Below are 57,671 nucleotides of genomic sequence, written 5' to 3' on the forward strand. Positions count from 1 at the left end.
CTATCCTCCTTGTCCATCTTGGTCAGCGTGCGATGCGCAAACAAAACCGCACGTGTATTGTCACCAGTCACCTCAAATACTGGAGCCGGGAGTTGAAAACATTCCGTCTGGAAAACGACCTTATCGACACCGCTGCCGCGCTCCTCACAAACCCCTATCCGCCGCAGAAATGATGCAAGCGCTTCATTTCTGGATCTCGGTGGAGTATCCAAAAAGCGGTCGATCTGCACAAGCGGTATGCCCGGGTTGCTGATCTCCATTCTGTCAGAGAAGATCTCGATCATGGGCCCGCTGCCCGTGACAAAAAAGTCTTGGTGGATAAGAGCGTTCGCCACCAGTTCGCGGACGGCGAGTTCAGGATACATTGGCACCGTCTTACGCAGTGCTTTCCCTATCACCTCATTGGACGGCAAAAGGGCGTTTATGTATCCGATCAAACCTTCGAACCCGCTTGCGTATCCTTTAGAGCCATCCTGTTCCCGAATGGTCTCAATCCTGCTGTTGTCTTTATAGGCAATGACGCGGACCGCCTTTCGCCGCAATGCGCGGAAGAGGTCCAACCTCTTGGCAAACAACATCGCGCCCAGGTTCATAATATTCCAGCGTCCTGCCTCCGTTCGTTGGATGAGGTCATCAGCCTCCAGGCTCTGGAGAACCCCATCCCGCGACTCCGGAAGCGGCAGCTTGAGCAGATCAAAGTACGCCGGGTAATCAAGGAGCTTGAGGACATCCTCGCCAGGAAGTTCCTCGCCGGCAACAAGATTTTCAAAGGGAATGTGATCGAATATCCGCCAAAGCTCACGCTCCTTTTCCGGGAAATCCTTCAGCTTCTTTTTGTACGATCCAACCCGAATGTACTCCTGATTTTGGAACTGCACGGGATGCCGGAAAGCTCTTCCGATTTCCAAAACGACCACCTTTTTCCCTTCGATCTCGACTTCGAAGAAACGAAAATGGATCTTCGGTGACAGCTGGTGCAACAGCCAGTTCTCCAGTTCTTCGTTGCCGATACGAGCTAACATTGGAGAAAAGTCGGTGCCTAGGATGTCATGGGTGGCGTTATCTATTCCCCACACCATGTAACCGAAAGCCTTCCCGGCCAAGACTGCTGAGTTGGCCAATGCCGAAAGATATTGCCCGACATCTTCCGGCGCCGCCTTGCTGACCTTGAACTCAAGCCACTCGGTTTCCTGCGGTAATTTACGAAATTCGCTTACCAGACTGATAAGGTATTCGGTGCTCCTATTTGCAGTCAAATTCATCACCCCGAGAGAGATTTCAAAAAGGTTTTGGCCATCCGGTGCACCAGCTTTATAAAGCACAGGTTAGAAATTGTAAAGGACATAGGAGATACCCTCATACCCCTTTTGTTAGCCTCCTTTCTGACCACTTGGAATACAGCTGTCACTATGAAACCGGCGTTGAGTAGACTTCACTCCAGCTTCACTTGATCGCTGCTCACTGCAGGCAAAAGTGTCCCGCCAAGAACAAAAATGGCTTCCTTTTATGACGTTGCCGCGACGGTACCGGCGGTACCGCAATAAAAACAGCCTCTTGAGGCTGTTTTTATTGCAGTACGGTACCATGCAACACCTTAAAAGGACGGATTTTCAAGCGACGGAAGTCGATAGGGCTGCGTCAGGTGTATATGCAGAACGGCTGGACTTTTGATCTAGACTCTATCGTGGTAGCCGTATAACTTTGGCGACAGGCTCAGCTACAGTAAGCATCGTTAGTTTGCGCTCCCAACTCTCCATTGCTTCTCGCTTCTCGCGATCATACGTGTAGCGGTTGTAGACGTGCCCCACTCCCTGTTTTTGACGAGTGATATGATTCTGCAACCTGTCAATCAACTCACCTGGCACCCCCATCTCCGCCCAGCAGGTTGCAGCGGTACGACGCAGGTCGTGAGGAACAAAGTGAGGGATCCCCAGGAGGTCTTCAACCCTGCTTTCGGGCCGGTGCGGCAAGTTGTCCTTTATGGCGCTTGTCAGGGTCCGAACCTCGAGGGGCTTCCCTTCGTTCCTGGGAGAGGGAAAGATATACTCTGTGGCGTCTCCGATTAGCTCTTGCGCCATCCTCGTCAGGTACACCCTGTGAGCCTGCTTATTTTTGGACCTCTCTCCGGGAACCATCCACCAGTCACCGTCGATCTCACGCCGATGCATACCGATCACTTCCCCAGGGCGCTGCCCTGTTACCAGTATCAATTTAAGAGCGCGTCGCACGCTATCGCTCATCCTTGCCTCGTCAAGGTTTCGCCAAAAAGTTCTGATTTCCGTCGCCGAAAGAACCCGTTCCCTGGAATGCTCTCGCTCAGGACGATCCATCCCCATGAACGGGTTCACCTCCAACACATCTCTCTTGACCGCATAGCTGAACATCTTGCGGGTATAGGCTAATAACCGATTGGCCATAACCGGAGCTCCTCGATCAGCGACCTCATCGAGAATCAAGACTAGATCCCGGCGCCGTATGTCGGTTATTTTCCGCTTTCCCCACTTGGGCAGTATGTTTGCCTTCAGGGCGCGCTCAATCTCCTTCCAGCCCCTGTTATGGTCCTTTGCGTGGCGCTGCAGGTACTCTTCTATAAAGTCCGCGACGAATGGAGTCCGTTTACGCTCTAGACGTTTCTCTTCCTCTAGGGCGCCAGGGTTCTTTCCGTTGTTGAGGATCTTGACGGCTTCCGCATGACGCTCCCTTGCCGTTTTGAGCGATACGTCCGGATAGGGGCCAAGAGCCAGTTCCCTGCGTTTCCCGTCGAAGGTGTAGATGAAGAGCCAGGTCTTGGCCGCCGATGGCATCACCCGAATTGCAAATCCGTTGCCTTCACGTTCGTAGTATTTGCCAGCCTTCGGCTTCAAGGCTTTTATGTACTTGTCGGTGAACATTTGACCTCCGCGGGGAAGAGGTTGCACGGTTTCGTGCAACCTCTCGTGCAACCTCTCGTGCAACCTCTGTGCAACCTCCTTGCGGTTAAAAAAGCCTCAAATAAGATCAAAACACAACCCTCACATTATGCAATAAACACTATGAAGTCAACAACTTACTGAAACACACTGAAACGAATTGAACCGCCATGAAAAGGCTATTTTTCTGACTCGAAATCAGGTGTACCGAAAGGTACCTAGGGTTCGAATCCCTATCTCTCCGCCATATTAAGAAAGGCCGGTCACTATGACCGGCCTTTCTTGCATTTCGCCAGCGGCCTCATTCCTGCCTTCCCACTCGTGAACCTGCCTCTTTGTCTTAGTCATCCTCTCTCACTCCCATTCACCAGAGCTTTTTCCGTGATCCCTCAGAGTACAGCTTTGATATAATAAGTGCTTGGAACCGCAACACATAGTGTGGAGGTGGGACATGAAGTTACTTAAGACAGTACTTCGTTCTTTTTGTGTCCTATCGCTGGTCGCAAGTCTTTCCGGCATGACACCCGCCCTTGCGGCTGACGATAACCCGACCGGTGATCTCAGCAAGGATCTGAAGGAGATGCCGGTGCTCACTGGGGAAACTTGGCAAACTCTTCCCCCTGAGGCGAAGATCACTTTCATCTGGGGAATCGGACACGTGGTGACCATCGAGGAAAACGTGATTCAACGCCACCCCGAACTGAAGAGACAGGGGTTCGCTGCAAAGCTGGCCGAGGGCCTGCGCGGCGTCCCGATGGAAACCATCATCGTCGATATCGACAGCTACTATCACAACAAACCTGACGATCTCGACGTACCGGTCATGCACGTAATCTGGAACCAGATCGTCAGACCTAAGTTGAAAGTTGGCATCGCCGACCGGCCCTTCGCCGGTTCAGGCGGACCGTAGGCCAGGCAAGGAGGCAGCGCATGAAAGCTCTAAGATATATCGCAATCGTGCTGCTGGCAGCGCTTAGCTTTGGGTGCGTGGGGATGACGCGCCAGCAACAGAGCACCCTTAGCGGAGGCGCAATAGGCGCCGGCGGCGGAGCCTTGATAGGCGGACTTTCCGGCGGAAGTCCCGCAGTAGGAGCTATACTCGGGGGCGCAGCGGGCGCTCTGACCGGTTACATCCTGGGTGAACCCGGCTCCGGCCGTTATTATCAACGCCGTTGACGTCTTTGATGATGCATAACCACAACCAAGGGGTTGCAGCCAAGCGCTGCAGCCCCTTTCCTTTTTCTCAGCCCGTGCTCCAGCCCGTCGTCCCGTGCGCTTCACGCGGCATCTTCCCTTGCAGTTCAAGTTTTGAGCTGCTGTTCATTTTTAGCGAGCACTAATGTCGTTAGACACTTACCTGCATTCCGGTTCATCCAGGTGTGCGAACGGAGTACAGACGAGGGTGAAAGCTCATTTCAACTCGGTACAGCAGAAAAAGCCAAACATAAATAATCACAAACAAATGAAAGATTTTTCACAGACCAACAGCCGCTTGGCACATTCGCTGAAATACCTCCGGGTAGAAGCGCAACCCAACCACATACGGAGGTAGACCATGGACGAGTACGTTTTCAAATCAACCGGCCCTGACCCCATCTACATGGCAAACGTCAACATCTTCTTCCCCGTTCTGTTCAACCTGGAACTCTTCAAGAACGGATGGCCGGAAGACAAGTTCGGTTCCCAAAGCGTGCTGCAAAACGACGTGGACTGGTACAGACAGATGTACGAGAGCGGACGCACCGGAAACCGTCCGCACATAGCAGCCCGGAAGTCCGCCCGGGAGCACCTCAGTGAGCGCATCCGGAAAATCTTGCGGTATGCGACGCTGATGGCAAACGAAAACGATGTAAAGGCCCTGCTCAATTCGGGTGTGGTCATCTACAAGACCAGAAAGAGAGCCCACAGGACTGCAAAGCAAGTTCAATCCTAACGTCAAGGAGGCGCAGGCAGTCGCCTCCCTCCGACAGCCTCTCTATCAATTCGTTCCTGCTTCCAACCACCCCGACGGAACCGCACCTGATGATCAGGTCAGGATTTCCGCCGGGGTCCTTTTGTCCCTGGCCCAGCCTCGCAATGCTCAAGCCTTCTCCCCCCTCCAAAGCAGCCATTTTTTCTAATGTAGGTGCACGTTCAAAATAAACACGGTCGTTATTTCTAATGTAAGGGCATGATCCAAACAAATCAGTTCGCAGGTGCTCAAAGTGAAGGGCAAACACATCAAGAAGGGCGGTTACCCATGCCTTTTTCACCAGATCCCAAACCAAGTCTCTCCTCCACAACTCGCCAGCCCTCCCATTTCTCTTCAAGTAGCTCTTCCCGTGGTCAGAAATCACTGATTTTCAGCGCTGCCAGCACCGATACCATCGCTGGGATGCCTTGTTTAAATTAAGTATGACCTGCTTTATTTTAGCTACGGTCATAGTTAATTTAAAAGCGACCTTCTTTTATTTAACTGCGGACCACACCCCCTTCCCACGAGGTTGCCTCCTGTAAAACCCAATCGTCGTGAATTTGGTTGCACCCGAGCTTATATCCGTTGCGACCAGTTCCGCAATCGACGCGCTGCGGTCACAATCGACCGTGACCAGATGCAACCTAATTGCGCCAGCGATAAATTTGCGATATTTGGGCGGCCGTGATAACATTAGCTGTCGCCAATATAGTGACACGTTCTTCTGCTTAAAGCAGGAAAGGAGGACACCATGAAACGTAAAATCGCAACTGCAGTCATGCTCACCCTAACCACCGTCTGGGCCCTCGCAGGCTGTCACACCGTCAAAGGGGTCGGCCAAGACATGCAAAGCGGCGGCAAAGCAATCGAGAATTCTTCCGGGCGATAATTTCCTCACTCTGAAACGAAAAGGCCAGTCTCAAAGACTGGCCTTTTTCTATTGCTCTTAGCAACTCACCCCTTTTCCCCTAAGGGACGGATTGGCTCCGCCAGGTGCCTGCCCCCTTAAGGCTTGGATAAGGTGGATGAGCCGAATAAAGCGTTCCGCGAGAGGGACAGGCACCCAACGAGCCAGTCCCTTCTGCCATAATCATCTTTGCGTCACCCGCGCCACCCGTCCGCGGATGGCGAAGGCGAGACGGGCCAGACGGCGGTGCGGGTAGCTCGGATCGATGACCGGGATCCCCTCTCGACAGGTCACCAATCCCTCCTCCTGCGCCCTCTCGAAACAGTCGTGGGCCGCGTTCCTCAGGGTGTCGAAAAAGAAGATGGAGGAGATCATGGCGTTGTAACAGGTGACGCCCAACACCTCGTGGGACATGAGGCCGCTGGCATAGCCTCCCAGTGCCACCAGGGCGACGTACGGCGCGCTTACCAGCGCCGTGTAGAAGATCAGCGTCGCCCGCGCCCGGATCGCCGCCTTGGTGAGCCGCACCCCTTCCCAAGGATCTTCTTCATCGTAATAGTAGTAGTCACGTTCGCGCACGACACCCTCCTACTGCTCCGGAAACGGCCCGCTCCGCTTCCTCCGGTTTAGGAATTATCCTCAAACCGCAATTCCCTGTCAATCGTCAGTCGCAATGCGCACCGTTCCGGCGATTATCCACCTAACCCTGCTTGTTACAATCAAAAACAGGCTTCCCCCTGCCCGTCAGTCCCCCCTCTCTTGCTCCTCATCCACAGGCATATGATTCTAACTGGTTACACCGCGTGTCACGGCCTTCGTTCTCCTCTGAAAGCCCCCCGGCATGTCACAGGGAGGCAACAAATCCACAGTGGCAGCTGCTTTATCAACACGCCAAACCATATCCGTAAAAACTTTTTTCGTCGCTTTCATTTCACCTGATTGCAACACGACTGCAACATCCGCGCGCTAAGCTGCCCGCTAAATAATGAGAGAAGAAAAGGAGAAAGCCATCATGGAGCTTATGGCGGTAGGAGACAGCTATATCTGGTACTGCGACTGGTGCGACACCAAAAATGTCACCCCCTGGGTGAGAGCCCGGGAGAACGAAGTGTGCTGTGCCGCGTGTCACAAGAAATTCACGGCGCACGGCAATGACAGGCCGGGCAGGGAGGCTACACCGCATAGTCAGGTTGCTCTCGGCTGTTAACCACGGACAGAAACGGACGGAGCCGAACCGGACTACCGCCTGTCGCTGGTGAACCAGCGCGGCAAAGATGCCTACCCCATCGTGGGGCTCACCTGGCTGGTTAAAAAGGGGGAAAAGATGACGTCCACGCTGCACTACACCCCGCTCCCCGACACCTGGTCCAGCCAGGTCGAGAAGACGATCAAGAGCATCAACGTTGCACCGTAGCTTCGAGAGAGTTCCGTGAGATGCGCGGCGCCCTGCCTGGAGGTGGAGCGCCGCGGCTGCGCCTGATCCTGTCACAGTGAACTTGACCATATTAGGATTCACAGATATAGTCGCAGCCGCAATACAAGCTCATTTAGGAAAAAACGTGATGCCTCGAAAGAAGATCCTGTTCCTGTGCACCCATAACTCCTGTCGCTCCCAGATGGCAGAGGGACTGGCCAATCACCTCCTCGGCGCGGGGTTCGAGGCCCACTCGGCCGGGACCGAGGCTACGCGCGTCAACCCGCTGGCCATCAAGGTTCTCGCCGAGATCGGGATCGACATCTCCGGTCACCGCTCCAAGACTCTCGATGAGTTCGACGGCGAGAGTTTCGACTACGTGGTGACCTTGTGCGGTGACGCCAACGAGAAATGCCCCCTTTACATCGGCAGCACGCAGCGCAGCCACCACGGTTTCGACGATCCCTCGCGCTGCGTCGGCAGCGAAGAGGAAGTCCTGCCGCAGTACCGGCGCGTACGCGATGAGATCAAATCCTGGGTTCTCCAATGCTTCGGAGGCAACGCGTGAGCGAACATCTTTTCCGCAGACCATTGTTCCTGGACCGCTGGCTGACGCACTGGATTTTCATCGCGATAATACTCGTCTGTGGTATTTATTCGGCGTGGGACAAATACGAAACGTCTATCGCTATTGATTTTTACCAAATGTGGGGGATTGGCAATGCTATGAAAGCAAGCGACCACTCCCTGCCCACCCCTTATTTTGCAAAAAGCCAGTACGGAAAAATTCTCGATGCGATAAGCGAAGCAACTCCCGACGAACGGCTGCAGGTTGCCAATAAAACAAATCATCAAATCTACGATTTTGGCTTGGAACCGACTGCCTCACCGCTACTTTTTGCCCTTTTCGCCCTTTTCCCGCGAGGTTATTCCCAGTCCTATGGTATCTTTCTCGCTTGTGACCTTTCTCTGTTTGCTTTTTCCATAGTCCTTTTATTCAAGCGGTTTAGTTCGTTGTCGACGTTCCTGGTCCTGCTATTTGGCATCATCCTATTTGAGCCTTTTCGCTCCGATTTAAACCTTGGCAACCTCAACCTGTTTCAGTTTAGTGCTGTTTCGATTGGGCTTTACTACTCCGAAAAGGTCAGATCACATGACGCGAGTTTTGCATCCCGTGGCATTTTCCTGGCTTTGATCGCATTTGGTACGCTCATAAAGCCGAACCTCGCACTGATTGCCATTGCCTTTGCGGCACCTCTTTTATTACCAATCCGACGAGAGGAAATAATCAGATTACTGGCCACACTCGTCACTTCAGTTTTTTTATTGCTGGCCATTCCCTGTATCTATTTCAAGTCCTTTACCGTATGGAGCCATTGGCTGCAATACCTCACGACTGCAGGCAAGCTTAATTTTGGCTTATTTAGCGGCAACTTGTCCACTACAGCCGTTATCGCTTTCGTTTCAGGTCAACCTTCCGACAGCCTTAAGATCGTTATCCTGGTACTGTCTGCGATATTCGGCACCGTTGCAATGTTCTGCTCCACGCCTCGGTCGCTCCGGTGTCTGCTAGGCTGCTCCGATTCGAGCATCGCGATTGCGATGATAGTGACTTTAGCTATCTCCCCTCTGGTTTGGTGGCACTATTACTTGATATTATTGGTCCCGATCATCTGGCTCGTGAATGTCGGGCCAATGTTCTCAGTCCCCTCGGCTTTAGGTGTATTGTCGCTGCTACTGGCTTCTAACATCATTTCGCTCTTCGACAGAAACCTGTACTTGTACAACGTTTATATCGTACCAAGCTGCTGGATCCCCCTACTGGTCGGCGTACTACTAGCTTGCCGGGCACAACTCGACGTGCATAATCCATCGTCACGCCAACACGAAATGCTTCGGAGCAACTCATGAGCGAACATCTTTCACGCAAATTGTCTTTTCTGGACCGCTGGCTGACCCTGTGGATCTTCGCGGCCATGGCCCTGGGCGTGGCCGTCGGCTACCTGGTGCCGGGGGTAGAATCCTTCATCAACCGCTTCCAGGTCGGCACCACCAACATCCCCATCGCCTGTGGTCTCATCCTGATGATGTACCCGCCCTTCGCCAAGGTGCGCTACGAGGAGATGCCCGAGGTGTTCCGGAACAAGAAGGTGCTCGGCCTCTCCCTGGTGCAGAACTGGGTGATCGGACCGGTACTCATGTTCGTGCTCGCCGTCGTCTTCCTCCCGGACAAGCCCGAATACCTGGTGGGTCTCATCATGATCGGCCTCGCGCGCTGCATCGCCATGGTGATCGTCTGGAACGAACTGGCCAAGGGGAACACGGAGTACGCAGCGGGACTGGTAGCGTTCAACAGCATCTTCCAGGTCCTCTTTTACAGTGTCTATGCCTGGTTTTTCATTACCGTGCTCCCGCCTTATTTCGGTCTGGCCGGCAGCGCCGTCGACGTCAGCATCAAACAGATCGCGCAGAGCGTCTTCATCTACCTGGGCATCCCCTGCATCGCCGGCGCCATCACCAGGCTGATCGGGGTGAAGGCGCTCGGGGTGGAGCGTTATCACCGGGAGGTCGTGCCGCGCATCGGCCCGATCACCCTGGTCGCGCTCCTTTTCACCATCGTGGTCATGTTCAGCCTGAAAGGGAACCTGATCGTGCAGCTCCCGCTCGACGTGGTGAGGATCGCCATCCCCATGCTGATCTACTTCGTGGTGATGTTCCTGGTTTCGTTCTACCTCGGCAAGAAGCTCGGGGCCGATTACTCCAAGACCACCACGCTTGCCTTCACGGCCGCCAGCAACAACTTCGAGTTGGCCATCGCCGTCGCCGTGGCGGTGTTCGGCCTCAATTCCGGGGCGGCCTTCGCCGCGGTGATCGGACCGCTGGTGGAGGTGCCGGTCATGATCGCGCTGGTGAACGTCGCCTTCTGGTTCCAAGGTCGCTACTTTGCCGAACAGGCCCGGGGCTGACGCCAAGGCTGCTACGCGCGGCACCAGGGGCGGGGGGAAAACATCACCGGCCGATCTTCTTGATGAGATCCCCCATGCGGTCGTCGGCCTTTCCCAACTCTTTGCCGATCTTCTCTACGGCCTTGTCGACATCCCTGCCGGCACGTTCCGCGGGACCTTCCTTCTTGCAGCCGCAGATACCGCTAAGGCTACCAACCACTATCACGGTGACGATGCCTTTGCTCATGTTCATCCTCCAGCACCTCCTTTTCGACCATCGGGAGCGGCGGCAGGGCACGCCGCTTCCCGCCCCTGCTAAGAGTTGTTGCGCCCCCTGCCGTGTCCGCCGCGATGTCCGTTGCCGGGCCCGTCGCCGCGCCCACCACCCCGCTCGCTGCCCCCTCCGGCGAAGTGGAGATCACCATTTTTCAGGGCATGGAATTCGCGAGACCCCGGCTTAATGCCGAGCTCCTTGGCTATGGCTCCCCACCCCTTCTTCCTGTTGGGCTGGTACACGGCAAGAACCGACTCCGGCGGCCGGTGCGACATCTGGCCCAGTTGCAGGATCATGAAGGCGTCGGCGGGTTCGGCGACCGACCGGACCACCATCTGCACCTGGGTCACCGGCACCCCGAACTGGGTGCTGAGCCCCAGTGAAAACCCGGGCAGGTCGGCGCGGGCCTGGACGTTCACGTTGGAGAGGAAAACCTCGAGCCCGCCGGCAAAGGCCGCAGTCGGGATTAAAATGCACAATGCCAGCAGGATAATGATCTGGCGCATCGTGGTGCCTCCGGAAATCTGCTTCATGTCTTTCATTTCAATTTTCTCCTTCTGATTTTTTCAGAAAAGGCCTTGTCGAGTCTCACCCTGTAGTAAAAGTTGTGAGACGCCGTCGCCATGCTGTTATCCAGCAGGAAATCATAATAGGAGCCCTCATCTTCCACCTCGATAGTGATCCTGTATTGCTGAATCAGGCTGTAAGACGGGCTCAGTCGCTCCACCCTGCAGCCGACATACTCGTCGCACAGGATCTGCAGTTCAGCAGGCCCCAGAATCAGCACATCGGTGATTCTCATCGCATCACCTCCTGCCACGCTGTGCCAAGGTCATCGGCACGATCGCCGGTAATGGGTCGGTCAAGCATTGTCTTTTATTTCTCCTTTCAGCCCCGTGCCGGGCCGGTCGCCTGGTTCCCTGCCGCAGCCGCCTCCCCCAAGCCGCGCCCTCATCTTCTCCGCAAAGGCCTTGTCGTTCTTGACCCTGAAGTAGAACCTGTTCGAGGTCATCGCCATGCAGTTGTCCTGAAGGAATTCGAAGTAGCGCTCTTCATCCTCGTCCTTCAGGATGACCCGATACCGCTGGATCATCGCGTCCGCACGGGTGAGCTTCGTCACCTTGCAGTCGGGGAAGGCTTCGGTCAAAATGGTCGGTTCCCCGAGCCCTATAATCAGCGTATCGATGATCACGCTCATCCACGGTTCTCCTTTCCCTCCCTGCGCTGTCTCAGCGCGCAGGAAGGAAATCGATCGGGTACAGGATGGTGGTTTTAGGCACTCCGTCCTTGGGACCGAAGTTGAATTTCCTGACCCTGTCCACGATCTGCTCACAGAACTCGGTGGCGTTGATGTTGGTGGATTCAACCGAGCAGGCGGAGACCACGCCGCTTGGTTCGATGGCGATCTTCAGGACCATCTTGCCGCGCAGGGTCGGGTCCTTGCGCAACTGGGTGTTGTAGATGCGGTAGAGGGCCGCCTTGTAACGGTCGAAGAGGATCTGGATTTCCTCGTCGGTGCGTGCGGCACGGGCGTTGGAGCTAAGCGGCCTCCCCTCTTTCGCCCCTCCTGCTCCGGCGATCCCGCTTTTGACCTGGGTGAAGCCTGCGCCGCCCCGGCCGAGCCGGCCCTCTTTGCCTCCCCCGATGTTGCGACCGACCGCGGCGTTGCCGATACCGCCGCTGCCGCCGTTGCCGACGTTCTGGCTCACCGCGGCGTAGCCACCTCCGCTCCCGGCTCCCCCCTGCATGGTCACCAGAGACCGGCTGGCAACCGCCTGACCTGCGGCATTGGCGCTGTTGAGACGGGCCTCGGCGCCAAGTCTCGGGGTGGGGGTCTCGTCGATGAGATCCTTGAAGCTGTCCTTGAAGGCAAGCATCCCCGTGTTCTGCGACCTCTTGGGGGCCGCCGTCTGCTCGACGGCCGCCGTCTTCGGCCGGTCCTGGGTCCGCTCCTCCTGGGCCTCAGCCTGCTTTTTCTCCTCGTTTTTCTGGCTAGCCTGCTCCTTCTTGGCCGGGTCCTTGTCCGTCTCCTTTTTCTCCTGCTCTTTCCTGGGTGGGGGCGGTTTGGGGGTCTCCTTGCGCACCATCATGGCGAGCCGCTCCGGGACCTCGGCTATGACGGGGTGCACCGGCGGCGGGACCGTCACCACGCGCACGATGACGCTCAGGATGAGGCTGAGCAGCATGGCGATGGACATGGCACGGCGGTAGCGCCGCTCGACCTCGCCGTCGTTGCTCCAGGGCATCACCAGGATGTGCTCGGGGAGAGGGAAAAGCTCCCGTTCCACGAGGAATTCCTCTTCGCGCCGCTCGTCACGTGCGTGGGCGTCCTGGATGGCATCGTAGAGACACTCCAGCTCCTCGCGGCGCCGGTCGACCTGCGTCTTGAGACGGGCCTTTGTTTCCAGGACGCCGTGGATCTCACCGTCGAAAGCCGCGATCAGGCTCCGCATCTGGGCGACCCGCGCCGCGGAGTCCTTCACCTCCGGCACCGCTTCCCAAAAGAGATGGTTCCCGTCCAACTCGGCAAGCCGGTCGATGGCGTTGCAGGCGTCCCTGAGGGCGTCGAAACGCATCCGGTCGGCGGAAAACATGTCCAGTTCCGACTCCGTCACGCGCAACTGCATCTCCAGGTCGTTGAGCGCTTCCTTGACCTGTCTGACCTGCGCGTTGAGCGGCGCCAATTCCTGTTCCAGTAAGGATGTATTCACAGTGCACCCGCTAGGCATGCGACGCTTTCTGGATGACGGCAAGTGATATCTTTCCGTATCCGGAAGCGGTGCAGCTCGTCATGATTTTTTTGAGCACCTTGAACGGGATGTTCTTGTCCGCGAGCAAGGTCACTTCCCTCGTTTCGTTTTCGGCGATCTGCGTGTTCCGGCCCTGGTCGATCTTGCTTTGGATCTCGTTCAGCCGATCCGTCACTTCGCGCACCGTTGCAACCCTGTCGTCGTAGAGCTCCGCAGTCTTGACCACAGGCTGTCCCTGCACCACGACCGTCTCGGGAGTCACCGAGACCACCACCGTCCCCCTGGGCTTGGTCTCCACCACCGAGTTCGGCAGGGTGAGACGCTGCTCGGGCATGTCGCCGTTGAACGAGTGGAAAAGCAGGAAGAACACCAGGACCGAAAGGACGTCCAGCATCGGGATGAGATTCAAAAATGCCTGTCGGCGATGGTTGTTGCGCTCCAGCCGCTTCATGCGCCTGCTTTCTCTCATGGTGCATCTCCTATCGATATCTTCGGGAAGAGGACGATCTTCGCCCCTTGCGCGCTCCCCGGCGTCTTCACCACGGTGCCGCGCACCACGTCCATTACCTGGACCAGATAGTCGTATTCGACCTTCGGCTCCATCAGGACGGTTGCATCTTCCTTGTCGGGGTACTGGGCCTTGATGCCGCGCATCACTTCGGAGAGCTTTTCGAGATCGTACCTGTCCCCCTGCTTAGGGATGACGGCCTCCACGGACTTGCCGTTGGCGATCTCCAGCCCCGCCTTGCGGACGATCACCTCGATGGCGAAGTTCGGCTTGGCGGCAGCCGCCGCCCCGGCGCCGGTAGGGACGCTCAACTCCATGATGGTGATACTGGTGAAGACCGCAGTGATGAGCAGAAAGACGACGAGAACGGTGAAAACGTCCATCATGGGCGTCAGGTTCAGCACCTCCATGATGTCCATATCCAGTTCTTCTTTCTGCCTTCTTCTACGTCTGGCCATAACCGGCTCCTGTCATTTTCTCTGTAGTGGGTTTCGGGTTCTCAGTACGCACGCTTGGCGAAGGTGGAGATGCTGTTCAGCGCCTTCACCGAAACCATCTCCAGGCTCCCCACGATCTGACCGGTGGTCGAGGTGAGGCGGGCGTGGATCAGCAGCAGCGGGATCGCGGACATGAGGCCGAAAGCGGTGCAGTTCATCGCCTCGGAGATGCTGGCGGCCAGCAGTGCCGCCTTCTCGGCCGGACTCGCCGTGGCGACCGCGGTGAAGGCGGCGATGAGGCCCATGATGGTGCCCAGCAGCCCGAACAGGGTGGCTATGTTCGACAACAGCGCAAGGTACGGGGTGCGCTTCTCCAGCTGGGGTATGATCTCCATGAGGCTTTCTTCCATGGCGATCTCTATGTCTTCCCTCCTTCTCACCGCCCCCTGGCGCGCGAGTCCCATGGAAAGCATCTGTGCTATGGTGGAGCTGTCCTCGTTGACAAGGGCTCGCGCCCTGTCGAAGTCGCCGGTCGCCAGGATGGGGTGCACCTGGTCCCAGGTCTGGCTGTTCTCCTTCTTCACCCGGTTAAGATGGATCCAGCGCTCCACCGCGATGGCGAGCCCCGCCGCCAGTACCAACAGAATCGGGAACATGAAGAACCCACCCATCTGGAAAAACCTTACGATTGCGTGCATCACTTGCCTCCTTGCCTGTAGACCTCTGTGGGTCGATTGATCCGCTGATGCGGTGATTTATTCAGCGCTCGCCTTGGCCCCTGCGCTCACGTCGTAGAAAGCGACCTCGCGCAGAAGGACCTCCCGGTCCACCGGTGTGGCTCGCTCGTCCAGTGTCCTCGCGAGACTGGCTTCGGCGCCGAGCTCCGAGCTTTTCCAGGGGACGATGACCAGGGACATGGGAGCCTCCTTGTTGCCGAGGACCGACATACCCGAAACCATCTTGGGTTCGGAGTCGCCGGGGAGCGCAGTGCCTGCCGCGCCCACGTTGACATTGGGGTCGTCAGGCGCGGCGGTGCCATCGTCCTGCGCGATGACGATACCGACCGGGAGAAGGACCAAAAAGATGAAGAAAAACAGCCTGCCATACATAGTACGTTCCTCCTTGTAGCGGCGATGTCCGAGGGAAAACCTGATCTGCCGGTAACGGTGGTGCCTCCATGAAAAGCCCGGCGGCCTCGCCTCCCGTCCGGCCGGCGGAGCTCGCCTCCCGCTTTGTATCTGGGGGCACTCGAAGTCCTCAACACTCATTGGCGCGGCCCCGACTCCTTGTGCATGGCGACCTGCCCGCTGCGCCCCTGCAGGTCGGCGATCCACAGCTTCACCTGCTTGTCGTCGGGGGTCGCCCTGCTGTACGCCTCGTAGTGCGCCCGGGCGCAGGAGAGATCCTTGAGGTAGAGATCGCAGAGGATGGCGAGGTTGCGCTCCAGGGGCCGGTATTCAGGGAACGCCGCCAGGGATTTCTCGTAGACGGCGCGCGCCTCGGTGAAGCGACCGGCCTTGCGCAGCAGCAGGCCGTACTCGTTGCCCGCCACCGGGTGCCCCGGGATCGCCTCCAGCGCGGCCTTCAGGTGCTGCTCGGCCTGTTCGGGCCTGTTCAGCCGGCTGTAGGCACCGGCTGCGTCGATGCGGGGTGCGGTGAGCGCCGGCGCCTGCGCGATCACCTTTTCCAGCAGTTCCGCGCCCTTCTGGTCTTCGCCCACCTTCAGGAGCTCGATCGCCTTGTCGAAGTCCGCGCGCGCCTGCCGGTCGAGGTTGACGGGCTCCCTGATAACGAACCCTTCTCTCCCCTCGCCCAGACGTTTCACCGAAGGACCGGATGGCTGCGGCTGGGACGTCTCGGCCACGGGGGGCGGGACGGCATCGGGTACCTTTTTCGCGTGCCCGCCGGTCACGCACCCGGACAAGACCAGGAGCAAAAGGAACAGGAGCGGAAAACCCGGACGGTCGTTCACCAATCGCTTCACTTGTTACCCCCCTTCGGGCGCCGCTTCGCGGCCCCCTTCTTCGATTTCTTCACCTTGGTCGGTGCGGCTTTCGGGGCAGCCTCCTTGGTATCCGCCGATGCGGCATTGGCGGCATCTCCCTCCGCTGCGCCCCCCTCCGTGACCTTGCCCGCCGCCTTTGCTTCTCCGGGGCCGGCCGCCGCGCCTTCCGCGGCATTGCCGACCGCGGCGGCAGGCTCGACAGGCGCCACCGCATCGCTTAGGACCGGGTTCCCCGCTGCCGGAACCGGTGCCGCGGGTGCTGCCGGTTTTTCGATCTCATAGCTGTAGCTCTCCAGCGAAGCCATCATGCCGCTGGCGGCTTCCGGCTTGTCGTAGCGCACCGGCAGGAGCTTCGCCAGCTTGCCGAGGCTCTTGTCGATCCAGCCGTTGTAGATGCCCAGGGAGATCAGCTCCATGTTCTTCTCGTGGACCGTGATCGCCTTCTCCTCGAAGGGGAAGGCCTGTTCCTCCAGGGCCATCTCGTACTCCTGCAACTCCTGGGGGTTGAGGTCGCCCGGACGTTCGGAACCGGTGAGCGCCTTGGCGAAGTGCCCGTAGATCTCGGCGAGATAGAAGGTCGCCGCCGCGGTCACCTCGCCGACTTCGTACTGCGGCAGCTTGTTGAACTCCTGAATGGTGGCCTTCATCAGCTCCTTCTTCTTGGCCAGGTTGGTTTCGAACGGCTGCACCAGGCGGATCTCGGTGAAGCGTTCGTAGCTCTGCTCGGCGAGCACCAGGGCCCCCTTGCCGGCCAGGTACCTGGTGCGCGGGGTGCGCGCCGGGCCGGCCGCGGCGTCGATGGCCACGATCTCCCTCAGTTCGTCGAGGTACCCCTTGCGGTCGTCCTCCTTGAGGAGCTCGCAGACCTTGTTGCGCATCTCCAGGTTCACCTCGACCGGCTCCGGGAAGTAGCCGACGTAGCGACGGTAGACGACGAGGGCCTGCTTCCGGTTTCCGGTCTGCTGGTGCAGGTCCGCCGCCAGCATGAGGGATTCCCTTCTGACCTCCTCGTCCTTGAACTCCGTCTCCAGGCGTTCGTATTCGCCGGCGGCCAGGGAGAGCTGCCCGTCCTCCTTGTAGACGTGGGCGAGCTTGCGGGTCACCTCCGGCTGCAGTTCATGCCCCGGAAAGAGCCCGCGGAAGCCGGTGAGGACCGCCGTCGCCGCTTTCCAGTCCTTGAGCTGGATCAGCGCGACCGAGGCGTCGTACTCGGCGTTGACCCGGATCTTGGACCCGGCGGCCATGCGGCCGACGCGCAGGAAATGGTCCGCGGCGCCGCGGTAATCCTTGGCGGCGTTGGCCTGCTCCCCCTGTTTGTAGATGGAGGCCGCCAGGTTGTCGGTGAAGCCTTCCCGGCTCTTGTCGTCCGCGGGGACCAGCGCCAGTACCTGGACGTAGGCGGCCTCGGCGTCGACGTATCCCTTCAGCTCGTAGGAGGAGTGCCCGACCACGATCCAGGCCGACTTGAGCACGTCCTTGTCGGCGGCCGGGAAGGTGGCGATCAGCTTGCGCCCCACCGTGAGCGACTGCTGGTAATCCTTCAACTCGTAGAGGTCGTCCGCGGCCGCCCCGAGCACGATCGCCGCCTTCTCGTGTTCCGGGAAGGTGTCGGCGAACCGCAGCGACGTGCGCACCGCTTCCCGCTTGACCTGGTCCTTCTCCTCGTCCCGGGCGCCCTTCAGCTGTTCCCGGTAGGCGAACACGGCCGCATAGCCCGCGGCGGAAGACTTCTCGTAGCGCGGGTAGTCGTAGGCGGTCCGCTCGTATTCCTGCGCCGCGCGGGCGAAGGAGCGGTTCTCCATGAGCAGGTCCGCCATCTGGTAGTTGATCACCGGCGACTCGGCATCCTTGGGGAAGGAGACCAGAAACTCCCCGTACCAGTGCAGGGCCTCCTGGAAGTTCTCCTCCCTCTCCTTGGCGTGTTCCGGAGCCTGGTACAGCGCATGGTAGTGGTGGGCGAGATCGGTGAAGTTTGTCTTCAAAAAGCCCAGGACCTCGGGGCGGGAAGCCGGCTCGAAATGCTTCCAGTACTCCGCCTTCAAGCCGTAGTTCCTGGCGAATTCCTTCTTCGCCTCGATCACCAGGGTCGGGAAGCCACCCGCGATGTGGATCTCGATCACGCGCATGCTGAACTGCGGCGAGGCGCGGTGGAAGGGGTTGCGGCTCACGAAGGCGTTGTACGCCGCCGCAGCGTCGCTGTAACGGCGCTTCTCATAGTAGAACTCGCCCAGGTTGCTGTAGACCCGGTCCTCGTAACTGCGGCTGCCTTTCTTCTCGAAGTACTCCACGGCGGAAGCGGCGCCGTGCAGATAGGAGAAACTCTGGCTGACGACCCGGAAGGTGTCGTCGACCCGTTTGTGCTCCAGGTCGTCGCCGCTCTGGGCGAAGTCGTACCCGGTGGCGACCTTGTGGTCCAGCAGCGCGATGAACCGGTCCAGCCCCTCCTCGTAGAGCTCCTGCTTGTAGAAGGTCCACCCCAGCTTGTACAGGGCCAGTTCGTAGTAGGAGGTCTCGGGGCCGGCCTCGACCAGCCCCTTGTACACCCCTTCCGCCTCGATGTACTGCCTGTGGGTGAAGAAGTACTCCGCGCGGCGGAACTGCACCTCGTTCAGGTAGCGCGACTTCGGGAAGTCCTTCACCATGCGCTCCAGCACGCCCATCGCCTGCTCGGTCTCGCCGAGCTCCTCGTAGGCGCGGGACATCTGGTAGAGAACCTGGTCGTTGCCGTCGTAGCGGGGGTACTTGTCCAGGAGCTTCTGGTACAGGGCGATCGCCTCGCGGGCTCCGGCCCGTTCCCCCGTCTCGTGTCCCCCCTGGGCCTTGAGCGCCCTCTGTTCGAAATCGCCCTCGGGCTCCCCTGCTTTCTCCGCGTGGGGAACAGCGGCGGGGGCCGCCTGGAGTTGGGTCCGCTCCGGTGCCGGGAGTGCGGCATCGCGGCTGCTCCCGGCGGGGGCGGCAAGGTAGCCGTACTCCTTCTCGATCTTCAGGTCGGCCAGGCGACGGATCGCGGCCGGGGTGAGCGACGACTCCGGCGTCTCGTCGAGGAAGCGCTGGTATCCTTCCATCGCCTTGTCGAGCCCCCCCTCGATCGGCTCTTCCTTGATCTCGACCTGCACGTTCCTGAGCTGCGCGATGGTTTCCCTGCCGCCGCCGGACTGGCACGCGGCAAGGAGCGCGGCGACTGCCAGGAGCAGGAATCTGGTCCGCTTCATTCGCCCACCCTCTTTTGAGCCTGCGCCTTGTTGGCGCGATCGTAGCTGTCCGCGATGGCAAAGCGGGCGGTGACCTGGAACTGCTCGAGGCGCACCCGGCGCCGGGACAGCTCCTCCACCGCCATCGCCTCGAGTATCTTTCCCTGGCGCGGCAAAAGCGCCGCCACCTTTTCCCGGGCCGCCGCGATCCTCGCGCGTTCGCTGCGGATCGCATCGTCGTATCCCTGGTAGCTTTGCGCCGCTGCCTGGCGGATGCGCACGAAGGAATCGTACCGGCGCTTGAGCCGCTCGGTCTCCCGGTTCAGGTTGTCGAGGTCCTCGAAGGTCTCGGAGAAGCGCTGGTGGTACTGGGTGGCGATGTTCCAGGAGATGACACCGCGCAGCCGGGCCAGCCGCTGCGTGACTTCTGACGTCCCCCTCCCTTGACGGGAGGGGGTCGGGGGGTGGGTGAAGTCGCCATCAGCAACAGTCTCGCCGGTGGCACCTTCCCCCCCACCCTGACCCTCCCCCGCCAGGGGGGAGGGGACCTTGTGAGCGGCGATCTGCTCCAGCCGCGTGATCTCCTCTCTCGCGATCCGCTCCTGCGCGGTTGCCAGGTGGTCCGGGCGCGGCGCGGTCAGCATGGCGTGCAGCCGTTTCTCGATGCGGTCGCGCTGCTCCTGGCGCAGACGGATCTGGGAGTCGAGCTGCTTGAAGGCCTCGTCGATCTCGGGGAGCAGCGGCTCGTAGTAGCCGCGGCGCAGCTTGACCATCTCCTCGAAGGAGTTCAGGTCCCTGTCCCAGACGGCGAGCCTCTTCGCCAGCCCGTTCAGGTCGAGGTAGTTTTTCAGGGACTCCTGGAAGTCGTTGGAAGCCATCAGTTCGAGGAGGTAGTAGGTTTCCGGCGCCTGCGGCAGGGTGCGCAGCTTCACCACCCAGTCCGGGTCCTGCCGCAGTTCCTCCCGCTCCAGGGCCTTCAGGAACTTCCCTTCCTGCACCGAAACGATGGACTGCCCCAGCTTGTCGATCTCCTTGCCGAACGATGCCAGCGCCTGCCCGTACAAAACGGCCGCTTTCCCGTAGACCTTCAGCTTGCCGTAGGCAAACGGCATGGCCAGGAGGGCCTCCTGCACCGCGGGATCGGTCACCTCGCGCGTGGCAAGGATGCTCCAGGGAACCAGCGCCCTTTCGAACTGCCCCTGGTTGGCGTCGGCCCACCCCGAGCCCAAAAGGGCGCGGTTCGAGAAGGGGCCGCTCAGACGCACCCGGTCCAGGACCAGCTTGGCTTCGGCGCCTTTGTTCTCATCCAGGAGCTTGTAGCCGAGCACCAGGTTGGACTTGTCCCTGATCGCCTGGCTGGTGGAATCAAGGTTCGCGACCAGCCCCGCCCGGTCCAGCTGCTGTCGCCCGTCCTGCTCCTTCCCCTGCTGCATCAGCGCTATCCCCATGTTGTAGCCGGCGAAACCTTCCAGCCCCTTCGCCCCCAAAAGCTCCTTCAGAATGCGCGACGCCTCCTCGGGGCGGCCGTTGGCCATGAGAACCTGCGCCCGCAGGAATTCGACGTCGTCGCGGATCCGCTGCGGCACCTCGCCCCGGATGCGCTCCATCGCCTGCAGCGCCTCACGCGGTTGATCCTTGCGGAAGTAGAGCCGGGCCAGCCGGTAGATGGCCGCGTTTCTCTGCGGCTCGTCCACCTTCCCCTCGACGACCGCGCGGATGGCGCGCCCGGCGCGCAGGTGCATCCGGTACCCCAGTTCGAAGTCGCCGACGTCGAACTCCGCCTGGTTCACGTGGGGGTAGAGCGTGTCCAGCGCCGGCTCGTCGACCCGGCGGTGCTGCCCGAGTTCCGTGTCCAGCCGCGCCACCGAATCGAACCACTCCCCCTGGTAGGCGTGATACAGCGCCTCTGCGAAGTAGACGTCCCTGAGGCCGGCTGCGGGGCGGGGATCACGGTCGCCGCTTTCCGTGGCGCTGCCGGCTGCCAGCACCACGCTCGCCGACAGCAGACAAAGCAGTATGAGAATCACCCTGGGCATGGCTTACCAGTCCTTGACGGTGATGGTCTTGCTGCCGGTGAGGACCACCCCGACCAGTTTCGGGCCGATCCCCTTGGCGATCTTGAAGCTCTCCTCCCTCTGGAAATCCGATCCGCTCTCGGTCTTGCCCATGGCCGTCACGTGCAGGGGGTGCTCGCCGGTCATGGCGTTCCCCACGTGGATGCGCTGCACGCCCCCCTTCCTGAGCGCCTCGATCTCGTTGTAGGTATAAAGGTGATGGGCGACCTTCTTGCCGTCCATCTCGATGGTCACGGCGTCGAGGCGGAACTTCTCGGTCCCCTCCAGAGAGACGAAGATGGCGACCTGGGTGTCGGAGGGGTAAAGCAGCTTCTCTTCGAGCCGGTTCAGCTGTGCGGCGATGGAAAGGACGTCCGCCTTGATCTCCTGCACCTGCTCGTCCAGCCCCTTGGTCTGCTCCTTGGCAGCCGCCCGCTTGGCCTCCGCCGTCACCGCTCCCTGCCCGGCCGGGACATGCGCGGGCTTGGCCGCAGGTGCGGTCTCGACGCCCTCCGGTGCGCTCTGCGCGTCGGGTTCTTCCCCCCCCCGCACATCGACATCCTCCGGCACGGCCTGTTCCTCGACCCCCTCCGGAGCGACCTCTTCCCGCACGCTCTCCTGCCCCGCCGGTCCCGGGGCGGCTCCCTGCGCATAGGCAGGAAGGGTCAACAGAAGTACCCAGATCACTACGACGATTACCTTCAGAACTTTGCTCATGTGTGCCACCTATGTTTAGTTGTGCCTGCGTCCATGGCTGTCCCCCTCCCGGCCGTCCCCTCCGAAGGGAAGACCCCAATTATCTTCCCTCGAGGGGAGGCCGGGAGACGCGCACTGCTCGAATTGCTAGATCATCCCCACCACGTTGACGAATACCCCCTGGTGCCGGTAACTGAAGTCGGTCAGGTCGTCGGAAAAGTTGCTGAAGTTGTAACCGCCTCCCATCTTCACGTTGTTGCCCAGGCGACGGTAGAGCCCCAGGAGCACGCCGCTGCGCCGGTCCTTTGCGTCCGGCAGGTCGAGCAGGCGCCCTTCGACGAGGGCATCCCACTTGTGCAGGAAGTGCCAGTCGACCCGCGCCACGTAGAGATGAGCGTTGCTGTCGAAGTACTCCGGGTTGACCCGGTCCATGCTGACCTGCCCGAGCCGGTAGGCGTACTTGCCGCCGATGCTCCAACGCTCCGTGAGGTCGTAGGTGGCGTCGATGGACGCGATGTGGCTGCGCTGCATGACCCCCGCGTTCGTGCCGGTGCCGTTTAGCTGTCCCGCCGCCGGCAGGTTGAAGAAGTAGGTGTACTTGACCAGTGCGTTCAGGCGGTCGTGGGCGACCGGGCGGTAGGCGTATCCCACCACCGCCTCGGTGTAGCTGCCGTCGTAGAAATCCCCCTGCGAGCTGGTGCTCTGCGAGTAGTTGAACTTGCCGATCAGCCGCCAGTCCGGGGTCACCTGGTACTTCAGGCTGTTCTTGAACAGCCAGGTCGTGCGCTTCACCCGGCTCAGGTCCGCCTGCTCGGCGTCGTCCACCCGGTATTCCACGGCGCTCGCGAGCTTCACCTTGGCGAAGCCGTACCCCGCGCTCACCCCGAGCGCCTTCCTCTTGAGCTCCGCGCCGGTGAGGTTGTCACGCAGGGTGCCGAACTCCCCCTTGACCCCGAAGTTCAACCGGTCGGTGGGGGTGAGATCGACGCCGTAGGAGTTGAGCAGGCCGCTGGGGACGTCGCCGTGGGTGTAGCGTTCCTCGCCGTAGACGCTGGCGCTGTCCGAGTAGCGGGTGCGAAAGCCCGAGGTGAGCGCGCCTTTCCTCGCCTGCACGCCGTTGTCGGAGCGCTCGTTCTCCAGGGCGTAGTTGGTGTAGAGGGTGGTGCGGTCGCTGTAGAGGTACTCGCTGCCGAAGCGCCCCGCTATCCCCTGGTTCCCCCCGGACGCCTCGCCGTTCAGCTTCAGGCGGTCGGTGACGCGGAAGGCGCCCCCCACGCCGCCCCGGCCGTTACCCTCGCGGTTGCCGGTGGCGAGCACGGATTGCTGCCCGAAGAGGTAGCCGCTCCAGCGTGCCTTGGTGTCGTAGCCCACCTTACCGACGACGTCGACGCGGTCCCCGGTCTCCTGCGTCAGGGGGACTACGGCCGACTGGTCCTTGCGGCTGTCCAGGCGCGCCCCCAGCCCGGCGCTCCAGTGCTCGTCCACCTGGTAGTTGGCGTTCGCCTCGACCGCCGTCGTCTGCACTCCCTGGTCCACGTTGCGCTGGTCCGCCTTGACGTTGACCTTCAGGCGCTCGTTGACCGGCACCTCGGCGGTGCCGCCGATGAGGGTGGTTTCCTTTTCCGCCGCCTGGCCGGGCGCCGAGTACCCCGCCTCCAGCAGCTGGCTGTACATGGTCAGGCGTCCCCGCCACTCCTTGTTCAGGTCCTGCAGCCCGACGCTCGCATCGATCCGGTAGGCATTGGCTGCGGTCGCGGCATCGACGGGTGCCTGGACGGTGCTGTAGTTGAAGCCGCCGTCGAGCGAGGTGGAGGTGAAGAGCCCCGCCCCCTTGCTGCGGCCGGTCTCCAGCTTGAGCCAGGTGGCGGCGGACTTGCGCAGGGTGAGGTCCGCGCCGGCCAGGCTCTCGTCGATGTCGCCGTTCTTGCCGCCGGTGCCGGTGAGACCCAGCTTCACGTAATCACCGAACCAGTAGTGGGCCCGGCCGCCGAAGGTCATGGTGTCAAGCTCCGCTGCTCCCGGCGTGTACTCGTAGCGGGCCACCAGGTAAACCGGGTTGCCGCCGATGGTGTCGCTGTGCACCAGGAGGTTATCCGCCGCCGTCGACTCCAGGGGCTGGGTGAGGACCAGGCGCCCCTGCAGGTAATCGACGTCGTAGTCCTGGATCGGGGTCAGGTCCTTCACCGCCATCACGATGCCGGAATCCTTGTCCCGGATCTCGATGCGCACCCGCTCGGATCCCTGCAGGATGTCCTGGCGGCGCAGGTAGTAGAGGGAGCCGCCCGTGCCGCGGAACTCGTCGCGGCCGGCCACCGTCCCGGGCTCTGCGGCGAACCCGTCGAGCATGAAGCGCTTCTCGCCGAAGCTGGTCACGCCGGGGAGCTGGTAGTGGAGGTTCGCGCCGTAGAGCCCGCGGTCCACGTGGGCGAGGTCGTTGTCGAGGTAGCCGATCCTGAAGTTGCCCCACAGGCCGTAGCTCTGGTCCTTCTTGAGCCGGGCGTAAAATTTCCCGCTGGTGGGTGCATCCTCGAGCACGGTGGAGTCGTCGCCGTAGGTCGGGAAGTGGTAGTCCTGGTCGATGCGCCTGAAGAGCGACTCGGGCGACTTGTCCAGGAAGTTGGTGAAGATCTGGTCCAGGGGACCTTCCCGCGTGTCGGCGCTGGCGGTAAGCCTCCAGCCGTCGCCGAACACCCCGTTGGTGTAGAAGGCCAAGCGCCCCTCGGCGTTGAAGTCGTGGCTGTAGCGCGCCTGGTCCGGGGCGAGCAGCTTGGCCGGCCCGCTGGTCTTGTCCGCGGAGAGGGTCAGGTCGGCTATACCGACGGTGAACCAGTCGCTTTTGGGCATGGCCAGGTCGCGCAGGAAGAGCTCCCCGTTGCCGGCCTTGTCCAGCACCGCCACCTCGACGGTGTGCATCCCCTTGGGAAGGATCTCCTCGGCGATGAAGCGCCCCTTGGCGTCCACCGGCCCCGGGTACCCGGCCAGCCAGACCCGGTGCTCGGCGGGAATGGAGCTGCCGTAGGCCTGAACGGTGCCGCCGTCGACGGGGATGTTCCTCTGCGCGATGCGGCTGCCGCCGTACCCGGCCAAGAGCTCCCGTTCCGGGTCGGACTTGACGGCGCCGGCATCGACCTCTTCGACCACCCACAGCGGCTGGGGGACGGTCTCGTCGTAGTTCCCCCGGGCGTCGTAGACGCGGACCAGGTACTTGAGCTCACGGGCCGGAGTGACGGGGTTTTCGAAGCTGGCGCTCCACTGCGCCATCCCCTCGCCGTCCATGGGGACCACCGCCAGGGGGAGGTCGCGTACCGAGCGTTCCTCATCGAAGATCCTCACCTCGGCGCGCTTTATGAAGCTGTGGTAGTTGGCGTAGAGGCGGAAACGGACCAGGCTCTCGGGAAACTGCGTCCCCGCGAGGTCCCGGTAGCGGATGCTGCGCGGCCAGGCGGTTACGTTCAGCCGGGGCTCGCTCCTCAGGTTGTCGTACTTGAATTCGATGCTGGCGCGCTGCAGCGCCACGTCGGTGCAGCGCTGCAGGTCGGGGATGCTCTTGTTCAGGTCGTCGACCGGCTTGCCGTCCACCGAGATGCGCAACAGGTTGAGCGCCAGGGGGTCGGCCGCGTTCACCTCCCGGGTCATGCGCAGGATGTCCACCCCCTCGTAGTCGTTGATGGGGACCTGCTCGTCGTAGACGACCTGCACCTCGACCCGCGACTCACCCGTGCCGGTGAAGCCGGTGGCGACCACGTCCGCCGACTGCACGTAACCCCGCCCCTCGAACTCCGCCTGACTGGCGGCGAGCCCCATCTGCGCGCTCACCTGGTTCATGCTGCGGCGGGCGCGCGCCGTGGCCCAGCCGATATCGTCGCCGTAGACCGCGGCCGTGCGCCGGTCCAGCCGCTCGTTGTTGATGTAACCGATGAAGCGCAGGCGCACGTTGCTGCGCTTTTTGATGTCGTCCATGAGCGCTCTGAGCCGCTCGGTGTACCCCTCGGGGAGTACCGGGTTGCCGTCCTGGAACATGATGGCGGGGATGGGGCCGGAGGGAGGATCGTAGACCCTGGTGACGGTCTCGGCGCCGGCGTCCTCGGGACAGAGCTGCGGCTCGTCGGACAGTTCCTGGAGGGCGTCGTCGTGCCAGAACTCCACCGCGACGCGCCGGTTCAGCGCCCTCCCCTGCGGGGTGTCGTTGGAGGCCACCGGTTGCGTGGCGCCCTTCCCCTCGCTCTCGAAGGAGACCGGGGCACCCTTCAGGGCGTCCTGCACGGCGAGGGCGACGCGCCGGGCGACCGCCTTGGAGAGTCCCGTCTGGTCGCCGTAGATGCGCTCGTCCCGCTCCGCCAGCGGCGTGGTGTCGCTGTAGGCGATGAACTTCACGGCGACGTGCTGCTTGCCGGAGAGGTTGTTGAGCGCCTGCCTGATCTGGCGCGGGAACTCATCCGGCACGGAGACGAGGGCCGCGTCGTACTGCAGGGGGGCGACGAGGTTCTTGATCCGGACCCGGTGCGAGAGCCCTTCCTTGTAGCGCATCTTGCAGACCGTTTCGGTTCGGCAGATCTTGACCCGGTTCACCTGCGCCGGGACGATCACTTCCCTTTCCACCATCTTCTCGCCGATCTCGTCGTACCAGACCTCGACCTCAACCCGCCGGTTCAGGGCCCTCCCCTCCTCGGTGGCGTTGGAGGCGACCGGCTTGGCGTCGCCCATCCCCTCGTAGGAGATCGCCTCCGGCGGAAGCCCCAGGGCGCGCTGGCAGTATTCTGCCGTGGTGCCGGCTCGCTCGCGGGACAGCCCGGTGTTGTCGCCGAATTTCCCCTGCAGCGCCCCGCTCAGGCGCTGGCTGTCGGCGTGCCCCACGAAGTGGAGCCGGACGTTGGCGCGGCCGCGCATCTTCTCGAGCACGCCGCGCAGAAGCTCCAGGTACTCCCGGGTGATCTCCGCCTCGCCGGTGCGGAAGCGGATGGGGGGCACCAGGTCGGTCAGCTTGACCGTCTTCACGTCCTTCTCGGCGACCTTGCGCTTTTCGGTGCGGTCCCCCTGGTCCTGCGCAAACACGGACGGGTCGAGAAGCCACGGGGTATAGGTCGCTTCCTTGGGCAGATGCCCCTCGGTCGTCTCACCGCGACCGGCGGCGTCCCGGACGTTGGGGGTCGTGGCCGCCGGCACGGCGGCAGCCTTGGCGACCGGCGCGGGTGTGCTCTCCGCACGGGCCGCGGGCCCGGCTGCGGCCAACGACACCAGGATCATGAATGTAAGGGCGATACGTCGCTTCACCATTGGTCCCATCCATCTACCCAAACAGGTTAGGTTCTCTTGCTGTCCCAATATCAATGCAGGTCACCGATCTTTAGCTGCACAGGTTTCTGCGCTTCCGTTCCCTCCCCCGGAGGGGGAGGGTTAGGGAGGGGGATCGCCGGAAGATTCCCCCCCTCCCGACCTCCCCCCTCCGGGGGGAGGAGCCCGCGCTTCTTACCGTCTGCTGCATCACGGCGGCGCCCCCCGGCGCCAGAACACCTCGGTCTCGATGGTGAGCGGGTAGCCGTCCCCCCACTTGCCGGAGATCTCCGCCTTGAGCGCCTTGAGGCGCCGCTCCACCAGGGCCTTGCTCTCCACCTCGGCGAGGTAGGAAAGCCTGAGCACCGCCGGGGCCTTGCGCAACTCCTTCAAAAGGAGGTCGATCCGCGGCTGCCACTGCCTGCGCAGCCTGGTTCCGTTGGGTTCGAAGGCGCCGTCGGCGACGTCCAGGGAGACCACGTGGTGGATGGCGGCGCCGAAGTTGAAGCGCAGCATCTTGCCCCGTGTCGCCCGCTGCACCTGGGGGTTCTCGCCGGTGACGCGGTACCCGGTAGGGAGGGTGCGCTCGTCGAGCTTGAGGATGAAGTTGCTGCCCCGGTCCTGGTCCGGGACCATCGCGCAGGTGATGTGGAAGCGGCCGAACTCGTCGGTGGTGGCGACGAGCCCCCGGGCGGTCACGGCGCGCACACCGGCGAGCCCCTTTTCTCCCTGGTCCGGGTAGCCGTTGGTGTTGACGTCGTCAAACACCTTGCCGATCACGTCGGTGCAGTCGAGGTCCGCATCGGGGATGACGCGGACGGTCGCCGAGGCGACCCCGGAGGCGACGCTGTCGGTGATGTTGCTCAGCACCTGGGCGCGGTTCACGTACTCCCCTTCGGAGACGCCGGAGCCGACGATCATGAGGAAGGTGATGCTGTGGCTGGTGCTGCTGGTGAGCTGCGAGATGTTCCAGGTCATCTGGCGCGTGTTCTGCGTCGGCTCCGCCTTGCGGCCGTCCAGGCGCGCCGACCCCGCCACGTACTTGAATCCCGCCGGGAAAGTGTCCACCACGCTCAGGTCCCTGAGGGTCGCCCCCAGGGTGTTGTTGAGGGTGATGGTGTAGGGGACCAGGGTGCCGCGCGACACGTCGGTCACGGCCGCGGTCTTGGTGATGGCGATCGCCGTGTTGAGCGTGGGATCGACGGCGATGTGGTTGTTGTAGATCTGGCTGTAGCCGGGCTGCAGGTTGTCCAGGGTAAGCCGCAGGTAATAGGCGGTAGCGGCGCCGGGGAGGACGGAGGTGCCGGGCGCCAGGTCGGAGGCCTGCGCCTCGCAGTACCCGGCCGTGGTCGGCACCGCGTCGAAGGCGCCGCCGGGGCAGGAGGGTACCGCGAAGGAGGCGGTGCTGTCGCTGGAGGCCGGGGGCACCAGTTTCGAGACGCCCGCCGTGTACCCGGATGCCGGCGGCGTCACCTGGATCAGGTAATCCCCGCCGGAGGGGCAGGAAGGATCGCTGAAGTTGAGGTCGAACTTGTAGAGGCCGCTGGCCGTGGTGACCTGCCCCTGCTGCACCGGGTCATTGAAGCAGCTCGCGGCGAGAGCTGTCCTGCTTGCCGCCTGGACCATGGTCAGCGTCGCGCCCGGCACCGGGGTGCGGACGATGGAGTTGTAGACCACGCCGTTGGGGGTGAGCGGCAGGTTCAGCCCCTGCAGCAGCGTCCCCCCTCCGGCCACGATGTCGGAGATGCGCTGCATGCCGTTGGTGAAGGGAGAGCTGCACCATCCCAAGAGGGCGGTGGCGGCGCCGGCGCCCGGCGCGCGGAAGCGGAGTTCATACCTGATCGCGGTGCCGGCGTTGGGGGTCACCCCGCTGAAGCGGTAGGAGCCGTCGGCGGAGCTGTTCACCGTCCCCACCGCGCGGCCGTCCTGGTACAGCTCCACCGCCCACCCCGCCGACGGGATCTCGCCGCCGTCAAGGACGTTGTCGTGGTTCGCGTCCTGCCACACCGAGCCGGCGAGGCTCGCACTCCCCGGCATGCCGCCCACGGTGACCGCGGTCCCGGCGCTCGCCACCCGGGTGGGGGTGTCCCAGCTCGCCTGGGCGGTGTTGTTGACCACGCTGCCGCTGGACACGGTGGCGTTCAGCTTCACCTGGAAGCGCAGCGCGACGGAAGCACCCGGCGCCAGGGCGCCGTGGCTCGCGCCGTAGTTGGCAGTCAGGACCGGCGCCGCGTAACTGACCCCGCTGGAGGAGCCGTTCATGACAGCGGAGCCGGAGAGGTAGCTCCCCTGGGGCAGCAGCGGGGTCAGGTCGTCGGTCAGCACCACGCCCGTAGCCGGGACCTGCCCTATGTTGGTGGCGCGCACCGTGTATTCCAGGATGCTCCCCGGCAGCGCGGCACCGCCGCCGACCACCACGGCGGACTTGGTGATGCTGAGCTGCTGGGCGTTCCCCACCGCGATCACCGTGGGCTGGTAGCCGTTGGCGGGGGTGCCGTCGGAGTCGGTGGCAAGCAGCGGCAGTTCCGCGCTGGCGACGCTCCCCTGGTTGCTGATCACGGTACCCGCAGCGACTCCCTGGTTGACCTGGACCTTGAAGGTTACGACACCGGTGCCGCCTGCCGCGAGTGTCCCGGCGGTCGCGGGGGGCGCGGGCGGGGTGACTCCCGGGGAGACGACACCGATGCCGTTGGTGAGGGGGGAAACTCCGGCCGCCGCGTCGGCTACCGCCGCACCGTTCAGGCGTACGCTGTTCGGGACGTAGGTGGTGTTGGCGGGGATGGCGTCGGTGAACAGCACGCCGGTCGCGGGTGGCGCCCCCGAGTTGGTCATGGTGATGGTGTACTGGAGCTCGTCGCCGGGATCGACCAGGCCGTCGCCGTTGGCGTCGGCGACGAGCTGGACCGTCTTCAGCGCGTAGAGAAGCGGCAGGTTGCCGACGATCACGGTGGTCGGATCGTTGGGCACCGGCGTCGCCGGGTTGTCGGAAGCCTCTTCCGGGAACGGGCCGCTTGCCGCACCGGTCCCGGCCAGGAAGGCCTGATTGGAGATGAGGGTCCCGGCCACGACGCTCCTGCTGATCCTGACCTCGAAGGTGACGGTGGCCACGTTGCTCGCGGTACCGGCGGCCGCGGGCATGGTGCCCGGCACCGGGTTCGCGGGCGAGTTGACCGTCATACCCCCCTGCAGCGGGCTCGCAGCGCCGACGTCCGCCACCGGCTTGCCGTTCAGGGTGGTGCTGTTGGGGACATAGGCGGTGTTCGCGGGGACCTGGTCGCGCAGCGTGACCCCGGTCGCGTTCTCGGTGCCGTCGTTCTTGACGGTGATGGTGTAGCGCAGCGTATCGCCCGCCTTGACCGTGGCGCTCCCGGAGGTAACGTCCCTGACCGTCTTCTGGAGCAGGAACCGCGGAGCCGACGCGATGACGGTCCGGGTCGGGTCGGCCGTCCCCGGCAGCGAGGGGTCGTCGCTCAACTGCGACGGCAGCAGGGGGGACGCGACCTGCGCCTGGTTCTGCACCAGCGAACCGCTGTCGAGCACCGGCGCCAGGGTGTCCTGGAACTCGACCAGCAGCACGTCACCCGCCTGCCCCTGCGGGGCCACGGTCAGGTTGCCGACGCTCACCACCCCGGTCCCCTTGCCACCGCCGTTGACCGAGGTGGCGGCGACGTTCGCGCCGGCCGGGACGCTCAACAGCTTCAGCGTTCCGGGTGCGAACATGGCGGTCGCGTTCAGCTTGTCGAGTTCGTCGGTCAGGGTGAAGTTCGCCGCGCCCAGGGCGCCCACGTTGCGGATGGTGAGGGTGTACTTGAGGGTGTCGCCGGGCCTCGCGTTGGCACCGGACTGCCCGGTCGTTGCGTTCTGCACGGTCTTGGTGAAGCTCAAAAGCGGCGCCTGGGTGGTCACGGTGAAGGCGTCCTGGCTGTCGAGTACCCCGGGGGTGCCGTTGGTCAGCGCGGCGGTCGTGGCCTGTATATCCCCTGTAGCGGTGACCGCAGGGTCGGCGCTCAGCCACCTGGTGGCGCCCGCCACGTTGGTGAGGGTGATCCCCCCCGCCGTGTAGGGGTCGAGCGAGGCGCTGTACGTCACCAGCAGTCGCTCTCCCGGCGCGATGGCCGCCGCGGACGACTTCATGGCGACGGTCATGGTGCAGGCGGGCGCGGGGGCGAAGCCCACGGTGAAGTCGGTGCCGTTCACGAGGTTCGCCGAGACGGGGGTGACCCCGTCGGCCTGGTAGACGCGCGCCGTGACGCCGGTCGGCGCCGAGCCGCACATGCTCCCCGGGGCGGGGGTGGTCACGCTGGGGAGGAGGTCGGTGAGGGTGGCCTGCCACGCGGTGCTGCCGCCGGTATTCTGGACGTTGAGCGTGAACAGGCCCGGGGCGAGCGCGTTGATGGTGGCCGGTCCGCTCTTTTGCACGGTCAGCGCGGGGCCGACGATGATGATCGCGGCGCTGGCGCCCGGCGCGCCGTTGGCCTGGGTGGCGGGGGTGCTGTTGACGCCGTTGTAGGTGTAGGTCGCCGTGTTCTGGAACTGCTTGCCGAGCGTGTTGGCGGCGGAATTGGTGAGCAGCACGGTGACGTTGATCACGGCCTGCTGGCCGGCCGGTATGTCGATGCCGCTGCCGCTGTCCTGGATCACGAGGCTCGTGGCGCTGCCGCTGTTGACCGGGGTGAAGGCAGGGCCGGAAACCCGCTGGACGCTCACGAAGCGCAGGTCCACCCCGGTCGCCGCGGCGCTCAAGTCGTCCAGGATGCGCACGTCGTACATGGCGGTGGGCTGAGGCACCGCGGGAACGGTGATGGTGTAGCCGAAGGGGCGGCCGATGGCGGCGCTGGTCACCTGGGCCTGCTTCGAGAGCGCCGTGGCCGCCGCGGTGGTGAGCTGCACGGTGGCCGCGCTGGTCGGGCCGTAGAGCTGGCGGTTGGCGGGTACGCTCGCCGCCGGGATGTCCTGGCTGTCGAAGGAGTAGTAGCCGGTCACCTGCGCCTGGTTGTTCAGGGTCACCCCGGCGCCCAGCCCCGCGTCCCCCTTCACCTGGTAGGTCACCTGCAGGGTCTGCCCCGGGGGGACCGCGTAGAGCCCCGCCGAACCGGCCGCGTCGAAATTCCAGGTGGCGATACCGCTGGCCGCGCTGTAGCTCGGGGCGAGCGTGGGCAGGGTGGCGCTGGTCGTGCCGGTGGCGCTGTCCACGAGCGTGACGCCGGTGGTGGTGACGCCCCCCTGGCGCAGGCCGACCGGCAGGGTGTCGGCGAGGACCGGGTCGTAGGCCGGGGCGGTACCGCTGTTGGCCATCCTGACGGTGTAGGTGATCGCCTCGCCGGCGCTGATCACCGTGCCGCCGCCTGCCGTGGCCGCGCTCTTGGTGACGTTCAACAGCGGTTGCCAGACGTTCAAGGTGGCGCCGGAGTTCTTCGGGGTCGCGGCCACGCCGTTGATGGCGTAGTTGAGCGTGGCGCTGTTGACGAGCTGCTGCGCCGTCGGGGACTGCGCCAGCGCGTTCTTGACCACGTGGGCGCGGTACTGGATGGTGAGCGTGTTGTTCGCCGCGTTGTTGTCGGCCGTGTTGACGACGTTGCCCAGGTTCCAGGTCAGGGTGCCGGTGGCGCCGGGCGCTGGCTGGGAGGAGACCGTGTAGCTGAAATTGCCGCTCCCCGAGGCGGGGGCGATGCTCACCAGGGCGTCGTAGGCGAGGCCGGCCGGGAGCTGGTCGGTGAGCACCACGTTCTGCGTGGTCCCTTCCCGCAGGGTGAGGGCAAGGTTGTAGACCACGGTATCGCCCACCCGCACGGTCGCGTCGGTCGCACTCCCCGGTGCGGCGCTCCAGGAATCGGAGACCACGGTTTTGGCGAGGGCGGTCGGGTCCAGCGAGGAGACGGTGGCGGAGACCGGGCCGGAACAGTAGTTGTTGGGAAGGGTGGTGGCGGGGCAGCCGGCGCCTGTGCGTTCGCCGGGGACCGAGCCGGAGAGCGAGGTCCAGTCGACGTAGACGTCGTTGGTGATGGGGGCGCCGCTGGTCTCCAGCACGGTCACCAGGTAGCTCAGCACCAGGGTCCCGCCGGCCGGGATGTCCAGGCTCGCGTCGCCGTTTTGGCTCCCCCAGTCCACGGCGCCGCTGGGAAGAGCGGCGGGCGTGGGCATGAAGCCGGTCACCGGCGCGCCGTTGATCTGCGCGGTGGCCGAGCCCGGTACCAGCGAGACGTTGGCGGGAAGGAAGTCCATGACGTCGGCATCGTAGGCCCGGGAGCCGCCGTCGTTGGTGACGGTGACGGTGTAGCGCAGGACGTCTGCGGGGGCCGCGGCGGCGGACGCGGCTTTCCCTGCCGGGGAGGCGTAGCCGACCGCCTTGGCCGCGGTGAGGTGCGGTTCGACCACCGTCATGTTGGCCGTGGTCGCCGCGCCGCCGGCCGACTGGGTCAGGCTGTCGCCGTTTAGCTTGTTGTAGGTGTAGGAAGCGGTGTTGCTGAAGCTGAGTCCAGCGCGGTTCGCACTGCTGTTCTGCAGTGCCGCCGTCACCTGGATAACCGCCTGCCCCCCCGCCGGTATGTCGATGCCGGTGGCGAGGTCCTGGAGGATGACGTTGGTCGCCGTGCCGGTGTTGGTGAGGTTCCAGTTGCCGCCGGAGATGACGTCGGCACCGACGAAGCTCATGCCTGCCGCCGAGAGCCCCAGGTTGTCCAGTATCCTCACGTCGTAGAGCGGGACGTCCGCCGGGGTGGCGGGTACCTTGATCAGGTAGCTGAACTGCTGACCGACGGTCGCCGTGGTCGAGGCAGGGTTCGCCTTGGAGAGTGCCCCCGGCGCCTGGATGGTGACCCTGGTGGGGTCTCCGCCGGAGCCGAGCAGCACGGTCCCATTGCTATAGGGATCGTCGCTCGGGCCGGCCCAGACCGTGACGGGGTTGGTGCTGGTGTCGGTCCCGGTGACGCCGGCCTGGTTGGAGACGACGGTGCCGTTGGTGAGGGTCGCGTCGAGGGTCGCGTCGAACTCGACCTGGATCTGCGCAGTGGTGGTGGCGCCACCGGGGAGGGTGAGGCCGGAAACGGTGACGGACCCCGGGGTGCCGCCGCCGGGCTGGGTGACGCTCACCGTGCCGCCCGCCGGGGTGACGGTGACGTTGGAGACGGAGCGCAGCCCGGCCGGGAGGGTATCGGTGATGGTGACCCCGTTCAAGGGGGGCCAGGTGAAGTTCTGCAAAAGCAGGGTGTAGTGCAGCCGGTCTCCCGGAAAGGCCGCCGTGGCCGGATTGGCTCCGGTGGTCAGGTCGCGCACCGTCTTCTGGAAGTAGTAGCCTGCCAGCGCGGCGGTCACCGTGTAGGCATCCTGGAAGTCGAGGGTGCCGGGGGTGCCGTCGGTTATGGTCCGGTCGTACTCGCGGCGCCCGGGATAGCCGCTGTTGGCGCTGAACCACCTGGTGGCGCCGGCGATGTTGGTGAGCGTCGCCCCCGAGGCGACCCCGGTGCTGTCGACCTGCGCCCGGTAGGTGACGATGAGGCGCTGGGTGGGGGCGATCTTGGCGGAATCGAGCAGGGTCAGGGTGAGCTGCCCGGGGGAACCGGGGCCGCCGCTCCAGGTGGTGGTGAAGTCGGTGCCGCTCACCAGCGGGGCCGACACCGGGGTCACCCCGTCGGAGGCGAAGACCTGGGCGCTGATGGTCCCGACCGGGGAGACGGTGCTCATGCCGGCCGGGATGTGGTCGGTGATGGTGGCGTTCCACGCTTCGCTTCCGCCGGTGTTCTGGACGTTGAGCGTGTACCTCACCTGTGAATCCATGTTGACCGTCGCAGCCGAACCGCTCTTGGTAAGGGTGAGGTTCGGCTCGACCACCGTCATGGGCGGGGTGGTACCGGGCCATGCCTGCAGGTCCACCATGCTGGTGCTGTTGATCGGTTTGTTGAACCACATGTTGGCGGTGTTGGAGAACTGCGACCCCGCCTGGTTCACGCCGGCCGGGTTGCTGTCGAGGACGACGGTGACCTGGATCTCCAGGTTGTACCCTGCCGGGAGCGAGGCCAGCGCCGGGTTGTATTCGTAGGAGAAGACCAGGTGCCTGGTGGCGTCCGAGAGGACGCCGGGATGGCTGCTGAGCCAGCCGCCGCTCGCCCCGAGGGTGAGCGGCGCCCCTCCGTTGAGCGGCGCCCTCGCGCCGGTAGCGGGGTTCACGAGGTAGGCGGCGTTGGTCACGTAGCTCAGGGCGGCGCCCGTGGCGGTCAAGTCGTCGGGGATGACCACGTTGGTCACCGTGGCGTCGTCGCTGTTGGCGATGTACTGGAACGTCCCCGTCGCGTCGAGTTTCCCCAAAAGCGGCACACTGATCGTATAGGTGAAGGGGACACCGACGGCGGCGGTGCTTTGCGCCGGGGGATTCTTCTTGCTCACCGCGTCGACCGGCACCATGAAGGCCTGGCAGGCCGGGCTGATGTTGTTGTACCCGCCCGGAGCCCAGTAGATCCAGAAATCGGACTGCGTCGGGTCGTTGCACGACATGTTGCCGTAATAAAAGACGTTCAGGAACGCGATGTAGTAGGATTGCTGCTGCGGGAAGTTGAAGTTTATGTTGGTGATCGGGAAGCCGCCGATGGAATCGGGGAAGTTCTTGATGGTGCAGTTGGTGTCGATCCCGAAGGTGGACGCCCCCCTGACCGCGGCGAGGGTGGCGGGGTTGTTGCCGTCGACCACGCCGCCGAACTGGGAGCAGAAGATCCCCGCTGCCCGGGCAGACGTGCCCCATCCGACCAGCATGACCAAAAGGGCGGCGGTCGCAGCCAGGCGCGCCACGGACCTGGCGGCGCCCATCCTGGCGGCGGCCATCGATAACATCAGCTTTGTCTGTGTCAGCATTCTCACTTCTGCCCTCGATGAAGATCGCTCAACTACTGTTGCGGCCCTTGGCAGGCCGACCTGCACGCACCACGAAAAAAACCCGCGCCACAGCCGGTACTTCGGCTGATGACGCGGGTTTCACTTGCCCCGTAGGGATGAGACTTACCGCTGTTTCAATGCTGCTGTCGATTTTCCGGCCGGGGTGGCCGGGTCACTTCATTCTTTCGTTCCTGATCGCGTCGCAAACGCGGTAGTCGGCGATGTTCACCGTGACCTGCAGGTGCGGCGCGGAAAGAAGCCCGATCTCCTTCATGCACTCGGTCAGCTTTCGTTTCCACTCCGGGTCAAGGGTTCGTTTGGTCAATTTTTCCATTGCATGCCTCATGTAACTTTCCTAGGGATAAAAAAAGAGCGCTCCCATCTACCGAAGATGAGAGCGCTCCTAGATCGGGGGGGGTGCCGGATGCCAAGATGCTGACTCATCTCTTCGGCAACCCGGCTATCCTTCACAGGACCCGTGGCTTTGCGTCACCAGATCACTCTGGTTTTGCCCGTTCGGAGAACGTATTCTGTTTTAAATCGCGCCGACGCCTCGCGGAGCCAATAAAAAAAGGCGCTCCCATCTGCCAAAGATGAGAGCGCCTCTTGATCGGTAATAGCGGATGCCAAGATGGGAACTCATCTCTTCGGCAACTCGGCTATCCTCATTCAAGGACCCGTGGCTTTGCGTCACCAGATCACTCTGGGTTTGCCCGTTCGGAGAACTTTTTTAACAATTTGTAATCGACGGCCACCTTTTAGCAGATGGCTTAACGCTTTGCAACAATTTTTTTTCACAATCGCGGCAATTTTTTACAATCGCCGCGGCCACCGGCCGGAAAGCTTCTTTGGCCGCCGGGGCCGGGGAGGGAAAACCCGGCATGGTTTCAAGCGGTTTTGCACCGCCCCCCTGACAGGTCCCCCACGAACGCCCCCAGCTTCGCATCGCATTCGCGGATGTGGTGATTGACCCAATGGTCCAGGATAACCAGTTGGTCGATGCTCAGGCTGGCGCTCGCGGTTCGAGGCGTGCGGATGTCTATCATCCTCTGCCTGAAGATCTCATGTTCATCCCTGTGCGCCAGGAAATCGGGATAGCAGGTGTCCATCATCAGCATCTGCTCGTAGTCGAAACACTGCGCCATGTACACCAGGATCTCGTCGAAGATGTACCCGTCCGGAGCCGGGCCTGTCATAAAGCGGTCATACGCTTCATTTATCTTCTCAACCACGTACTTGTGACACTGATCGATGTCTTCAATACCGACCACCAGGTCTGAGGTCCATTTCGTGTTAAACATAAGCCCTCCCACGGCATCATGCCAAGCACCCGAACGTTCACACTGGATATTTTGTCGTATCGAAACCGGCCCATGCCATGCTGGTCTCCCTGCGCCTGAACGCGAAAAAGCCGGGGCTTCGATATCAGGAGTGATATTTCGGCGACCCGGCTGTCTCGGTGAGACCCTTTAGGCTTTCCGTCCCATCCTCGCGGATGGTTTAGTATTTTCGTGTATCGGTTCTTGTTATTGCGGACGCAACATAGCGCAGCAAGGCAAGCGTGTCAATGACATTTAATGTGCCGTACCCTAGCGTGCGGGCGAAACGGCAGCTTCCAAGGCCTGATCCCACCACCCCGATCCGGCCTTGGTCAAAACTGCCGCGGCACGGTGCACACGGGCCGCCTACTTGCCCCCCCCGAGAGCGCTCTTCACCTTCTTCAGCGTGTCGATGTTCTTCTGAAGGCCGCTCACGTTCTTCTCCATTTCGGTGATGGTGGTGCCGAGCTGGGCCACGCTGCCGATGATGCCTCCGCTGCCGGCCGCCCTCTGCAGCAGTTCGTTGCCCAACTCTCCCATCTGGGCGTTGGCACGCTGCTCGCTGATCGAGCCGCAGAGGTATCCCGCCACAAAGACCACGGCAAAGGCCGCGACCCGCAAACTGTAGACGACGCTTTTCTGTTTCATGTCAGTTCCTCCCATGACCCGATGCCTTATCACCGCCACGCCCGGTTGCTCACCCTACTTTTTCTTTTCCTTCTTCTCCGGCTTGGCGGCAGCCTCCTTGGCCTCGATACTGGCGGCTTTCATGGTGTACATGATGGTGACCTTGCTGCCGACCTTGATGTCGCCGGTGACCTTGGTGTCCTTGTCCTTGGCGATCTGCCACTTCTCGCTCCCCTTCTGAACTACGATCATGTCGTCCTTCACTTCGAGTACCGGCCCGGTCACCTGATAGCTCTTGGGAGCGGCATAGACGGTCGTTGCGGCAAGCAGAGTGATCCCCGTTAAAGCTGCGACAAGTTTCATACTGTTTCCTCCTTGAGAGTTGTGAGTGCTGGAACGCTACATTGATAACAGCTTACCGCCGCAAGTCAAACCGCTGCGGGTCATGACTCCGGATCCCCCTACCCTTTGACCGACGCCGCCCCTCTAGCAGGCAAAGGGTTTTTGCAGCATTATCGTCTGCACCGGCATCGGCGCCGGGAAGCCTGCGGCAGCGAGGCTCTCACGGATCACCTTGTTACCGTCGAAATAGACCTGCCAGTAGTGGTCATTGTGACAATACGGCCGCACAGCGAGCACCGGGCCGAGCGCGGTGAATTCCAGGATATCCACCTGCACCTGGGGATCGGGCAGTACGTTGGGAACCTGGGCGAGCTTCTCCCGCAAGAGAAGCATGGCGGCAACGTGGTCGGCATCGCCGGAAAGCTGGCACTTCATTTCGACCCTCCTGAACGGGTTGGTCGAATAATTCTGGATGGTGTCGCTGAAGATCTTGTTGTTGCCGACCATGGTGAGGACGTTGTCCGCCGTGTTGATGGAGGTTATGAACAGCCCGATCTCCTTGATGGTCCCGGTCACCCCTGCGGCTGTCACGAAGTCGCCGACCTTGAACGGGTGCAGCACGATCAGGAAGATGCCTGCGGCGAGGTTGGCGAGCAGGCCGCCCCAGGCGGCGCCAATCGCGATGCCGACACCGGCGACCAAGGCTGCGAAGGTCGTGGTCTGAATGCCGCAGTAGCCGAGGATGGCGACCACCAGGACGATGTTGAGGGTGACGGACACGAAGTTGCCGATGTAACGCATCAGGGTGGGATCGACCTTCTGCCTCTCCAGCACCCCCTGCAGCATGCGCCCGACCAGACCGATGAGCCAGCGTCCCACGAGCCAGAACAGGATCACTGCGACAAGTTTGGTGCCGTACTCGGTGGCATACGTCACTGCGAGTTGCTGATACTGCCCCACGTTGTCCATAGTTCCTCCTTTTACGGTGTGGCTGCCTCCTGCACTTGAAGTTCTCCAGCGGGTAACAAGTTGCAAAATAGGTCAATTTTACACTCACAGTACCCTTTTACAATCCACGTGTGCCAGTGGCCGGAATCGGCAATGTCACTGCAAGGAAGGGTTATGTCAGTGCTACACCTATGGTCGCCGAGCCTAAAACAAAAAGGGGGCACCGCTCACGCGGCGCCCCCCTTCAATTGCCCATCGTAGCAGCTACGCCAGATGCCGCTGCCGTGCTGTTCGCCCCTGGTCAGATTTGTCGGTCGAGGCACCATACCTCATTTGAGGTAGCGCATGAAGCAAATAAGGCATGATTTCGTCTCCCGCGCTGGCAGGTAAAAATTTATTTCCTGCGACATCAGCAGGTTAGCAACTTTTTTCAAAGCTGGCACGACTGATGCTCTAAGAGGGAAGAAGTCCAAATTCATCTTAGGAGATTTTCAAATGAAAAAGATCGTTTCTTCCGTAGTTGCTGCTCTCGTTGCTGTTGCTTTCGCTGGTGTTGTTTTCGCTGCTGACGCTGCTCCGGCTGCTCCGGCCGCTCCGGCTGCTGAAGTGAAGAAAGAAGAAAAAGCTCCGGTGAAAAAAGCCGCTAAGAAGAAAAAAGCAAAGAAAGCTGCTAAGAAAGCCGAGAAGAAAGAAGCTGCTCCGGCTGCTGAAGCTGCTCCGGCTGCGAAGTAATTCCGTTTTCACCTGTAGCATCAAAAGCCGCCCGTTGCCAGACATCGGGCGGCTTTTTTAGTATTAACGTCCTAGCGTAGCGATTCGCCCCCCTGGATCGGGGCAAAACAGAGGTGTCTTCATGCGGAAGTTCCTCAGCACCGGGAACGGATGGGTTATGGCGGGATATCTGGTCGTCATCGTGCTCGGGTATGTCGACTACCTGACCGGTGACTATTCTCTGCTGATTTTTTACCTCGCCCCGGTATCCCTGGTTTCCTGGCAGGCGGGGCGGCGCGGCGCGCTCCTCGTGTCACTGCTCGCCGGCCTGGCGCGTTGCGTCTCCGACTATTACAGCCACTCCGCACTGACCTTCAAGCCCTGGCAGTCCCTGGAAGACACGGCCCTCGTCGTGGCGGTCGCCTTCCTCGTCCTCGTGATGAAGAAACTGATGACCGAGGTCCGGGTCTGATCAGCCGGTAATAAGAATCGCCCTGAAATCGTTCACGTTGGTGAGCGTGGGACCGGTCACGAGCGTTTCCCCCAGAGCCTCGAAAAAACCGTGTCCGTCGTTGTCATCGAGGCTTCGCTTCGGGTTGATCCCCAGCTCCCAGGCCCGCTGCAGCAGGTCCGGGCTCACAAAGCCTCCCGCTGTCTCCTCCTGGCCGTCCACCCCGTCGGTATCCCCCGCCACCGCATAGATTCCCTTTTCGCCCTCAAGCGCCAGCGCCAACGCCAGCAGAAACTCCACATTGGGTCCGCCGCGCCCGCTGCCGCGCACCGTTACCGTTGTTTCTCCCCCCGACAGCAGGACGCAGGGCGGGGCAAAGGGCTGCCGGCGCCGTGCCACCTGCAGCGCTACCGCCGCCAGCGCCTTCGCTACCTCTCTGGACTCGCCTTCGATGCGGTCGCTCAGGATGTGGGCGGGAATCCCCTGCCGGAGGGCAAACTGAGCCGCGGCTTCCAGGGCCGCCTGCGGCGTCGCGACCAGGTGGAACTGCGCGTTGGCCAGGCGCGGGTCGTCCGGCTTCACCGACTCCCCGCGCCCGGAGGCGAGACACTCCCGCACCGACGCGGGGAGCGGGATGCGGTAGCGCTCCACGATGGCAAGCGCATCCTCGCAGGTGGTGGCGTCACCTACGGTAGGACCGGAGGCGATATCGGTGGGGTTGTCGCCGGGAACATCGGAGATGGCCAGGGTCCAGACGCGGGCGGGATGACATGCGGCGGCAAGCCTCCCCCCCTTGACGGCCGAGAGGTGGCGCCGGACACAGTTGATTTCGGCGATGCCTGCTCCACAGCGCAGGAGTTCCCGGCTCAGTTCCTGCTTTTGCGCCAGGGTCACCCCCGGCAGGGGAAGGGGCAACAGCGCGGATCCGCCGCCGGAAATGAGGCAGACGACCAGATCGTCGCAGGTGAGGCCTTCGACCAGTTCGAGCATCCTGGCCGCCGCCGTGCACCCCGCCTGGTCCGGAACCGGATGCGACGCGCTCACCACCTCGATGCCGCGGCAGGGAACTTCGTAGCCGTAACGGGTGACCACGAGCCCCGCTGAGATCTCCCCGGTCCAGGCGTCTTCGAAGGCGCGCGCCATGGCAGCCGAGGCCTTACCCGCACCGATCACCACCAACCTTCCCTTCGGCAGAGGCGGGAGGTGGCGCGACAGGCAGTACTCGGGACGCGCCGACTGAACGGCGGCTTCAAACATCTGCTGCAAAAGCTTACGCGGCTTCATGATTTTCCTCCCCGTACGGCGTCATTCCCCGATTAGATACAACAACGGGACGGTCCGGCGCAACGGGGAAAACGCCATCATGAAAAAGGCCCGCAGGATTTCCCGCGGGCCCCGGTACCACCACGGCCGCTACACCGGTTAATACTGCTCCCTCTTGATCCAGCCGTATTTCTCCCCCGCATAGAAATGCCCGTGGCAGGAATAGGGCCCTGCGTTGTAGATGTCCACGACCAGCACCTCCCCGCACACCGGGCAGGGAGCCGTCGGCTTCTCCCTCTTCCTGGCCTCCTCCCTCAGGTCGTCGAGCTGGTTTTCCAGCATCTCGATGCGGGCGACCAGTTCCCGGTCCAACAGGTGTTCCAGGCACCCCTGGACGCCGCACTTCTCCTCTCTCCCCTCCACCAGCACCGGGTGCTCGCATTCCGTGCAACTGCAGTCCACCTGGAAATTACCGCACAGGGGACAGCGGTTCTCTTTGATCTCCGGCAGCGCAAAGCATCCCGGAGGGTAAATGTAGCTCAGGATCGATCTGGTCATGACTCTTCCTCCACCGGGCGGCCAGCCGCCTCACTATCTGCCTGCATGCATGAAAGCTGGGGATCGACACAACGGTTAGAATACTGCCATAAAAAAATAGTAATGCAAAAACTCGCCACACGGCTTCCTGATGCCGCCATACCGTATCTCCTGGGACTGCAGCAGCGGGCAGATCGGGACAATTCGAATATGCTGCTGACAAATGACCGATTTCGAAAGGGAAATACTTTCCGAAGAGAACCCCAAGAATTCACACAAGTTGACCACGAGGAGGAACCATGCTGGCAAGTGTCAAAGTCGGTACCAAGTTGCTTTCAGCCTTTCTGCTGATTGCCGTGATAAGCGCGTTGGTGGGCGGTGTGGGGGTCCTGAAGATCCGCCAGATCGATGAGGCCGACACCCGCCTCTACGAGGAGATCACGGCGCCTTTGGCCACCGTCGCCCAGATGTCCATCGCCTTCCAGCGGGTCCGCATCAACCTGCGCGACTTCATGGAGGCCAAGGATGAGAGCGAGAGGCAGGCCGCGCTTGCCATGGTGGACAAGCTGCGCAAGGAAATCGGGGAGCGATCGACCGGGTTCGAGAAGAGACTCGATACCGACGAGGAGCGGAAGCTCTACGGCGAGTTCAAGGAATCGCGCAAGGTCTACGGCGGCTACATCGACCAGGTGACCGGACACGTGCAGGCAGGGAGGGTCGACGAGGCGATGACCCTCATGCACGGCGAGGCCCGAAAGGCGGCGCTGCACGAGCAGGAGCAGCTCAACAAGCTCATGGAAGCAATGGAGAAACAGGCGGAACTGACGGCGAAGGACAATGCGAGGATCGCCGAGGTCGCCACCATCGTCATGACGGCGCTGGTCATCGCGGGGATGGTGATCGCCGTCGTCTGCGGCCTGGTGATAACCAGGATGATCACCAAGCCCCTCCACGCCGCCGTTGCCGCGGCCAGCGCCATCGGCGCCGGCGATCTCACCACGCGGATCGAGGTCACCTCGCGCGACGAGACGGGGCAGCTCATGGCGGCGCTGCAGGCGATGGCGGAAAACCTGCGCAGCACCATCGGCAAGGTCGCCGACACCTCCGCCCAGGTTGCCTCCGCCTCCAACCAGTTGCATTCCACCTCGGAACAGATCGCAACCGGCGCGGAGGAGGTCGCGGCCCAGGCCGGCACCGTGGCCACTGCCGGGGAGCAGATGTCGGCCACCTCGTCGGACATAGCGCGCAACTGCCAGATGGCGGCCGAAGGGGCCAAACGCGCCTCGAAATCGGCCCAGAGCGGGGCGGAGGTGGTCCAAGGGACCGTAACGGTGATGGGACAGATCGCAGCGAAGGTGCAGGAAACGTCCAGGACCGTCGAGAGTCTCGGCGAGCGCAGCGATCAGATCGGAGCCATCATCGGCACCATCGAGGACATAGCGGACCAGACCAACCTCCTGGCTTTGAACGCGGCCATCGAGGCGGCCCGGGCCGGCGAGCAGGGACGCGGCTTTGCCGTCGTCGCCGACGAGGTGCGCGCCCTGGCCGAACGGACCACCAGGGCGACCCGGGAGATAGGGGAGATGATCAAGGCGATCCAGAGCGAGACCAAGGGTGCCGTGGTCGCCATGGAAGAAGGTGTGCACCAGGTCGAGGCCGGAACCGCCGAAGCCGCCAAGTCCGGCGGCGCGCTGCAGGAGATCCTGGAGCAGATCAACGACGTGGCCATGCAGATCCACCAGGTGGCTACCGCCGCCGAAGAACAGACGGCGACTACCAGCGAGATCTCCAGCAACATCGTGCAGATAACCCAGGTCGTGCAGCAGACCTCGCAAGGGGCACAGGAGTCGGCGAGTGCGGCGGCCCAGTTGCACAGGAACTCCGAGGAACTACAGCAGTTGGTCAAGCAGTTCCGACTCTAGCTGTCCAAACGGGAGCCGGGGTCATTCCCGGCTCCTCCCACCCTCAAACTGTGACAGAGCACTCTCCACAAGAACATTCATCTGTCATAACCTATCGGCCGATCTCCGTAGTTTTAATATTTCAAGTTTTATGAGTGCCTGTCGAAAAGAAACCCTGCGTCTGTGATGAACGTGCGTGGTTTCTCGATCTTTCAATGAAAACCAGGAGGAACAACTATGAGAGTAATACGTGTTGCAGCAGCCCTTCTCCTCTCTTTGCTGGCAGGTCTCACCGCCCAGGCAAGCGCCGATGAGCTGAAGATCGGAGCCGGTGGCGCGCCCACGGAGAACATCCTGAAGCCGATCCGTGTCGCGTTCGAGACGGCAACCGGCCTGAAGCTCTACATCGTCGCCTCCGGGCCGAAAAACGCCTTCGTAGACCTGCAGAAGGGGGAACTGGACGCTGCGGCGGCAGGGCTTAGCTACCAGGACTGGCTGGCCCTCATGAAGAAGGAAGGGGCCGAGGTGGGCGCGCCGGCTGCGTTCACCCCTGTCGTCATCGGCAAGGACAAGGTCAAGGTGCTGGTGCACAAGGAGAACAAGGTGAACCAGCTGAGCGCCGAGCAGTTGAAAGGGATTTTTTCCGGGGAGATCTCCTCGTGGAAAGAGGTCGGCGGAGAGGACGTACCGATCCTGGTGGTGATCGGCAAGCTTACTCCCGGCACCAACAGCATGTTCTTCAAGAAGTTCCTGGGGGACAAGGCCGTTGCCAAGGACGTGATCGACGCCACCACGGCCGAGGACGTCAGGCTGAACGTCGCCTCGAACCCTTCGGCCATCGGCTTCGGTCCTCTCTCGCTGGTGGACGACTCGGTAAAAGCGGTACAGACGCCGGAGCTCGCGCGCGACATCACCGTGATCACCAAGGGGAAACCCTCGGCCAAGGTCCAGAAGCTCCTCGATTTCGTCAACGGCGAGGGAAAGAAGTACATCAAGCAGTAACGACGGCAGTCGCATCCGACGCCAGTTCCGTCTCGTAAAGAGACCCACAACCAGGAGGGGACGTACGTATGAAAAGAGCAATGATTGGTCTGGCACTCGCAGCATCGATGGTCTTCGGCGGCACCGCCATGGGCGAAGAGATCAAGGCGGGAGGGGGCGGCGCCCCCGTTGACGGCTATCTGAAACCGGTGAAGGAGGCATTCGAGAAGAGCACCGGCATCACCTTGAACCTCAACTTCAGCAGCGCCACCCTCGCCTTCAAGCAACTGATCGCAGGGGAGCTCGACCTCTCCACCGCCGGCCTCGCCTACCCGGACCTCGTGAAGACGGCGAAGAAAGAGAAGATCGAGGTCGCCGACCCGTCCGCCTACGTCGCCACGGAGATCGGCGCCAGCAAGATCTACACGGTTGCCCACAAGGACAACCCGGTGGCCACGCTCACCATGGACCAACTGAAGGGGATCTTCACCGGCAAGATCGCCAACTGGAAAGAGGTGGGCGGCAACGACGCCCCCATCCTGATCGTCCTCTCCTCGATCAACCCCGCGACCAACGCCGCGTTCAAGAAGCTCGCCATGGGAGACGCCCCTTTCGCGACCGATGTCCTGGACGCGGGACGGTTCGAGGACGTGCGTGAAAAAGTCGCCGCCAACCCGGAGGCGATCGCGTTCGGCCCGGTGACCATGCTGGACGCCACCCTCAAGACCGTGAAGACCCCGGACGTGGCGCGTCCGGTCATCGTGGTCACCAAGGGGGCCCCCTCGGCCAAGGTGCAGAAGCTGATCTCCTTCATAAAGGGTGAAGGACAGAACTACATCAAGCAGTAAAAACCTACCGTTTCCCCAGCGCCTTCAGACCGGAGCAAATGCATGACTATCAAGACCAAGCTGACCCTGAACGTAGTCACCGTGATCCTCATCGTGGCAGGAGTTGCCATCGCCAGCATCGTCGGCATGCGCTTTGTCGACAGCAAGCTCCAGGACCTCACCCAGCGCAGCACCCCGTTCCAGATGAGGACGGTCGAATTCCAGCGCCAGATCCAGGAGGCGACGGCCGACCTGATCAAGGCGAGCGTCTCCCGCAACCGCAGCGAATTCGAAGCGGCCAAGACCGAGTCGGACAAATCTCTCGCCCAGGTGGAGACCGGCCAGGGGGCGCTGCAGGCACTCTCCGGCGACGTGAAGCTGGAGGCGCACCAGGCACTGACCGGCATAGCCGGCGAGATCTTCACGGTCACCAGGGGGAAGCTCAAGGCCGAGGAGGATGCGGCCGCGGCCAACAAGAGCATCACCGAACGGATCAGGGAAGCGACGGCACGCCTTAAGGAGCTCGACGCCAAGATCAAGGGGCTGCAGTCGGCCAGCTCCAGCTCCTACAGCAGGTCCGTCACCGAGACCAAGGGGGTGTCGGACCGGGTGCGCAACGTTGAGGCGCTCAAGCTGACCCTCAAGGACTTCCACCTGGGACTGCTGGAGGTGAGCAAGACCCAGAGCAAGAAGGCGGTGCTGATCTCGCTCGCCAAGTGCAACTCCGCGATGAACAAGGCGCTGCAAAACGAGATCGCCAAAAGCTCCGGCAGCATCTCGGCGGACCTCAAGTACCTGAACGGCAGGATCGCCCCCTTCGGCAAGGCGCAGACGGCCGCGATCGAACCGGGCGTCACCGACACCTCGGCGCGGGACCAGCTCTTCGCCGAGATCACCCAGAAGATGAACGCGGTGAACCTGGTCCTGGAGCAGGAGGCCGCCATGGCCTCCGACACCCTCTCCTCGGAAAGCCGCAAGCAGTCTTCCTATTTCAACAACTCCACCGTGGCCACCTCCGTCATGGCCGGCAATTCCGAGCTCCTCTCGCTCGGGCTCAAGGTGGACGGGCTCGCCTCGCGTCTGTTCACGGCCGGCAGCGCGAAGGACGTCGACGCCATCGAGGCCGAGCTGAACGGGATCTTCGGCCGCGTAGGCCAGGTGGACGCCCAGCTCGCCAAGGCACTGGCGAAGCTCAACGCGCGCGGCGAGGCCGCCCTGCTGCACCAGGCCGAGGGGGCGCTCTCCACCATCAAGGGGCTGCTCTTCGTCAAGGACGGCGTCCTTTCCAAGATCCGCAACCGGCTCGACATGGAAGCCAAGGCGGCCACCGCCATGGGCAAGCTGCGCGAGATCGTCAAGCAGCAGGCCGAGAGCGGACAGAAAACGGTGAGCGTCGCCCAGGTGGACCAGGAAAAGGCGATCACCACCGTGAACAAGATGGTCCGCTTCTCGACGCTGCTCATCGCCGCCATCAGCGTCGGGGCGGTGATATTCGGCATCATCTTCGGGATCTGGGTGTACCGCTCCATCTCGCGCCCTCTGGCCCAGTTGTTGGGGGTGTCGCAGGCGGTGGCCAAGGGGGACCTCGGGGTACGCATCGACAGCAACAACGGCGACGAGGTGGGCAAGGTCCAGACGGCCATGGCGGAGATGGTGGACAACCTGCGGGGGATGGTGGGCAAGATCAAGGACGCCACCCAGAGCCTCGCCAGCAGTTCCGAGGAGCTTTCCGCCACGGCGGTGGCCCTGGAACAGGGGGCCGAGGAGCAGACCGCGCGCATCGACCAGTCGGCCACGGCCATGACCGAGATGACCCAGACCACCATGGAGGTGGCCAGGAACTCCAGCGACACCTCGGACGCGGCCACCCAGATGAAGGGGATCGCCGAGCGGGGCAAGCTTGCCATGCAGGAAACGGCGCAGGAGCTGGACCGCTTCGCCGAGTCGGTAAACCAGGCGGCCCAGAAGGTGGAGTCGCTTGGGAAACAGTCGGAGGAGATCAGCGACGTGGTGACCCTGATCAACGACATCGCCAACCAGACCAACCTGCTGGCCCTCAACGCAGCCATCGAGGCGGCGCGCGCCGGGGAGCAGGGGCGCGGCTTCGCCGTGGTCGCCGACAACGTCCGGGAGCTGGCCGAGCGCACCAGCACCGCGACCCAGGAGATATCCCAGACCGTGAAGACGATGCAGAACAGCGTCAGGTCCTCGGTCGACTACATGCAGGAGGAGAGGGAATCGGTGCTGAAGGTCCAGGGGCAGGTGCAGCAGACCCTGGTCGCCATCGGCGAGATCGTGAGCTACGTGGAGCAGGTGGCGGACATGGTGCAAAGGATCGCGGTAGCCGCCGAGGAGCAGTCCTCCACCAGCGGCGAGGTGTCCCAGAACATGGAGGGGGTGCACCAGATCGCCAAGGAGCTCAGAAGCTCCTTCACCGACATCCGCCACTCCTCCGGGAGCCTGTCCCAGCTCGCCACCGAATTGAACGGCATGGTGGGGTGGTTCAGGGTGTAGGCATTCTTTTTTATTAAGTTTTCGACTCCGATGATATATACTCGTCCGGGTATTTTATGAGGAGCAGGGAGTCGGATGCGCATCCTGATCATCGAAGACGAGCAAAAGGCCGCCAATTACCTGAAGAAGGGGCTCACCGAGAACGGCTTCAGCGTCGACATCGCCAACGACGGCGAGGACGGCCTGCACCTGGCCATGACCGAGCAGTACGACCTGATCATCCTCGACGTGATGCTCCCCATCAAGGGGGGATGGGCCATCATCCAGGAGCTTAGGGAGGCCGGCAAAGAGGTCCCGGTGATCTTTTTGTCCGCGCGGGACTCGGTGCACGACCGGGTGCACGGCCTGGAGCTGGGGGCGGACGACTACCTGGTGAAACCGTACGCCTTCTCGGAGCTTTTGGCCCGGATCAGGATCATCCTGCGCCGGCACCCCCTGCAGCAAAGCGAGCTGCTCAAGCTGGCCGACCTGGAGCTGGACCTGGTCCGGCACAAGGCCCGGCGCGGCGGCCAGACCCTCGACCTCACCGTGAAGGAGTTCCAGCTCCTCGCGCTGATGTTGAGGCGCCGCGGCGAGGTGCTTTCCCGCACCACCATCTCCGAGCAGGTGTGGGGCATCAACTTCGACAGCGACACCAACGTGGTGGACGTCGCCATCAGGAGATTGAGAAAGAAGGTGGACGATCCCTTTACCCTGAAACTCATCCACACCATCAGGGGGGTCGGCTATGTCATCGACGAAGCTGCCTGACCAGCCCAACTCCTTCTCCATCACCGCCCGGCTGGTAGGTTTCTACCTCGTCGCCACCCTCTTGATCCTCCTTTGCACGAACTGGTTCCAATTCAAGGCCCTCTACAAAGACCTCGACTACGAGGACAACGACTTCCTGGTGGAGCGGATCGGGACGCTGCGGGACATCATCGCCCGCCACCCGGACGCGCTCAGGGACCAGATCCCGACCAACAAGCCGGGGCAGCCGAACCGGCACCTGGTGCGGGTCCAGGACGCCGAGGGGCGCACCCTGATGCAGTCGCCGGAGATGGCGGGGCTGGCGGTGGAACTTTTTCCCCCGGCGGTGACCAGTGCCGAGAAGATCAGCCGCGGCCGCAAGTACCGCGCTCCGGACAAGCGGCACTACCTGCTCAACGCCGCCTGGAGTGAGCGAAACGGCGATCCCCACTACCGGCTGATCCAGGTCGCGCTGGACATAAGCGACGAAGACGCGCTCATGTCCAAGTACCTTATCCGGACTGCGGCCTCGGTGGCGACCGGCCTGCTGCTGGCGGCGCTGCTCGGGGTGACCATCACGCGGCGGGGCCTGCGGCCGTTGCAGGAAATGGCGGAAAAGGTGGCGCATATCACCGAGGCGGACCTGCACCAGCGCATCGGGACGGCGAACTGGCCGCGGGAGCTGACCCAGCTCACCGTGGCGTTGGATGCCATGCTGGGGAGGCTCGAGGAATCCTTCGCCCGGCTTTCCGAATTTTCGGCCAACCTCGCCCACGAACTGCGCACTCCGATCAACAACCTGCGCGGCGAGGCCGAGGTGGCGCTGTCCCGGGCACGGTCGGAGGAGGAGTACCGACACATCATCGAATCCGCCATCGAGGAGTACGAGCGACTCTCCCGCATGGTGGGGGACATCCTGTTCCTGGCGCGACCGGACCGCGCCTGCCAGCCGGTGCTGATCGACGCGCGGGCGGAGGTGGAGCGGCTGGCGGATTACTACGGCAACCTGGCCGAGGAGCAGCAGACCACGATCGTCATCGAAGGGGACGGTGAGGTCAGCGGCGATGCCAACCTGTTCCAGCGCGCCGTAGGCAACCTCATCTCCAACGCCCTGCATTACGGCTCCCGTTTCGGAGAGATCAGGGTGAAACTCAGCGAAACCGGCGACGGCGGCCTGGAAATCGCCGTGGAGGACGACGGCATGGGTATGGACCCGACCGAGCTGCCGCGCGTCTTCGACCGTTTCTACCGCTCGCCGCAGGCCCGCCAGATCTACAACCAGGGAAGCGGGCTCGGGCTTGCCATCGTGCGCTCCATCATGAATCTCCACGGCGGCACGGCCACGGTGGCCAGCCGTCCCGGCGCGGGAACCGTGGTAACCCTGCGTTTTCCGGCACCCCGACAGCGGGACACAGGAGCATCCGTTGCCGACACATGACCTAAAACCTGCGCAGACCGCCTCCACCCCGCGCCCCCCGATCCAGAGCCAGACCGTGCGCATCGTCGGGATCTACGCTCTCTTCGGGCTCGCCTGGATCTACGGTTCCGACCACTTCATCGACCTCATCATCGACGACAAGGGGACGCTCCTCAAGATCGCCGTCATCAAGGGGTTCGTCTTCATCCTCTGCACGGCGACCCTGCTCTACTTCCTCATCAACCGCTTCCTCGGTGAGGTCGCGACGGCGGACCGCGAACGCCTGGAAAGCCTGGAGAGCCTGAGCCAGAGAAACGCACAGCTGCGCCTGTTCTTCGAGGCGGCGCCCGCGTCCCTGGCCATGTTCGACCGGGACATGCGCTACATCGAGGTGAGCCGTCGCTGGCTCTCCATGTACGGCCTGGGGGAGCGCGACATCCTGGGGCTGTCGCACTACGAGGTCTTCCCCGAGATCCCCGAGTACTGGAAGGAGTTCCACCGTCGCGGCCTGGCCGGCGAGACCATCCGGGAGGAGGCGGACGAATTCCGGCGGGCGGACGGGTCGCTGCAGTACGTCAGGTGGGAGATCCGCCCCTGGTACCAAAAGCCCGGCGAGATCGGCGGCATCGTCATCTTCACCGAGGACATCACCGAAAGGAAGCAATTCGAGACCGCCCTGAGCGCCAACGAGCGTTTCCTGCGCCTGTTGACCGACCACCTCCCCGGCCTGGTCGGCTACTGGAAAGAGGACCTGACCTGCGGCTTCGCCAACAGGACCTACTGCGAGTGGTTCGGCAAGAAAGCGGAGGAGATCATCGGTGTGGGCATGCGCGAGCTCTTGGGAGAGGAGCTCTTCGCCCAGAACGAGCCGCACGTGCGCGCGGTGCTCGCGGGAGAGCCGCAGCAGTTCCAGCGGACGCTGGTGAAGCGCGACGGCGAGGTTGCCTACGTCTGGTCCCACTACATCCCCGACCTCGTGGACGGCTCCACCCGCGGCTTTTACGTGCTGGTGTCCGACGTCACCGAGCTGAAACGGGCCGAGGCGGAGAGGCAGCGGCTGGAGCACCAGCTGCAGCAGGCCCAGAAGATGGAGTCGGTGGGGAGGCTCGCCGGAGGGGTGGCGCACGACTTCAACAACCTGCTCACCGTCATCATGGGGCTGGCCCAGCTGGGGATACGGGAACTGGGGCCGGAACACCCGACGCTGGTGCGGCTGGAGGGTATCCGCCAGGCGGCGGAAAAATCCGCGGCTCTCACCAGCCAGCTGCTCGGCTTCGCCCGCAAACAGACCATCGCGCCCAAGGTCCTTAACCTGAACCGTGCCGTCGAAGAGATGCTGAAGATGCTCAAGCGCCTGGTGGGAGAGGACATCGATCTCGCCTGGAGCCCGGGGAAGGAGCTGTGGCAGGTGTGCATGGACCCGTCGCAGCTGGACCAGATCCTCGCGAACCTCTGCGTCAACGCGCGCGACGCCATCGCGGACATCGGCAAGATCACCATCGAAACCGGCAACGTCTCCTTCGACGCCGAGTACTGCAACGCGCACTTCGACTTCGTCCCGGGCGATTACGTCCTGGTGGCGGTGAGCGACGACGGCTGCGGGATGGACCAGGAGACCCTGGCGCAGATCTTCGAGCCTTTCTTCTCCACCAAGGAGGTGGGGCGGGGCACGGGGCTGGGGCTCGCCACGGTGTACGGCATCGTGAAGCAGAACAACGGCTTCATCAACACCTACAGCGAACCGGGAGAAGGGACCACCTTCAAGGTCTACCTGCCGCGGTACACCGAGGAGGGGGCGCAAGCGGTGCCGGAAACGGCTCCGGCGCCGGCCACCGGCGGCAGCGAGACCATCCTGCTGGTCGAGGACGAGCCGAGCATCCTGAACGTTGCCGTATCGCTGCTGACCCTTCAGGGTTACCAGGTGCTGCCGGCGTCCAAACCCGAGGACGCGCTGGAATTCGCGCGGCAGTACCGCGACCGCATCGACCTGGTGGTCACCGACGTCGTGATGCCGCAGATGAACGGCAGGGACCTGGTGCGCAGGCTGCTCACCTTCTGCCCCAAGGTGAAAAGCCTCTACATGTCCGGCTACACCGCCAACGTCATCGCCCACCACGGGGTGCTGGACCGGGGGGTGAACTTCATCTCGAAACCCTTCACCATGAACGATCTGGCCGCCAAGGTGCGCGCCGTGCTCGACGCGAAACCGGAAGAGGTCGCGTAGCTACATGACAGAAATGTCATCTGACTGCAATGCAACGGCAAGGAGCGCTACCGTATTATAGGCGGTATTTTTGTGTCACTAATTCAAGAGGTTTGTCTATGCAGCAACGCCGACTGGGGCTGGTCGCCTTCGTCTCCCTCACATTTCTCGCTGTTTCCACCGCCATCCGCATCATGCTGGCAGCCGCCACCCCGAAGGGGGCCGGCCTCAAACTCTCGCTGCTGCTCAAAGCGGCAGCCGCAGGCCTGTATTTCGACCTGGCTACCTTGGCCTACGCCATCGTGCCGCTGGCGCTGTACCTGATCCTGATCCCGCGTCGGGCGGCGACGCACCGCCGGCACATCTGGCTGGTGCGCCTTTTCTTCGCCCTGTTCGTGGGCGTGCTGGTCTTCGACGTCTGCGCCGAGTACATCTTCTTCGACGAGTTCGGCACCCGCTTCAACTTCATCGCCATCGACTACCTGGTCTATACCCAGGAAGTGGTCGGCAACATCCGGGAGTCCTACCCGCTCAGCGTGATCTTCTCCGGCATCGGAGCCGTGGCGGCGGCCGTCTGCTGGGTCCTGAGAAAGCCGCTGACCCGCGGGGCGGAAGCGACCTTCAACGGTGCCTACCACCGCACCGGTTTCCTGCTCCTGCTGCCGGTCGTCCTCTCCTACGGCGTGGTCAACATCTCCCAGTCGGCCATCTCCAAGAACAACTACGCCAACGAGATCGCGGGCAACGGGGTCTACAACCTGTTCGCCGCCTTCATCAACAACGAGCTTCCCTTCACCAGGTTCTACCGGACCCTGCCGCAGAACCAGGTGAACGCGCGCCTGAGGACCCTGGTCGCGGAGCGCAACAACAGCTTCGTCGATCCCAAATCCGAGCGTTTCACCCGCAGCATCCGCGCCGAGGGGCCGGAGAAGCGCCTGAACCTGGTGGTGGTGGTCGAGGAGAGCCTGTCGGCCGAGTACCTGGGAACGTTCGGCAACACCAAGGGGCTCACCCCGAACCTGGACCGCCTGGCATCGCAGTCGCTTCTGTTCACCAACCTCTACGCCAACGGCACCCGCACCGTGCGCGGCCTGGAGGCGCTCACCCTCTCCGTCCCGCCGCTGCCGGGCACCTCGATCGTGAAGCGTCCCAACAACGGCGGCTTCCGTTCCTGGGGCGAGATCATGAACGCCAAGGGGTACCAGTCGAAGTACATCTACGCCGGGCACGGCTACTTCGACAACATGAACGCCTTCTTCTCGAGTAACGGCTACTCCATCGTGGACCGCACCGACTTCGCCAAGGACGAGATCTCCTTCGCGAACGTCTGGGGGGTGTGCGACGAGGACCTTTTCCGCAAGGTGATCAAGGAGGGGACCAAGTCCTACGAAGCCGGCAAGCCCTTCTTCTCCATGGTGATGACCACCTCCAACCACCGTCCCTTCACCTATCCGGCGGGCAGGATCGACATCCCGGCCAAAAAGGGGCGTAACGGCGGGGTGAAATACGCCGACTACGCCATCGGCAGGCTGATCGCCGAGGCGAGCAGCAAGCCCTGGTTCAAGGACACCATTTTCGTCATCGTCGCCGACCACTGCGCCGGCAGCGCCGGCAAGACCGACATCCCCATCAAGAAGTACGAGATCCCGCTTTTGGTGTACTCACCGGCGCACATCAAACCGGCTCGGGTGGAGAAGCTGATGAGCCAGATCGACGTCGCCCCCACCGTGCTCGGCCTGATGAACATGAGCTACCAGAGCGACTTCCTGGGACGCGACATCTTCAAGGACTCCGGCCAGCCCGGGCGCGCCTTCATCTCGACCTACCAGAAGCTGGGCTTTTTGACCGACAACGAGCTGCTGGTGCTTGGGCCGAGGCAGTATTCGGCGCAGTACAAGGTGAACCGCAAGACCGGCGACGCCAAGAGCGAGCCGGTGACCGACGCCATGCTGGGCGACATGCTCGCGTACTACCAGGGGGCGGACTACCTGTACCAGCACAGGCTGAACCGGATCCGCTAGAGCCGGGACGGAACAGGCGGGAGATACCCGCGACAACGACAAACGGGACGCAGCCTGATGAAGGCGCGTCCCGTTTTCCTTTTCTCCTGTTCCGTTTCCGCTCGCCCCTGCTTGCGGCAGAGTATCGGCTCGGTCATAGCCCCATCTTGCGCACGGCGAAGATGACCAGCATGCCGCAGAGCATGGCGGCGAGGGTGTTGCGGGTGCGTAACACGACGATGGCGGTAAGCGCGGCGGCCATGAGTCCCCAGACGCCTTCGGCGACGATGGACGGCACCACGAGCGAGAACAACAGGGCCCCGGGCAGGGCATCCATGGCACGGCGGAAGCGACCGGAACGCGGGAAACGGGAGGCCAACAGCAACCCGCCCAGCCGCAAGGAGTAGGTCACCGCGGCGGCCAGTCCCACGGCGATCAGTACTTGAGGCTCAATAGCCGGCAGCATCTTCCACCTCCTCCACCTTCTCCACTTCGTCCGACTCGCATGGCCCGACCATGGCGCTGATGGCGCCGGCCAGTCCTCCCGCGACGATGTACCACTTGCCCGGCAGGAACTTGTGGGCCAACAAAGCGGCTGCCCCGGCGACGAACCACGGGAGGACGTCGCCCTTGCCGCGCCACAGCCCGACGGCCAGCGCCGTGAAGACCGCGGTGAAGGCGAAATCGAGGGCGTACTCTTCGGGCCTGGTGATGAAGCCGCCGCCAAGAAGACCGATCAGCGTGCCACTGCTCCAGGCGAGATAGAGGAAGACGCCGCCGCCGAAGAGAAACCAGGTGGTGGCGCTGCCGTTGCGCTGCTCGGACATGGTGACGGCCCAGTTCTCGTCGGCCACCAGGTGCATCATGCCCATCTTGTGCAGCAGGCTCCGTCCGGAGAAGAGCGGGTCCAGGGAGGCGCCGATCAGCAGGTAACGCAGGTTGATCACCAGGACGGCCAGCGTCATCTCGAAGATGGGCATATGGTTCGACCACATGTCGACCATGACGAATTGGGCCGCACCGGCGAAAACGGCGCTGTTCATGTACATCATGTCGAGCCAGCTCAACCCCTTTTGCGCGGCGAGCACGCCCAGCACGCTGCCATAGGCCATGGCGCTGGCGGCCACCGGCACGTTGGCCCTGGCCCCCCTGATCATCTCGGGCTTTCTGTGTTTCATACATTCACCTTGGTGTTGGCTGCCATGCAATTTGTTCGTCCGGAGTCACAGCCTACTACTTAAGGACTGGTGGGGAAAAGATACAGATGGCGGTAAAAAAAGGGCGGTATTGTGTGCGGCAGCTCGCGTCGGAAGGCAAATCCCCCCTTCGCAAAAGGGGGGGACGTAGCGCGGGGCCTCATCGTTTAAAGCAACAGGTCCTTGTGCCGGACAAGGGATCAGATGCTGTTCACGTCGATCATGGCTTCGCCCATGACATATTCGGTCTTGGCGTCGCGGGAGGCTTCGGCGAGGCGGGCTACGATGCGGCGGATCTTCTCGAGTTCGAGCTTCAGGTCGGACAGGTGGGTGCGGACCTTGTCATCGCCCTCCCCCAATTCCTTGGCAGCCAGGTGCAGATGCCACAGTATCGCGGTCAGGGGGTTGTTGAACTCGTGACTGATGGCAACCGCCATCTCCCGCAGCAGCTTCAGTCTCTCGATCTCGACCGCCATCTGCTTTTCCCTGCGCGATGCCAGGTGGAGGGAGACGCGCGCTACCAACTCCTCCGGGTAAAAAGGCTTCACGATGTAATCATCCGCCCCGGCCTCGAACCCCTTCACCTTTTCACCGCTGGTATCGCAACTGGTTAGAAAGATTACCGGGATCTCCCGTGTTGCCGCGTCCGCCTTAAGCTGACGGCAGATGTCGTAGCCGTTCATCCCCGGGAGGTTGACGTCGAGCAGGATCAGATCCGGACCGATCTCAATGGCGACGGACTGCGCCGAGTCACCATCCTCTTGCAGGGTGACCTCGTACTCTCCGCTAAGGATGTCCAGCAACTGGGCCTGCGCCACCTTGCTGTCTTCTACGGCAAGGATCTTTTTCATAGCTCTCTCCAAATAGGAACCGAGGAACGACGCTGTACCGGGAGTCAGGGTGCCGCAGCTTAACATTCCCGTTAGCACGAATCAACTATGTGTAAGAGGCGGGGGCTAAAAGGAAAGGCAAATCCCCCCTGCCCCCCTTTAAGGGGGGGCGCTTGTTCAAATGCAGTGCGTTGTGGGAACCATACTCGGCGCGGGTTGGGAGTCAGGGGATGGACCGGATGCGGAGTGATGGGGGAGCCGAACGGCTCCCCCATCTTGTAACTACATCTTGGTGACGGTGAAGTCGACGCGGCGGTTCTTCGCCTGGCCGGCCTTGGTCTTGTTGTCGGCGATCGGCTTGGTGTCGCCGAAGCCCTTGGCGGAAAGCCGGTTGGCCGCTACGCCTTTCTTGTCGACCAGGTACTTCACGACGGCATCGGCACGGTCCTGGGAAAGCTTCATGTTCGCTTCGGACTTGCCGACGTTGTCGGTGTGGCCGTCCACCTGCACATGGAAGCCCGGGTAATCGGTCATGATCGCAGCGATGGCGGTCATGGTCTTGTCACAGGCGGGATCCACCTCAGCCTTGCCGGTCTTGAACTTGATCGGCCCCTTCTCGTTCTGAACCTTCTTCAGCTTCTTGGTCACAGCACTGAGAGCGCCCTCTTTGGCGGTCGCCGCGGCTTCCTTGCCCAGGT

At 62.6% G+C, this 57,671-nt stretch carries 48 protein-coding genes and 3 riboswitches (2 of these 51 cut by a window edge); of the genes, 19 read left to right on the forward strand and 29 right to left on the reverse strand.

What is annotated here, in order from left to right:
* Together KP004_RS17175 and KP004_RS17180 are read right to left on the reverse strand one after the other, a co-directional pair.
* Positions 1 to 1,262, reverse strand: partial view of an ATP-binding protein gene (locus KP004_RS17175; protein WP_239026843.1) — the 5' portion only. Its footprint begins 232 nt before the window's first position; 1,262 of the gene's 1,494 nt are visible here — the first part of the coding sequence; its start codon is at positions 1,260 to 1,262; the stop codon falls past the left edge of the window.
* Positions 1,263 to 1,679: 417 nt separating this feature from the next.
* Entirely contained in the window at positions 1,680 to 2,891 is a 1,212-nt protein-coding gene (locus tag KP004_RS17180; RefSeq protein ID WP_216799643.1) for a tyrosine-type recombinase/integrase, read from the reverse strand.
* A 469-nt stretch (positions 2,892 to 3,360) separates the two neighbouring features.
* Here KP004_RS17180 and KP004_RS17185 point away from each other — a divergent pair, with 469 nt between their 5' ends.
* From KP004_RS17185 to KP004_RS17195, 4 genes are all read left to right on the forward strand, one after another.
* Complete coding sequence (locus tag KP004_RS17185) at positions 3,361 to 3,819, forward strand: hypothetical protein (RefSeq protein ID WP_216799644.1); 459 nt, start codon at positions 3,361 to 3,363, stop codon at positions 3,817 to 3,819.
* Positions 3,820 to 3,839: 20 nt separating this feature from the next.
* A complete protein-coding gene (locus KP004_RS21590; RefSeq protein ID WP_275423144.1) occupies positions 3,840 to 4,085 on the forward strand; it encodes a YMGG-like glycine zipper-containing protein in 246 nt (81 codons plus the stop codon).
* Positions 4,086 to 4,464: 379 nt separating this feature from the next.
* On the forward strand, positions 4,465 to 4,842 hold the full coding sequence (locus tag KP004_RS17190) for a hypothetical protein (protein ID WP_216799645.1): 378 nt from the start codon (positions 4,465 to 4,467) through the stop codon (positions 4,840 to 4,842).
* 772 nt (positions 4,843 to 5,614) lie between these two features.
* Positions 5,615 to 5,752: an entericidin A/B family lipoprotein gene (locus KP004_RS17195; protein ID WP_216799646.1), complete on the forward strand. Its 138-nt coding sequence runs from the start codon at positions 5,615 to 5,617 to the stop codon at positions 5,750 to 5,752.
* A 201-nt stretch (positions 5,753 to 5,953) separates the two neighbouring features.
* Here KP004_RS17195 and KP004_RS17200 read toward each other — a convergent pair whose 3' ends face one another.
* A complete protein-coding gene (locus KP004_RS17200) occupies positions 5,954 to 6,349 on the reverse strand; it encodes a hypothetical protein (protein WP_216799647.1) in 396 nt (131 codons plus the stop codon).
* A gap of 406 nt (positions 6,350 to 6,755) precedes the next feature.
* Between KP004_RS17200 and KP004_RS17205 the strand changes: the two genes are divergently transcribed.
* From KP004_RS17205 to arsB, 5 genes are all read left to right on the forward strand, one after another.
* Positions 6,756 to 6,977 (forward strand): hypothetical protein, encoded by a 222-nt coding sequence (locus tag KP004_RS17205; protein WP_239026844.1) that lies wholly within the window; start codon positions 6,756 to 6,758, stop codon positions 6,975 to 6,977.
* Between the two features lie 48 nt (positions 6,978 to 7,025).
* The gene (locus KP004_RS17210) at positions 7,026 to 7,184 is read left to right on the forward strand and encodes a hypothetical protein (RefSeq protein WP_437178134.1); all 159 of its coding nucleotides are present in this window, start codon (positions 7,026 to 7,028) and stop codon (positions 7,182 to 7,184) included.
* Positions 7,185 to 7,332: 148 nt separating this feature from the next.
* Positions 7,333 to 7,752 carry an arsenate reductase ArsC gene (locus KP004_RS17215; RefSeq protein WP_216799648.1) on the forward strand — a complete coding sequence of 140 codons (420 nt, stop codon included), beginning with the start codon at positions 7,333 to 7,335 and terminating at the stop codon, positions 7,750 to 7,752.
* Positions 7,749 to 9,095 (forward strand): DUF2029 domain-containing protein, encoded by a 1,347-nt coding sequence (locus KP004_RS17220; RefSeq protein WP_216799649.1) that lies wholly within the window; start codon positions 7,749 to 7,751, stop codon positions 9,093 to 9,095. Before KP004_RS17215 ends, KP004_RS17220 begins: the two co-directional genes overlap by 4 nt.
* The gene (gene arsB, locus KP004_RS17225) at positions 9,092 to 10,150 is read left to right on the forward strand and encodes an ACR3 family arsenite efflux transporter (protein ID WP_216799650.1); all 1,059 of its coding nucleotides are present in this window, start codon (positions 9,092 to 9,094) and stop codon (positions 10,148 to 10,150) included. Before KP004_RS17220 ends, arsB begins: the two co-directional genes overlap by 4 nt.
* Before the next feature lie 43 nt (positions 10,151 to 10,193).
* Here the strand turns inward: arsB and KP004_RS17230 are convergent, their stop codons facing one another.
* The 20 genes from KP004_RS17230 to KP004_RS17325 all read right to left on the reverse strand — a co-directional run bounded on the left by KP004_RS17230 (position 10,194) and on the right by KP004_RS17325 (position 39,434).
* Positions 10,194 to 10,382 (reverse strand): hypothetical protein, encoded by a 189-nt coding sequence (locus KP004_RS17230; RefSeq protein WP_216799651.1) that lies wholly within the window; start codon positions 10,380 to 10,382, stop codon positions 10,194 to 10,196.
* A 62-nt stretch (positions 10,383 to 10,444) separates the two neighbouring features.
* Positions 10,445 to 10,936, reverse strand: a complete 492-nt coding sequence (locus KP004_RS17235) for a hypothetical protein (RefSeq protein ID WP_437178135.1) — start codon at positions 10,934 to 10,936, stop codon at positions 10,445 to 10,447.
* A 5-nt stretch (positions 10,937 to 10,941) separates the two neighbouring features.
* Positions 10,942 to 11,205, reverse strand: coding sequence for a hypothetical protein (locus KP004_RS17240; protein ID WP_216799652.1), 264 nt, complete (start codon positions 11,203 to 11,205; stop codon positions 10,942 to 10,944).
* A 60-nt stretch (positions 11,206 to 11,265) separates the two neighbouring features.
* Positions 11,266 to 11,601, reverse strand: a complete 336-nt coding sequence (locus KP004_RS17245) for a hypothetical protein (RefSeq protein WP_216799653.1) — start codon at positions 11,599 to 11,601, stop codon at positions 11,266 to 11,268.
* 31 nt (positions 11,602 to 11,632) lie between these two features.
* Positions 11,633 to 13,114 (reverse strand): AgmX/PglI C-terminal domain-containing protein, encoded by a 1,482-nt coding sequence (locus KP004_RS17250; protein WP_239026845.1) that lies wholly within the window; start codon positions 13,112 to 13,114, stop codon positions 11,633 to 11,635.
* Between the two features lie 10 nt (positions 13,115 to 13,124).
* On the reverse strand, positions 13,125 to 13,622 hold the full coding sequence (locus tag KP004_RS17255; protein ID WP_216799655.1) for an ExbD/TolR family protein: 498 nt from the start codon (positions 13,620 to 13,622) through the stop codon (positions 13,125 to 13,127).
* Positions 13,619 to 14,119, reverse strand: a complete 501-nt coding sequence (locus KP004_RS17260) for an ExbD/TolR family protein (protein WP_216799656.1) — start codon at positions 14,117 to 14,119, stop codon at positions 13,619 to 13,621. The genes KP004_RS17255 and KP004_RS17260 overlap by 4 nt, the downstream gene beginning before the upstream one ends.
* Positions 14,120 to 14,160: 41 nt before the next feature.
* On the reverse strand, positions 14,161 to 14,796 hold the full coding sequence (locus tag KP004_RS17265; RefSeq protein WP_216799657.1) for a MotA/TolQ/ExbB proton channel family protein: 636 nt from the start codon (positions 14,794 to 14,796) through the stop codon (positions 14,161 to 14,163).
* A 57-nt stretch (positions 14,797 to 14,853) separates the two neighbouring features.
* Positions 14,854 to 15,207 carry a hypothetical protein gene (locus tag KP004_RS17270; RefSeq protein WP_216799658.1) on the reverse strand — a complete coding sequence of 118 codons (354 nt, stop codon included), beginning with the start codon at positions 15,205 to 15,207 and terminating at the stop codon, positions 14,854 to 14,856.
* 155 nt (positions 15,208 to 15,362) lie between these two features.
* Positions 15,363 to 16,082 (reverse strand): tetratricopeptide repeat protein, encoded by a 720-nt coding sequence (locus KP004_RS17275; RefSeq protein ID WP_239026846.1) that lies wholly within the window; start codon positions 16,080 to 16,082, stop codon positions 15,363 to 15,365.
* A complete protein-coding gene (locus tag KP004_RS17280) occupies positions 16,079 to 19,315 on the reverse strand; it encodes a tetratricopeptide repeat protein (protein WP_216799659.1) in 3,237 nt (1,078 codons plus the stop codon). Before KP004_RS17280 ends, KP004_RS17275 begins: the two co-directional genes overlap by 4 nt.
* Positions 19,312 to 21,330: a tetratricopeptide repeat protein gene (locus KP004_RS17285; RefSeq protein ID WP_216799660.1), complete on the reverse strand. Its 2,019-nt coding sequence runs from the start codon at positions 21,328 to 21,330 to the stop codon at positions 19,312 to 19,314. Before KP004_RS17285 ends, KP004_RS17280 begins: the two co-directional genes overlap by 4 nt.
* 3 nt (positions 21,331 to 21,333) lie before the next feature.
* Positions 21,334 to 22,065, reverse strand: coding sequence for a hypothetical protein (locus KP004_RS17290; RefSeq protein ID WP_216799661.1), 732 nt, complete (start codon positions 22,063 to 22,065; stop codon positions 21,334 to 21,336).
* A 126-nt stretch (positions 22,066 to 22,191) separates the two neighbouring features.
* Positions 22,192 to 27,318: an OmpA family protein gene (locus tag KP004_RS17295; RefSeq protein ID WP_216799662.1), complete on the reverse strand. Its 5,127-nt coding sequence runs from the start codon at positions 27,316 to 27,318 to the stop codon at positions 22,192 to 22,194.
* 207 nt (positions 27,319 to 27,525) lie between these two features.
* Positions 27,526 to 36,135, reverse strand: coding sequence for an isopeptide-forming domain-containing fimbrial protein (locus KP004_RS17300; protein ID WP_239026847.1), 8,610 nt, complete (start codon positions 36,133 to 36,135; stop codon positions 27,526 to 27,528).
* Between the two features lie 214 nt (positions 36,136 to 36,349).
* Complete coding sequence (locus KP004_RS17305; protein WP_216799664.1) at positions 36,350 to 36,511, reverse strand: hypothetical protein; 162 nt, start codon at positions 36,509 to 36,511, stop codon at positions 36,350 to 36,352.
* Positions 36,512 to 36,624: 113 nt separating this feature from the next.
* Positions 36,625 to 36,700: riboswitch (cyclic di-GMP riboswitch) on the reverse strand.
* 123 nt (positions 36,701 to 36,823) lie between these two features.
* Positions 36,824 to 36,901, reverse strand: a riboswitch (cyclic di-GMP riboswitch).
* A 163-nt stretch (positions 36,902 to 37,064) separates the two neighbouring features.
* A complete protein-coding gene (locus KP004_RS17310; protein WP_216799665.1) occupies positions 37,065 to 37,478 on the reverse strand; it encodes a bacteriohemerythrin in 414 nt (137 codons plus the stop codon).
* Between the two features lie 137 nt (positions 37,479 to 37,615).
* Positions 37,616 to 37,692, reverse strand: a riboswitch (cyclic di-GMP riboswitch).
* 170 nt (positions 37,693 to 37,862) lie between these two features.
* Complete coding sequence (locus KP004_RS17315) at positions 37,863 to 38,144, reverse strand: hypothetical protein (protein ID WP_216799666.1); 282 nt, start codon at positions 38,142 to 38,144, stop codon at positions 37,863 to 37,865.
* 54 nt (positions 38,145 to 38,198) lie between these two features.
* Entirely contained in the window at positions 38,199 to 38,486 is a 288-nt protein-coding gene (locus tag KP004_RS17320) for a hypothetical protein (protein ID WP_216799667.1), read from the reverse strand.
* Positions 38,487 to 38,609: 123 nt separating this feature from the next.
* Positions 38,610 to 39,434, reverse strand: coding sequence for a mechanosensitive ion channel family protein (locus KP004_RS17325; protein ID WP_216799668.1), 825 nt, complete (start codon positions 39,432 to 39,434; stop codon positions 38,610 to 38,612).
* Positions 39,435 to 39,908: 474 nt separating this feature from the next.
* Between KP004_RS17325 and KP004_RS17330 the strand changes: the two genes are divergently transcribed.
* A complete protein-coding gene (locus tag KP004_RS17330) occupies positions 39,909 to 40,145 on the forward strand; it encodes a hypothetical protein (protein ID WP_216799669.1) in 237 nt (78 codons plus the stop codon).
* 157 nt (positions 40,146 to 40,302) lie between these two features.
* On the forward strand, positions 40,303 to 40,596 hold the full coding sequence (locus tag KP004_RS17335; RefSeq protein ID WP_216799670.1) for a hypothetical protein: 294 nt from the start codon (positions 40,303 to 40,305) through the stop codon (positions 40,594 to 40,596).
* On the opposite strand, the gene KP004_RS17340 is transcribed toward KP004_RS17335, so the two are convergent.
* The gene (locus tag KP004_RS17340; protein WP_216799671.1) at positions 40,597 to 41,859 is read right to left on the reverse strand and encodes a glycerate kinase type-2 family protein; all 1,263 of its coding nucleotides are present in this window, start codon (positions 41,857 to 41,859) and stop codon (positions 40,597 to 40,599) included.
* A 138-nt stretch (positions 41,860 to 41,997) separates the two neighbouring features.
* A complete protein-coding gene (locus KP004_RS17345) occupies positions 41,998 to 42,396 on the reverse strand; it encodes a hypothetical protein (RefSeq protein ID WP_216799672.1) in 399 nt (132 codons plus the stop codon).
* Positions 42,397 to 42,674: 278 nt separating this feature from the next.
* Here KP004_RS17345 and KP004_RS17350 point away from each other — a divergent pair, with 278 nt between their 5' ends.
* The 8 genes from KP004_RS17350 to KP004_RS17385 all read left to right on the forward strand — a co-directional run bounded on the left by KP004_RS17350 (position 42,675) and on the right by KP004_RS17385 (position 54,968).
* Positions 42,675 to 44,297 carry a methyl-accepting chemotaxis protein gene (locus KP004_RS17350; RefSeq protein ID WP_216799673.1) on the forward strand — a complete coding sequence of 541 codons (1,623 nt, stop codon included), beginning with the start codon at positions 42,675 to 42,677 and terminating at the stop codon, positions 44,295 to 44,297.
* A gap of 216 nt (positions 44,298 to 44,513) precedes the next feature.
* The gene (locus KP004_RS17355; protein WP_216799674.1) at positions 44,514 to 45,278 is read left to right on the forward strand and encodes a substrate-binding domain-containing protein; all 765 of its coding nucleotides are present in this window, start codon (positions 44,514 to 44,516) and stop codon (positions 45,276 to 45,278) included.
* Between the two features lie 68 nt (positions 45,279 to 45,346).
* A complete protein-coding gene (locus KP004_RS17360; RefSeq protein ID WP_216799675.1) occupies positions 45,347 to 46,105 on the forward strand; it encodes a substrate-binding domain-containing protein in 759 nt (252 codons plus the stop codon).
* A gap of 42 nt (positions 46,106 to 46,147) precedes the next feature.
* Positions 46,148 to 48,598 (forward strand): methyl-accepting chemotaxis protein, encoded by a 2,451-nt coding sequence (locus KP004_RS17365; protein ID WP_216799676.1) that lies wholly within the window; start codon positions 46,148 to 46,150, stop codon positions 48,596 to 48,598.
* A 75-nt stretch (positions 48,599 to 48,673) separates the two neighbouring features.
* Complete coding sequence (locus tag KP004_RS17370; protein WP_216799677.1) at positions 48,674 to 49,348, forward strand: heavy metal response regulator transcription factor; 675 nt, start codon at positions 48,674 to 48,676, stop codon at positions 49,346 to 49,348.
* Positions 49,326 to 50,765 carry a heavy metal sensor histidine kinase gene (locus KP004_RS17375; protein WP_216799678.1) on the forward strand — a complete coding sequence of 480 codons (1,440 nt, stop codon included), beginning with the start codon at positions 49,326 to 49,328 and terminating at the stop codon, positions 50,763 to 50,765. Before KP004_RS17370 ends, KP004_RS17375 begins: the two co-directional genes overlap by 23 nt.
* Positions 50,752 to 52,968 (forward strand): hybrid sensor histidine kinase/response regulator, encoded by a 2,217-nt coding sequence (locus KP004_RS17380; protein ID WP_239026848.1) that lies wholly within the window; start codon positions 50,752 to 50,754, stop codon positions 52,966 to 52,968. Before KP004_RS17375 ends, KP004_RS17380 begins: the two co-directional genes overlap by 14 nt.
* A gap of 98 nt (positions 52,969 to 53,066) precedes the next feature.
* Entirely contained in the window at positions 53,067 to 54,968 is a 1,902-nt protein-coding gene (locus KP004_RS17385) for an LTA synthase family protein (RefSeq protein WP_216799679.1), read from the forward strand.
* Positions 54,969 to 55,101: 133 nt separating this feature from the next.
* Here KP004_RS17385 and KP004_RS17390 read toward each other — a convergent pair whose 3' ends face one another.
* The 4 genes from KP004_RS17390 to KP004_RS17405 form a co-directional block, all read right to left on the reverse strand.
* A complete protein-coding gene (locus KP004_RS17390; protein ID WP_216799680.1) occupies positions 55,102 to 55,413 on the reverse strand; it encodes an AzlD family protein in 312 nt (103 codons plus the stop codon).
* Entirely contained in the window at positions 55,397 to 56,125 is a 729-nt protein-coding gene (locus KP004_RS17395; protein ID WP_216799681.1) for an AzlC family ABC transporter permease, read from the reverse strand. Before KP004_RS17395 ends, KP004_RS17390 begins: the two co-directional genes overlap by 17 nt.
* 218 nt (positions 56,126 to 56,343) lie before the next feature.
* The gene (locus KP004_RS17400; RefSeq protein WP_216799682.1) at positions 56,344 to 56,994 is read right to left on the reverse strand and encodes a response regulator transcription factor; all 651 of its coding nucleotides are present in this window, start codon (positions 56,992 to 56,994) and stop codon (positions 56,344 to 56,346) included.
* A 261-nt stretch (positions 56,995 to 57,255) separates the two neighbouring features.
* Positions 57,256 to 57,671 carry the 3' portion of an OmpA family protein gene (locus tag KP004_RS17405; RefSeq protein ID WP_216799683.1) on the reverse strand. 94 nt of this gene lie beyond the right edge of the window, so the window shows 416 of its 510 coding nt (coding positions 95-510); its start codon lies off the right edge, out of view; the stop codon is at positions 57,256 to 57,258.

Origin of the sequence: Geomonas oryzisoli (assembly GCF_018986915.1) — a bacterium.
Taxonomy (GTDB): Bacteria; Desulfobacterota; Desulfuromonadia; order Geobacterales; family Geobacteraceae; genus Geomonas; species Geomonas oryzisoli.

Coding starts and splice junctions, on each gene's coding strand:
- KP004_RS17330 (WP_216799669.1), top strand. CDS start 39,909: ATGAAAAAGATCGTTTCTTCCGTAGTTGCTGCTCTCGTTGCTGTTGCT.
- KP004_RS17285 (WP_216799660.1), bottom strand. CDS start 21,330: ATGCCCAGGGTGATTCTCATACTGCTTTGTCTGCTGTCGGCGAGCGTG.
- KP004_RS17315 (WP_216799666.1), bottom strand. CDS start 38,144: ATGAAACAGAAAAGCGTCGTCTACAGTTTGCGGGTCGCGGCCTTTGCC.
- KP004_RS17235 (WP_437178135.1), bottom strand. CDS start 10,936: ATGAAGCAGATTTCCGGAGGCACCACGATGCGCCAGATCATTATCCTG.
- KP004_RS17255 (WP_216799655.1), bottom strand. CDS start 13,622: ATGAGAGAAAGCAGGCGCATGAAGCGGCTGGAGCGCAACAACCATCGC.
- KP004_RS17390 (WP_216799680.1), bottom strand. CDS start 55,413: ATGCTGCCGGCTATTGAGCCTCAAGTACTGATCGCCGTGGGACTGGCC.
- KP004_RS17215 (WP_216799648.1), top strand. CDS start 7,333: ATGCCTCGAAAGAAGATCCTGTTCCTGTGCACCCATAACTCCTGTCGC.
- KP004_RS17230 (WP_216799651.1), bottom strand. CDS start 10,382: ATGAACATGAGCAAAGGCATCGTCACCGTGATAGTGGTTGGTAGCCTT.
- KP004_RS17395 (WP_216799681.1), bottom strand. CDS start 56,125: ATGAAACACAGAAAGCCCGAGATGATCAGGGGGGCCAGGGCCAACGTG.
- KP004_RS17355 (WP_216799674.1), top strand. CDS start 44,514: ATGAGAGTAATACGTGTTGCAGCAGCCCTTCTCCTCTCTTTGCTGGCA.
- KP004_RS17205 (WP_239026844.1), top strand. CDS start 6,756: ATGAGAGAAGAAAAGGAGAAAGCCATCATGGAGCTTATGGCGGTAGGA.
- KP004_RS17320 (WP_216799667.1), bottom strand. CDS start 38,486: ATGAAACTTGTCGCAGCTTTAACGGGGATCACTCTGCTTGCCGCAACG.
- KP004_RS17300 (WP_239026847.1), bottom strand. CDS start 36,135: ATGTTATCGATGGCCGCCGCCAGGATGGGCGCCGCCAGGTCCGTGGCG.
- arsB (WP_216799650.1), top strand. CDS start 9,092: ATGAGCGAACATCTTTCACGCAAATTGTCTTTTCTGGACCGCTGGCTG.
- KP004_RS17385 (WP_216799679.1), top strand. CDS start 53,067: ATGCAGCAACGCCGACTGGGGCTGGTCGCCTTCGTCTCCCTCACATTT.
- KP004_RS17280 (WP_216799659.1), bottom strand. CDS start 19,315: ATGAAGCGGACCAGATTCCTGCTCCTGGCAGTCGCCGCGCTCCTTGCC.
- KP004_RS17325 (WP_216799668.1), bottom strand. CDS start 39,434: ATGGACAACGTGGGGCAGTATCAGCAACTCGCAGTGACGTATGCCACC.
- KP004_RS17335 (WP_216799670.1), top strand. CDS start 40,303: ATGGCGGGATATCTGGTCGTCATCGTGCTCGGGTATGTCGACTACCTG.
- KP004_RS17290 (WP_216799661.1), bottom strand. CDS start 22,065: ATGAGCAAAGTTCTGAAGGTAATCGTCGTAGTGATCTGGGTACTTCTG.
- KP004_RS17295 (WP_216799662.1), bottom strand. CDS start 27,318: ATGGTGAAGCGACGTATCGCCCTTACATTCATGATCCTGGTGTCGTTG.
- KP004_RS21590 (WP_275423144.1), top strand. CDS start 3,840: ATGAAAGCTCTAAGATATATCGCAATCGTGCTGCTGGCAGCGCTTAGC.
- KP004_RS17370 (WP_216799677.1), top strand. CDS start 48,674: ATGCGCATCCTGATCATCGAAGACGAGCAAAAGGCCGCCAATTACCTG.
- KP004_RS17185 (WP_216799644.1), top strand. CDS start 3,361: ATGAAGTTACTTAAGACAGTACTTCGTTCTTTTTGTGTCCTATCGCTG.
- KP004_RS17365 (WP_216799676.1), top strand. CDS start 46,148: ATGACTATCAAGACCAAGCTGACCCTGAACGTAGTCACCGTGATCCTC.
- KP004_RS17270 (WP_216799658.1), bottom strand. CDS start 15,207: ATGTATGGCAGGCTGTTTTTCTTCATCTTTTTGGTCCTTCTCCCGGTC.
- KP004_RS17180 (WP_216799643.1), bottom strand. CDS start 2,891: ATGTTCACCGACAAGTACATAAAAGCCTTGAAGCCGAAGGCTGGCAAA.
- KP004_RS17310 (WP_216799665.1), bottom strand. CDS start 37,478: ATGTTTAACACGAAATGGACCTCAGACCTGGTGGTCGGTATTGAAGAC.
- KP004_RS17265 (WP_216799657.1), bottom strand. CDS start 14,796: ATGCACGCAATCGTAAGGTTTTTCCAGATGGGTGGGTTCTTCATGTTC.
- KP004_RS17340 (WP_216799671.1), bottom strand. CDS start 41,859: ATGAAGCCGCGTAAGCTTTTGCAGCAGATGTTTGAAGCCGCCGTTCAG.
- KP004_RS17195 (WP_216799646.1), top strand. CDS start 5,615: ATGAAACGTAAAATCGCAACTGCAGTCATGCTCACCCTAACCACCGTC.
- KP004_RS17360 (WP_216799675.1), top strand. CDS start 45,347: ATGAAAAGAGCAATGATTGGTCTGGCACTCGCAGCATCGATGGTCTTC.
- KP004_RS17350 (WP_216799673.1), top strand. CDS start 42,675: ATGCTGGCAAGTGTCAAAGTCGGTACCAAGTTGCTTTCAGCCTTTCTG.
- KP004_RS17375 (WP_216799678.1), top strand. CDS start 49,326: ATGTCATCGACGAAGCTGCCTGACCAGCCCAACTCCTTCTCCATCACC.
- KP004_RS17245 (WP_216799653.1), bottom strand. CDS start 11,601: ATGAGCGTGATCATCGATACGCTGATTATAGGGCTCGGGGAACCGACC.
- KP004_RS17260 (WP_216799656.1), bottom strand. CDS start 14,119: ATGGCCAGACGTAGAAGAAGGCAGAAAGAAGAACTGGATATGGACATC.
- KP004_RS17305 (WP_216799664.1), bottom strand. CDS start 36,511: ATGGAAAAATTGACCAAACGAACCCTTGACCCGGAGTGGAAACGAAAG.
- KP004_RS17400 (WP_216799682.1), bottom strand. CDS start 56,994: ATGAAAAAGATCCTTGCCGTAGAAGACAGCAAGGTGGCGCAGGCCCAG.
- KP004_RS17240 (WP_216799652.1), bottom strand. CDS start 11,205: ATGAGAATCACCGATGTGCTGATTCTGGGGCCTGCTGAACTGCAGATC.
- KP004_RS17345 (WP_216799672.1), bottom strand. CDS start 42,396: ATGACCAGATCGATCCTGAGCTACATTTACCCTCCGGGATGCTTTGCG.
- KP004_RS17190 (WP_216799645.1), top strand. CDS start 4,465: ATGGACGAGTACGTTTTCAAATCAACCGGCCCTGACCCCATCTACATG.